The 57,671-nt window shown below is 58.2% G+C and carries 44 protein-coding genes and 2 pseudogenes (2 of these 46 cut by a window edge); 28 read left to right on the forward strand and 18 right to left on the reverse strand.

All coding sequences use genetic code 11. The annotated features are described in order from the left end of the window. A protein-coding gene (locus JQ848_RS12780) for a GMC family oxidoreductase (protein WP_003445936.1) crosses the window boundary here: on the forward strand, positions 1-403 show its final stretch. Its footprint begins 1,220 nt before the window's first position; only the last 403 of its 1,623 coding nucleotides appear in the window; its start codon lies beyond the left edge, outside the window; its stop codon occupies positions 401-403. A gap of 3 nt (positions 404-406) precedes the next feature. Then, on the forward strand, positions 407-1,768 hold the full coding sequence (locus JQ848_RS12785; protein ID WP_202210799.1) for a c-type cytochrome: 1,362 nt from the start codon (positions 407-409) through the stop codon (positions 1,766-1,768). 636 nt (positions 1,769-2,404) lie between these two features. Here the strand turns inward: JQ848_RS12785 and JQ848_RS12790 are convergent. The 5 genes from JQ848_RS12790 to JQ848_RS12810 form a co-directional block, all read right to left on the reverse strand. Beyond that, positions 2,405-3,730: an OprD family porin gene (locus tag JQ848_RS12790; RefSeq protein ID WP_003445946.1), complete on the reverse strand. Its 1,326-nt coding sequence runs from the start codon at positions 3,728-3,730 to the stop codon at positions 2,405-2,407. A 68-nt stretch (positions 3,731-3,798) separates the two neighbouring features. Then, on the reverse strand, positions 3,799-5,001 hold the full coding sequence (locus JQ848_RS12795; RefSeq protein WP_003445947.1) for a 3-oxoadipyl-CoA thiolase: 1,203 nt from the start codon (positions 4,999-5,001) through the stop codon (positions 3,799-3,801). Next, positions 4,994-6,553 carry a 3-hydroxyacyl-CoA dehydrogenase gene (locus JQ848_RS12800; RefSeq protein WP_003445956.1) on the reverse strand — a complete coding sequence of 520 codons (1,560 nt, stop codon included), beginning with the start codon at positions 6,551-6,553 and terminating at the stop codon, positions 4,994-4,996. Before JQ848_RS12800 ends, JQ848_RS12795 begins: the two co-directional genes overlap by 8 nt. 27 nt (positions 6,554-6,580) lie before the next feature. Then, complete coding sequence (locus JQ848_RS12805; RefSeq protein ID WP_003445966.1) at positions 6,581-7,768, reverse strand: CaiB/BaiF CoA transferase family protein; 1,188 nt, start codon at positions 7,766-7,768, stop codon at positions 6,581-6,583. Positions 7,769-7,861: 93 nt separating this feature from the next. After that, positions 7,862-9,589, reverse strand: coding sequence for an acyl-CoA dehydrogenase family protein (locus tag JQ848_RS12810; RefSeq protein ID WP_010657190.1), 1,728 nt, complete (start codon positions 9,587-9,589; stop codon positions 7,862-7,864). A gap of 113 nt (positions 9,590-9,702) precedes the next feature. Here JQ848_RS12810 and JQ848_RS12815 point away from each other — a divergent pair, with 113 nt between their 5' ends. The 3 genes from JQ848_RS12815 to JQ848_RS12825 all read left to right on the forward strand — a co-directional run bounded on the left by JQ848_RS12815 (position 9,703) and on the right by JQ848_RS12825 (position 13,893). Continuing rightward, the gene (locus tag JQ848_RS12815) at positions 9,703-10,593 is read left to right on the forward strand and encodes a LysR family transcriptional regulator (protein ID WP_003445970.1); all 891 of its coding nucleotides are present in this window, start codon (positions 9,703-9,705) and stop codon (positions 10,591-10,593) included. 183 nt (positions 10,594-10,776) lie between these two features. Continuing rightward, entirely contained in the window at positions 10,777-12,210 is a 1,434-nt protein-coding gene (locus tag JQ848_RS12820; protein ID WP_202210800.1) for an MFS transporter, read from the forward strand. Continuing rightward, the gene (locus JQ848_RS12825) at positions 12,211-13,893 is read left to right on the forward strand and encodes an amidohydrolase (RefSeq protein WP_003445976.1); all 1,683 of its coding nucleotides are present in this window, start codon (positions 12,211-12,213) and stop codon (positions 13,891-13,893) included. 514 nt (positions 13,894-14,407) lie between these two features. On the opposite strand, the gene JQ848_RS12830 is transcribed toward JQ848_RS12825, so the two are convergent. Together JQ848_RS12830 and JQ848_RS12835 are read right to left on the reverse strand one after the other, a co-directional pair. Beyond that, on the reverse strand, positions 14,408-15,682 hold the full coding sequence (locus JQ848_RS12830; RefSeq protein WP_202210801.1) for a glucarate dehydratase family protein: 1,275 nt from the start codon (positions 15,680-15,682) through the stop codon (positions 14,408-14,410). After that, on the reverse strand, positions 15,679-17,064 hold the full coding sequence (locus JQ848_RS12835) for an MFS transporter (protein ID WP_003445984.1): 1,386 nt from the start codon (positions 17,062-17,064) through the stop codon (positions 15,679-15,681). The genes JQ848_RS12830 and JQ848_RS12835 overlap by 4 nt, the downstream gene beginning before the upstream one ends. A gap of 106 nt (positions 17,065-17,170) precedes the next feature. On the opposite strand from JQ848_RS12835, the gene JQ848_RS12840 reads away from it, so the two are divergent. Continuing rightward, complete coding sequence (locus JQ848_RS12840) at positions 17,171-18,073, forward strand: LysR family transcriptional regulator (protein WP_202210802.1); 903 nt, start codon at positions 17,171-17,173, stop codon at positions 18,071-18,073. A 140-nt stretch (positions 18,074-18,213) separates the two neighbouring features. Then, positions 18,214-19,353 carry a lactonase family protein gene (locus tag JQ848_RS12845; protein WP_202210803.1) on the forward strand — a complete coding sequence of 380 codons (1,140 nt, stop codon included), beginning with the start codon at positions 18,214-18,216 and terminating at the stop codon, positions 19,351-19,353. Between the two features lie 21 nt (positions 19,354-19,374). Here JQ848_RS12845 and JQ848_RS12850 read toward each other — a convergent pair whose 3' ends face one another. Both JQ848_RS12850 and JQ848_RS12855 read right to left on the reverse strand, forming a co-directional pair. Next, a complete protein-coding gene (locus JQ848_RS12850; protein ID WP_202210804.1) occupies positions 19,375-20,670 on the reverse strand; it encodes a GGDEF/EAL domain-containing response regulator in 1,296 nt (431 codons plus the stop codon). Positions 20,671-20,788: 118 nt separating this feature from the next. Continuing rightward, positions 20,789-21,193: a helix-turn-helix domain-containing protein gene (locus JQ848_RS12855; RefSeq protein WP_003445988.1), complete on the reverse strand. Its 405-nt coding sequence runs from the start codon at positions 21,191-21,193 to the stop codon at positions 20,789-20,791. A gap of 80 nt (positions 21,194-21,273) precedes the next feature. Between JQ848_RS12855 and JQ848_RS12860 the strand changes: the two genes are divergently transcribed. Further along, the gene (locus JQ848_RS12860; protein ID WP_160627800.1) at positions 21,274-21,768 is read left to right on the forward strand and encodes a DUF2938 domain-containing protein; all 495 of its coding nucleotides are present in this window, start codon (positions 21,274-21,276) and stop codon (positions 21,766-21,768) included. A gap of 586 nt (positions 21,769-22,354) precedes the next feature. Here JQ848_RS12860 and umuC read toward each other — a convergent pair. The 3 genes from umuC to JQ848_RS12875 form a co-directional block, all read right to left on the reverse strand. Beyond that, a complete protein-coding gene (umuC, locus tag JQ848_RS12865) occupies positions 22,355-23,629 on the reverse strand; it encodes a translesion error-prone DNA polymerase V subunit UmuC (RefSeq protein WP_003446002.1) in 1,275 nt (424 codons plus the stop codon). Continuing rightward, complete coding sequence (locus JQ848_RS12870; RefSeq protein WP_003446004.1) at positions 23,619-24,047, reverse strand: LexA family protein; 429 nt, start codon at positions 24,045-24,047, stop codon at positions 23,619-23,621. Before JQ848_RS12870 ends, umuC begins: the two co-directional genes overlap by 11 nt. Before the next feature lie 301 nt (positions 24,048-24,348). Beyond that, on the reverse strand, positions 24,349-24,612 hold the full coding sequence (locus tag JQ848_RS12875) for a hypothetical protein (RefSeq protein WP_160627804.1): 264 nt from the start codon (positions 24,610-24,612) through the stop codon (positions 24,349-24,351). Between the two features lie 302 nt (positions 24,613-24,914). On the opposite strand from JQ848_RS12875, the gene JQ848_RS12880 reads away from it, so the two are divergent. From JQ848_RS12880 to JQ848_RS12895, 4 genes are all read left to right on the forward strand, one after another. Then, entirely contained in the window at positions 24,915-25,706 is a 792-nt protein-coding gene (locus JQ848_RS12880) for an ABC transporter permease (RefSeq protein ID WP_100917183.1), read from the forward strand. A gap of 69 nt (positions 25,707-25,775) precedes the next feature. Then, positions 25,776-26,372, forward strand: a complete 597-nt coding sequence (locus tag JQ848_RS12885; protein ID WP_235972469.1) for an ABC transporter ATP-binding protein — start codon at positions 25,776-25,778, stop codon at positions 26,370-26,372. 54 nt (positions 26,373-26,426) lie between these two features. After that, positions 26,427-27,533, forward strand: a complete 1,107-nt coding sequence (locus JQ848_RS12890; protein ID WP_003446009.1) for a KpsE/RkpR family capsule polysaccharide export protein — start codon at positions 26,427-26,429, stop codon at positions 27,531-27,533. Then, complete coding sequence (locus JQ848_RS12895; RefSeq protein ID WP_037001841.1) at positions 27,526-28,614, forward strand: polysaccharide biosynthesis/export family protein; 1,089 nt, start codon at positions 27,526-27,528, stop codon at positions 28,612-28,614. The genes JQ848_RS12890 and JQ848_RS12895 overlap by 8 nt, the downstream gene beginning before the upstream one ends. A 107-nt stretch (positions 28,615-28,721) precedes the next feature. Here the strand turns inward: JQ848_RS12895 and JQ848_RS12900 are convergent, their stop codons facing one another. After that, positions 28,722-29,855 (reverse strand): alpha/beta fold hydrolase, encoded by a 1,134-nt coding sequence (locus JQ848_RS12900; protein ID WP_161719411.1) that lies wholly within the window; start codon positions 29,853-29,855, stop codon positions 28,722-28,724. A gap of 163 nt (positions 29,856-30,018) precedes the next feature. Next, complete coding sequence (locus JQ848_RS12905; protein WP_161719413.1) at positions 30,019-31,131, reverse strand: right-handed parallel beta-helix repeat-containing protein; 1,113 nt, start codon at positions 31,129-31,131, stop codon at positions 30,019-30,021. A 613-nt stretch (positions 31,132-31,744) separates the two neighbouring features. Between JQ848_RS12905 and JQ848_RS12910 the strand changes: the two genes are divergently transcribed. After that, on the forward strand, positions 31,745-32,677 hold the full coding sequence (locus tag JQ848_RS12910) for a CatB-related O-acetyltransferase (RefSeq protein WP_202210805.1): 933 nt from the start codon (positions 31,745-31,747) through the stop codon (positions 32,675-32,677). Between the two features lie 245 nt (positions 32,678-32,922). Here the strand turns inward: JQ848_RS12910 and JQ848_RS12915 are convergent, their stop codons facing one another. Then, positions 32,923-34,539 carry a glycosyltransferase gene (locus tag JQ848_RS12915; RefSeq protein WP_202210806.1) on the reverse strand — a complete coding sequence of 539 codons (1,617 nt, stop codon included), beginning with the start codon at positions 34,537-34,539 and terminating at the stop codon, positions 32,923-32,925. 497 nt (positions 34,540-35,036) lie between these two features. Here JQ848_RS12915 and JQ848_RS22895 point away from each other — a divergent pair, with 497 nt between their 5' ends. The 7 genes and pseudogenes from JQ848_RS22895 to JQ848_RS23085 all read left to right on the forward strand — a co-directional run bounded on the left by JQ848_RS22895 (position 35,037) and on the right by JQ848_RS23085 (position 42,289). Further along, positions 35,037-35,993 carry a CatB-related O-acetyltransferase gene (locus tag JQ848_RS22895; protein WP_100917169.1) on the forward strand — a complete coding sequence of 319 codons (957 nt, stop codon included), beginning with the start codon at positions 35,037-35,039 and terminating at the stop codon, positions 35,991-35,993. A gap of 240 nt (positions 35,994-36,233) precedes the next feature. Beyond that, positions 36,234-36,629, forward strand: a complete 396-nt coding sequence (locus JQ848_RS12925) for an FAD synthase family protein (RefSeq protein WP_003446016.1) — start codon at positions 36,234-36,236, stop codon at positions 36,627-36,629. Continuing rightward, complete coding sequence (locus tag JQ848_RS12930) at positions 36,622-37,755, forward strand: CDP-glycerol glycerophosphotransferase family protein (RefSeq protein ID WP_003446017.1); 1,134 nt, start codon at positions 36,622-36,624, stop codon at positions 37,753-37,755. Before JQ848_RS12925 ends, JQ848_RS12930 begins: the two co-directional genes overlap by 8 nt. Beyond that, positions 37,755-40,004, forward strand: coding sequence for a capsular polysaccharide export protein, LipB/KpsS family (locus JQ848_RS12935; RefSeq protein ID WP_003446018.1), 2,250 nt, complete (start codon positions 37,755-37,757; stop codon positions 40,002-40,004). Before JQ848_RS12930 ends, JQ848_RS12935 begins: the two co-directional genes overlap by 1 nt. A 126-nt stretch (positions 40,005-40,130) precedes the next feature. Next, on the forward strand, positions 40,131-40,973 hold the full coding sequence (gene kdsA, locus JQ848_RS12940; protein ID WP_003446021.1) for a 3-deoxy-8-phosphooctulonate synthase: 843 nt from the start codon (positions 40,131-40,133) through the stop codon (positions 40,971-40,973). Between the two features lie 29 nt (positions 40,974-41,002). Then, positions 41,003-41,728: pseudogene (gene kdsB, locus JQ848_RS23080) on the forward strand (3-deoxy-manno-octulosonate cytidylyltransferase); the annotation flags it as partial. Further along, positions 41,726-42,289, forward strand: coding sequence for a KdsC family phosphatase (locus JQ848_RS23085; RefSeq protein WP_306768564.1), 564 nt, complete (start codon positions 41,726-41,728; stop codon positions 42,287-42,289). The pseudogene kdsB and the gene JQ848_RS23085, both read left to right, overlap by 3 nt. A gap of 101 nt (positions 42,290-42,390) precedes the next feature. Here the strand turns inward: JQ848_RS23085 and JQ848_RS12950 are convergent, their stop codons facing one another. Further along, positions 42,391-43,323, reverse strand: a complete 933-nt coding sequence (locus JQ848_RS12950) for a KpsF/GutQ family sugar-phosphate isomerase (protein WP_003446027.1) — start codon at positions 43,321-43,323, stop codon at positions 42,391-42,393. Positions 43,324-43,565: 242 nt separating this feature from the next. On the opposite strand from JQ848_RS12950, the gene JQ848_RS12955 reads away from it, so the two are divergent. The 8 genes from JQ848_RS12955 to JQ848_RS12990 all read left to right on the forward strand — a co-directional run bounded on the left by JQ848_RS12955 (position 43,566) and on the right by JQ848_RS12990 (position 54,096). Beyond that, the gene (locus JQ848_RS12955) at positions 43,566-44,642 is read left to right on the forward strand and encodes a phosphotransferase (protein WP_235972470.1); all 1,077 of its coding nucleotides are present in this window, start codon (positions 43,566-43,568) and stop codon (positions 44,640-44,642) included. Positions 44,643-44,789: 147 nt separating this feature from the next. After that, positions 44,790-46,811, forward strand: a complete 2,022-nt coding sequence (locus JQ848_RS12960; protein WP_037001845.1) for a capsular polysaccharide biosynthesis protein — start codon at positions 44,790-44,792, stop codon at positions 46,809-46,811. Further along, positions 46,751-48,064, forward strand: coding sequence for a capsule biosynthesis protein (locus JQ848_RS12965; RefSeq protein ID WP_202210807.1), 1,314 nt, complete (start codon positions 46,751-46,753; stop codon positions 48,062-48,064). Before JQ848_RS12960 ends, JQ848_RS12965 begins: the two co-directional genes overlap by 61 nt. Continuing rightward, positions 48,061-48,837 carry an SDR family NAD(P)-dependent oxidoreductase gene (locus JQ848_RS12970; RefSeq protein WP_010657305.1) on the forward strand — a complete coding sequence of 259 codons (777 nt, stop codon included), beginning with the start codon at positions 48,061-48,063 and terminating at the stop codon, positions 48,835-48,837. Before JQ848_RS12965 ends, JQ848_RS12970 begins: the two co-directional genes overlap by 4 nt. Next, complete coding sequence (locus tag JQ848_RS12975) at positions 48,830-50,344, forward strand: LTA synthase family protein (RefSeq protein WP_235972472.1); 1,515 nt, start codon at positions 48,830-48,832, stop codon at positions 50,342-50,344. Before JQ848_RS12970 ends, JQ848_RS12975 begins: the two co-directional genes overlap by 8 nt. A gap of 3 nt (positions 50,345-50,347) precedes the next feature. Beyond that, positions 50,348-50,926, forward strand: coding sequence for a GNAT family N-acetyltransferase (locus tag JQ848_RS12980; RefSeq protein ID WP_202210808.1), 579 nt, complete (start codon positions 50,348-50,350; stop codon positions 50,924-50,926). Further along, positions 50,923-53,049 carry a capsular polysaccharide biosynthesis protein gene (locus tag JQ848_RS12985; RefSeq protein ID WP_235972473.1) on the forward strand — a complete coding sequence of 709 codons (2,127 nt, stop codon included), beginning with the start codon at positions 50,923-50,925 and terminating at the stop codon, positions 53,047-53,049. Before JQ848_RS12980 ends, JQ848_RS12985 begins: the two co-directional genes overlap by 4 nt. Positions 53,050-53,052: 3 nt before the next feature. Then, positions 53,053-54,096 carry a phytanoyl-CoA dioxygenase family protein gene (locus JQ848_RS12990; RefSeq protein ID WP_003446039.1) on the forward strand — a complete coding sequence of 348 codons (1,044 nt, stop codon included), beginning with the start codon at positions 53,053-53,055 and terminating at the stop codon, positions 54,094-54,096. Between the two features lie 74 nt (positions 54,097-54,170). Here the strand turns inward: JQ848_RS12990 and JQ848_RS12995 are convergent, their stop codons facing one another. Together JQ848_RS12995 and JQ848_RS13000 are read right to left on the reverse strand one after the other, a co-directional pair. Then, the gene (locus JQ848_RS12995; protein WP_029612964.1) at positions 54,171-55,520 is read right to left on the reverse strand and encodes an aminotransferase class I/II-fold pyridoxal phosphate-dependent enzyme; all 1,350 of its coding nucleotides are present in this window, start codon (positions 55,518-55,520) and stop codon (positions 54,171-54,173) included. A 20-nt stretch (positions 55,521-55,540) separates the two neighbouring features. Beyond that, a pseudogene (locus tag JQ848_RS13000) lies at positions 55,541-57,671 on the reverse strand (SDR family NAD(P)-dependent oxidoreductase) (it continues 5,205 nt past the right edge of the window).

Genomic DNA, 57,671 nt, shown 5'->3' on the forward strand with positions numbered 1-57,671 from the left:
CATCAGCCTGAGCGACCAGAAAGACAAGCTGGGGCTGCCAAAACCCAAGGTCAACTACGCCATCGACGAATACACCCGCAAGGGTGCAGCGCGGTCCCACAAAGACTTCGCCCGGATTGCCGAAATGATGGGCGGGACCAATCTGCGCTACAGCGCCGAAGGCAGCTTTGCCAACAACCAGCACATCACCGGCACCATGAGCATGGGCATCGACCCGAAGACTTCGGTCTGTGACAGCTATGGCCGTACCCACGACCACGACAACCTGTTCATTTGCAGCACCGGGGTGATGCCGACCTCCGCCACCATGAACTCGACCCTGACCGCTGCGGCACTGACCTTGCGCACTGCGCAACACATCCTGCCGAACCGGATCATTGCCACTGAACAGGGACGGGGTTGAGCCATGAACTGGAATCTTGTTTCCCTTAGCGCGCTGATGCTGCTGGCACTCAACGTCAATGCTGCCGATGACGCACAGATCAAACGTGGCCAGTACCTGTCCACCGCCGGTGACTGCGTCGCCTGCCACAGCGTGCCCGGTGGCAAACCCTTTGCCGGCGGTCTGGCGCTGCCTACGCCGATCGGCGAAATCATCGCCACCAACATCACCCCGTCGAAAACGGCGGGTATCGGCAACTACAGCCTGGAGCAGTTCAGCGATGCCCTGCGCAAGGGTGTGCGTGCCGACGGCCAGCATCTTTATCCCGCCATGCCTTACACCGCTTACGCCAAAGTCAGCGATGAAGACATCAAGGATATGTACGCCTACTTCATGAACGCCGTGGAGCCGGTGGACAGCCCGACCAAAGCCACCGAGCTGCCGTTTCCGTTCAACATTCGCCTGTCCATGGCGGCGTGGAACCTGTTGTTTCTCGACAACAGCACCTTCGTTGCCGATACCGGCCGCGACCCCGAGTGGAACCGTGGCGCCTACCTGGTTCAGGGCCTGACCCACTGCAGCACCTGCCACACCCCGCGCAACCTGCTGATGGCCGAAGTCTCGTCCAAAGAGCTGGCCGGTGGTGATGTAGGGACCTGGCACGCGCCGAACATCACCTCCGACCTCAACAGCGGTATCGGTGGCTGGGACAACGCGCAGCTGGTGGCGTACCTGAAAACCGGCGATGTCCGGGGCAAGGCACAAGCTGCCGGGCCGATGGCCGAAGCGGTGGATCACAGCCTGCAGTACATGAACGACAGCGACCTCAAGGCCATTGCCGTTTACCTCAAGGCCCTGCCTGCTCAGCACAACCCGGCTGACAGCAAACCGGTGTATGCCCTTGGGCAAGCCACCGACGAGCTGAACAGCATCCGTGGCGTAGAGTTGCCGGCTGATGGCGACAAAATGACCGGTGCGCAGATCTACGATGCCTACTGCAGTTCCTGTCACCAGGCCCAGGCCCAGGGCAGCTTTGAAGGCGCCCTGCCCTCGTTGCTGCACAACACGGCGGTCGGACGCAGTAATCCGGCCAACCTGGTCATGGTGATTCTGGAAGGCGTGAAACGTGGCGCTGACGGTCAGGACATCCGCATGCAAGGTTTCGCCAAGACCCTGAGTGACCAGCAGGTAGCGACACTGGCCACCTGGCTGACCGAGCATTACGGCAACCCGCAGGTCAAAGTCAGCGCCGCCCAGGTCAAGCAAACCCGCGCAGGCGGCCCCGTCTCGCACCTGGCCGCACTGGCCCAGGGCGCGATTGCCGCCGGCGTCATTGTTTTGATCCTGCTGCTGGTATGGCGAGCACGTCGCAAACGCCGGGGTTAAGCCCAAACTTGTTCGCGATGGCCTAACCGCCATCGCTGGCAAGCCAGCTCCCACAGATCACCCTTTGTGGGAGCCGGGCTTGCCCGCGATGGCAGCACCGCGGGCCGGCAGTCATGTCGATTTGTCTGCATCGCTGGCAAGCCAGCTCCCACAGGTACCGGGGAGCCGCACCACTCCACCCTTTGTGGGAGCCGGGCTTGCCCGCGATGGCAGCACCGCGATCCGGCAGTCATGTCGATTTGTCTGCATCGCTGGCAGCCAGCTCCCACAGGTACCGGGGAGCCGCACCACTCTACCCTTTGTGGGAGCCGGGCTTGCCCGCGATGGCAGCACCGCGGGCCGGCAGTCATGTCGAATTGTCTGCATCGCTGGCAAGCCAGCTCCCACAGGTACCGGGAAGCAGCACCACTCTACCCTTTGTGGGAGCCGGGCTTGCCCGCGATGGCAGCACCGCGGGCCGGCAGTCATGTCGAATTGTCTGCATCGCTGGCAAGCCAGCTCCCACAAAGCCCGGGCGTTGTATACAACCTGTAGGAGCGAGCTTGCTCGCGAGCTTTTCAACACCGCAACAAAGAGCTCGCGAGCAAGCTCGCTCCTACAGGTTACTGGCCGCTCCCTCAAAGCTCGCGCCTACGTTCAGAACAACGCTAGGCTATAGCTGAGAATCAATCGGGTCTGGTCCTGATCGGGGGCCGCCTGCGAACGCAATGTTGCATACCGCGCCCCGAGCCCCAGCCCTTTGAACGTCCCCTCCTGGATCACGTAATCGAGCAACAGATCGCGTTCCCATTCCTTGTGCTCATCCCCTGAAACGGTGCGGATCCCGTCGCCCTTGAGGTAGACCATCGACGCCCGTAAACCCGGGACACCAACAGTGGAAAAATCATAGGCGTACTGCCCGAACCAGGTGTTCTCACCGGCCCGGTTGAAACTGGTCAGCAAGCGATCGGTAAACAGGTACAGGCTCGCACCTCCCGCGCCCTTGTCGGGCAATGAGCCCTGATTGAGCTGCACGAAGTTGCTGGCATCCGAAACGCTTTGATAACCACCGGTCAACCCATGGCCACCCAGGTTCCAGGTGAACATCGCACTCCAGGTGCGGTTGTCGATTTCACCTCTGCCATCGCGGGTATAGCCCCCCACCCGATAGCCGTCAGAACGACCACCGCCGCTGCCGTTCGCCCCGCTCGACCCGGTGTCGAAGTAACGCAGGTCGGTCTTGATCGACTGCCCTTCACCCAGTGCCCAGGTATGCTGCAAGCCGAAAAACTGCTGGGTGTAGTAGTTCTCCAGGTTGGCCGCGTAGTACTGCAGGAGCAGATCGCGGCCGGCCTTGTAATCGGCGCCGGCAAACACAAAGTCATTGCTCTGGCGCGTTCCGCCCGCCACGGCCAGCCCGGTGCGGTCACTTGAACCGCGCCCGGTGGCCTGTTCAATACGCCCGGCCGTAAGGGTCAGGTTGTCGAGGTCATGGCTGGTGAGCTGTACACCTTCAAAGGTTTGCGGCAACAGACGGCCGTCGTTGGCCACCAGTACCGGCAATTTGGGCTGCAGAGTACCCACCCGGGCTTCGGTTTGCCCCAGCCGCACCTTGCCGGTCAGGCCCAGACGGCTCCAGTCACTGGCAACCCCCTGGCCATCGTCCGGGATCATGCTGCTGCCGCGATGCCTGCCTGCACCGCTGTCCAGGGTCAGGCCTTGCAGCACCAGGGCATCCACGCCAAACCCCAGGGTCCCCCGGGTAAACCCCGAGGTGAAATTGAGCATGAAACCCTGGGCCCACTCCTCGGTTTTAGCCTGCCCGGACGGTCCGCGCTGGTCGCGAAAGTCATGGCTGAAGTACAGATTGCGCAAGCCCAGGCTGGCATGACTGTCGCTGACAAAGTCGGCGTGTGCGGCCTGGCCGACCGCACAGCTCAAGGTCCCCAGAACCAGGCAGGACAGGGGTGAAGGTGTATTCATGGCAAAGTTTTCCCTTGGGCGGTTACACGCCCTGTTTTTATTTTAGGTTCGAGGGTATTGCGAAAAAATCACACGCGCTCGATCACCATCGCCACGCCTTGGCCGACACCTACGCACAGGCTGACCACCGCATAACGCTGTTGCTGACGCTGCAAGGTACGGCAGGCACTCAGTACCAGCCGCGCACCCGATGCGCCCAGCGGATGGCCCATGGCAATTGCCCCGCCGTTGGGGTTGACCCGAGGGTCGTCGAAACTCAGTTCCAGGGCCTTGAGGCACCCCAGCACCTGTGGCGCGAAGGCTTCATTGATTTCGATCAGATCGACTTGCTCCAGGCCGATACCGGCCCGCTGCAACGCCACCACTATCGCCTGGTGCGGACCAATCCCCATGATCCGTGGCTCTACCCCGACCACCGCCGAGGACAGAATCCGCGCCATCGGCGCCACGCCATGGGCAAGGCCAATCTCTCGGTTGCCCAGCACCAGAGCGGCCGCGCCGTCGTTGATTCCCGAAGCGTTGCCTGCAGTGACCACCCCGCCCTCAAACAGGGGCTTGAGCCGCGATAACGCAGAGAAGTCGGACTGGGCCCGTGGATGCTCGTCGACACTTACCTGACGGGACTCACCCTTGCGCGCAGAAGGCACGTCTACAGCCATGATTTCGTCGTCCAGCACCCCTGCCAGCAAAGCCGCCTGATAACGGGACTGGGAGCCGGCGGCGAAGCGGTCGGCCTCCTCGCGGCTGATGTCGTACAGCCGGGCAAGGTTGTCGCCGGTCTGCGGCATGCTGTCATTGCCATAACGCTGTACCAGCCGGGGGTTGGCGAAACGGGCACCGATGGTGCTGTCCGCGATCTCCTGGCTGCGACTGAACGCAGTCTCGGCTTTGGAAATAACCAGTGGCGCCCGAGACATGCTCTCTACCCCGCCCGCCAGATACCAGCGACCCTCACCACAGGTAATGGCCCGGGCGGCATCGATCACTGCCGACAGACCACTGGCGCACAGGCGGTTGACCGTCTGCCCCGGCACCGTCATGGGCAAGCCGGCACTGAGCAAAGCATTGCGCGCCAGGTTGCGGCTGTCCTCGCCGGCCTGGTTAGTGCAGCCCAGAATCACGTCTTCCAGTGCTTGCACGGGCAGGCCCGAGGTCTGCACCAGACGGGCCAGCAGCTCACCCACCAGATCATCCGGGCGCACCGCCGACAGGCTGCCGCCATGGCGGCCAAAAGGCGTTCGCAAACCGCTGTAAACATAAGCCTCAAGCATGATTTATCTCCTGCTGAACAAGGTGGGCTGCGGGCAGCGGGTTTTCCGTCTGGCACAGCGCGATTCCCAGTCGCGCCCGGCGCCGCAACCAGCCGCTGGGGCGATAACGCGGGTCGCCGGTCAAGGCATGCATGCGCTGCAAAATCTGCAGCACCCGCCCGACGCCCAGCAGGTCGCCCCAGGCCAGTGGCCCCTGCGGATAACCAAGACCCAGGCGCACCGCGCCATCAATGTCAGCCACCGAGGCAATGCCCTGCTGGGCGATGTCGCAACCCAGATTGACGATGCAAGCCAGGGTGCGCTGCAGGATAAAACCGCAGCTGTCACCGATTACCACCACCGTGGCGCCATCGGCACTGAACAGGGCGTGGGCGACGTGTTGCATATCGACCCGGGTCACCGGAGTGGGCATCAGGCATCGCAGGTTATCCAGTTCCAGCAAGGTGTCGACCGCCACCGTGCGCGCCGGATCGGTGCCATGGCGCAGGGCCGACTCGGTGCAGTCATCACCCAGGGGCGCCAGCAGGCACAGGGCCTCGGCAGATGGCTGCGGACCATGCTCGATCCTGGCCCCCAGTTGCTCGAGCAACCTCAGCAGCCGGATTTTGCCGGTTTCATCATCACCTGCCACCCACACGGGCGGGATCTGCTTGCAGTCCGGTACCGGCTGGGCAAAGCGTGGCGCACCCGCCTTGCCCTGGTAACGATAAAAGCCCTGCCCGCTCTTGCGCCCCAGGTGCCCGCCCGCCAGCATCTGGTGCAACAGCGGATGGGGCCGGTAGCGCGGTTCCTGATAAAACTGGCGATATACCGATTCCATCACCGGCAGGCTGACATCCAGGCCAATCAGGTCGAGCAATTCGAACGGCCCCATCGCGAACCCGGCGCCGACCCTCAGCACCGCATCAATCAGGCCCGGCGGCGCCACCCCTTCACTGAGAATACGCAGCGCTTCGGTACCGAATGCCCGTCCGGCGTGGTTAACGATAAAGCCCGGCGAGTCCTTGCAGATCGCCGGACAGTGGCCGACATGGCGCACCAGTGCCTGTAACTGATCAATCACCTGCGGCGCGGTGGCGATACCGCCAATCACTTCGACGATGCGCATCAGGGGCACCGGATTAAAGAAGTGCAGCCCAGCCACCCGCTGCGGATGCGCGCAGACCGAAGCAATTGCCGTGATCGACAGAGACGAGGTGTTGCTTGCCAGCAGTGTCGCCGGATCGAGCAGCGCATCCAGTTGCCGGAACAGCTGCTGCTTGGCTTCCAGGTCCTCGACTATGGCCTCGATTACCACCTGGCAATCGTCCAGTTCCTGCAGGCTGTTGACCACCTGTACCCGATCCAGCGCCGCGCTGGCCGCCTGGGGGGTGATCCGGCCTTTTTGCCGGAGCATGGCGAAGGTCGACGCCAGTTGTTCCCGGGCGTTGGTGGCAGCACCCGGGCGCGTATCGAACAGCGATACCTTCAACCCGGCTTGAGCCATGACCTGAGCAATGCCCTGGCCCATGGCGCCCGTGCCGACCAGACCGATGGGTTGTTGTAATTGCATGCGCAGGACTCCGGTATTGGTAAGGAATCAGCCGCGCACAATGCCCGCGGCATAAAGTTTTTCGATCATCTGCGCGTCCAGCCCCATGCCCTGCAACACCTGGCGGGTGTCCTGCCCCAGGGCCGGAGGCGCGCTGCGATAGGTGGCCGGGGTACGCGAGAGCTTCACTGGCGAACCAATGCCGCGATAGTCACCGATCTCCACCAGCAGACCGCGATGCAAGGTGTGCGGGTGCGCAACCACGGTGTCGATGGTGGCAATGGAGCCGCAGGGCACACCGAGCTGGATCAGCTGCGGCGCCAGCGTCGCCCCGTCGTGCCGGGCCAGGAGCTTTTCCAGCGCCTGTTTCAAGGCCTCGCGGTGCACCGAACGGGCGCCGTTGTCGATAAAACGCGGGTCTTGTGGCAAGTCCCCGGCGCCCAGTTGTTCGCACAGTCTGGCAAACTGCCGATCGTTGCCCACGGCCAGAAAAATCGGCTCGCTGGCGGTGCGGTAACTGTCATAGGGCGCGATATTGGGGTGGGCATTGCCGGTACGCTGCGGAACCTTGCCGGCCGCCAGATAGTTCGGCACATGGGGGTGCAGCAATGACACACCGCAGTCGTAAAGGGTGATGTCCAGCGACTGGCCCAAACCGCTGCGATGACGTTCATTGAGCGCCAGCAGCACCCCCGCCAGCGCATTGAGCCCGGTGACCATGTCGACGATAGGCAGGCCAATGCGCAACGGGCCGCCATCGGCTTCGCCGTTGACACTCATCAGCCCGGCCATGGCCTGGATCACTGCGTCGTAACCTGGCAGGCCGCCCAGCGGGCCGTCGCCGCCAAAACCGGAGATCGCGCAGTGGATCAGCCCGGGAAAGCGCTGGCTCAGGACATCGGCGTAATCAATTCCCCAGCGCTTGAGGGTACCGGGTTTGAAGTTCTCGATCAGGACATCGGCGTCCTCCAGCAATTGCATCAGCAACCCGATGCCTTCGGGGCGGGACAAGTCCACTGCAATCCCCTGCTTGTTGCGATTGACCCCGCGGAAATAGGACGCGTCGTCACCCTCGAACGGCGGGCCCCAGCCGCGGGTTTCATCGCCGCTCAAGGGTTCCAGCTTGATTACCTCGGCGCCATGGTCGGCCAGCGCCTGAGAACAATAAGGGCCGCCCAGTACGCGGCTGAGGTCGATCACTTTGAGGCCGTCGAGGGCCCCTTTGGGAGTGCTCATAGATACGCTCTGATGAATATCGAATTCAATCTGATTTCCTGTAGAAACGAGCTTTTGCGCGGTATTTCCAAATGCTCGCGAGCAAGCTCGCTCCTACAGGGTTTTGGGTAACAGCTGCAGGGCGTCGGCTTGCGTCAGCGGGCTTTCATTGGCCAGACGCGCCAGCAGGCCGGCCTCGATTTCCGGCTCCGGGCTCAGCGGGTCCCGTGGCAACAGCTTGTGTTGCAGCAACAGGTGCGCCAGAGCCAGACGCCGGTAATCACCCGCCTGCCGGCTGCTTTCCCAGGCCATGAATATCGCCGTGGCAATGTGATAGAGCGCGCTGCCCGCCAACCGCACCTGCTCGTCCCGTTGCTCATGGGCCACCTCGGCCACTCTGGCAACGGTGCGTTGCAGCACGCCCTCGAACAGACGCTGGCTGGCCGCAGGCAACTGCGCTTCGGCCAGCAGGTTGGCGAGAAACAGCTGCAAGGGTTCCAGCGCCTGCTCGCGGGTCACGGCACGGGCGATATCCAGCGCCACGATATTGCTGGTGCCTTCCCAGATCGAACCCAGGTGGGCGTCGCGTACCAGTCGGGCATCGCTCCATTCTTCGATGTAACCCACACCGCCACGCACTTCCATGGCATCGCCGGTGACCCGGCGGGCGTCGCGGCAAGCGCGGAATTTGATCAGCGGCGTGAGGATGCGCACGCATTTGCGGGCGGCCTCGTCGCCGGCATCGGCCTTGGGCAGCAGCGTGGCAATTTGCATGAACATCGAACGAGCCTGTTCGGTGGGCAGCATCATTTTCAGCAACTGGCGCTGCATCAAGGGCATTTCGATCAGGTGCCGGCCAAAAGCCCGGCGGTTACGGGCAATGTACAGCGACTCGTTGATACCCCGGCGCATCAGCCCGGCCGCACGTACGCCGTTGGACAGACGCGACATGTTGATCATGTCGGCCATCTGCTGGAACCCGCGCCCGACCTCCCCGATCAGATACGCCGTGGCGCCCTCAAGGGTGATTTCGCCACTGGCCATGGAGCGGCTGCCAAGTTTGTCCTTGAGCCGTTGAATCCGGTAGGCATTGCGCGAGCCGTCCGGGCGCAGCTTGGGCAGCAGAAACAGGCTGACCCCTTTCATGCCCGATGGCGCATCGTCGGGACGGGCCAGCACCATGGCCAGGTCAGCATCGGGGTTGGAGCAAAACCACTTTTCCCCGAACAACTGCCACTCGCCATCGATCTGCCGGGCCCGGGTTTCAGTGCGCGACACATCGGAGCCTGCAGCCTGCTCGGTCATGAACATGGCGCCCTGGAACAGACTGTCGAAATCCTGGGACACCAGCGACGGCAAGTAACGCGCCTGCAGTTGCGGGGAGCCGAACTTGCGCAGGGTGCGGGTCAGGGAATCGGTCATGCTCACCGGGCAGCACAGGCCGAACTCGGCCTGTACAAACAGGTAGGTCAGCGCGTATTTCGACAGCGCCAGTGTGCCGTCCTCACGGTGGCTCATGGCAGCCAGGCCCAGTTCGGCGTAGGCCACCCGCTCCAGCGCGACGAAGTCCGGGTGTTTTTGGATGCTTTGCAGGTCTTCACCACGGCGGGTGCGGGGCAACAGTTTCGGCGGATTTTTGTCGGCCGACAGCGCCAGCAGATCCAGTTCGCCACCGGCTCTGGCGCCCAGTTTGCGCCAGGTCGGCAGCCAGTGGTCATAGACCGCGGCTGGCAGATACACCTTGAGCAGCGCGGCCAGCCCGGCATCGCAATCGAACAGGTTAAGCCCCCGGCTGTCGGGGATATTCAAGGGGTCGTAGGCGCGGTCTGGCTGGGTATCCATGGCAGTTCTCCTGATTCTTGTGGTCCAAGAGTAGGGTCGCCATCGATAAGTATCTAATACAAAGTTAATCAACTACGATAACCAAAAATTATCGTAAGCCGAGGCCAATCCCCATGGATCTCAAGCAACTGCGTTACTTTGTAGCTGTGGCCGAAGAGCTGCATTTTGGCCGAGCCGCCGCCCGCCTGTTTATCTCCCAGCCAGCCCTGAGCTTCGACATCAAAAAGCTCGAAAGCCAGCTCGACATTCAGTTGCTCAACCGCAACAACAAGTCAGTGAGTCTGACCAATGCCGGTCAGGTGCTGCTCGACGAAGCCCGCTACCTGCTGCTGCGGGCCGAACAGGCCAGGCACCTGACCCGGCGCTCGGCCCAGGGTTTTGTCGGGCGCCTGAGTGTCGGCTTCGTCAACTCGATCCTGCATCGCGGCCTGCCACAGGCGGTCAGGATTTTCGAGCAGCAGCACCCCGACACCGAAATCGTATTGATGGAAATGAACAGTGCCGAGCAGGTCCAGGCCTTGCAGCGCGGGCAGATCGATATCGGCTTCGTGCACCGCAGCAAATTCCCCGAAAGCATCTGCTGCGAGCCGGTGCTGCGCGAGCCGTTCCTGTGCTGCCTCCCCGACTCGCACCGGCTGGCGGGTCAGGAGCGAATCGATCTGCAGGACCTTGCGGACGAAGATTTCATTCTGTTCCCGCGCAACGTGTCTCCCCACTATCACGACCTGATCATTGCCCACTGCGTGGCCGCCGGTTTCAGTCCGCGAATCCGCCATGAAACCCGGCTCTGGCAAACCGTGGTGTCTATGGTGGCCTACAACCTGGGCGTGGCGCTGGTACCCCAGACCCTGGCTGCAACCTGGAAACAGGGGGTGCACTATTGCCAAATCAACGGCAGCGGCGCGCACTCCGAAATTCATGCCATTCGCCAGGCCACGTTGCCCTCGGCGGCGGCACAAAGCCTGCTGGAGCTGTTCAAGGCCCAGCAACAGAACTGCCGCTAAAGCCTTTCGACGATACGAAATCACGTATCAAACAATAAAATTTAATCATTATTTTTTTCAATTCTGCCTGTATAGGCTCCAGCCATCAGACCTCCTCGCCCGCCTGGAGGCTGATGTGCCGTGCAAGCCTCTCCAGGTGTTCGGGAGAGGACATAGACCAATAATAATGAGCAGGAAAAAACTATGAATGCCACCCAGGAAGTTGCCGCCCACAAAAGAGCCCGCAAGGCCGGAGTGGCCTCGTTCATCGGTACGACCATCGAGTGGTATGACTTTTATGCCTACGGCATTGCCGCTGCTCTGGTGTTCGGCAAAGTGTTCTTTCCCGCCGACCTGAACCCCGGCACCGCCACCATGCTGTCGTTTCTTACTTTGTGGGCCGGGTTTATCGCGCGCCCCATAGGCGGCATTATCTTCGGTCACCTGGGTGACAAGATCGGGCGCAAGACCACCCTGGTCATCACCCTGGTGATGATGGGCGTGGCCACCACCTGCATCGGCCTGTTGCCCACCTATCTGCAAATTGGTATCTGGGCCCCGATCGCACTGGTGGTGCTGCGGGTCATTCAGGGAATCGCGGTGGGTGGCGAATGGGGCGGTGCCATTCTGATAGCCAGCGAGAATGCGCCCAAGGGCAAGGGCATCCTGTATGCCGCTTTCGCCCAGCAGGGGTCCCCCGCCGGCAACCTGCTGGCGACCATCGTGTTCTTCGCCCTCAGCGCCCTGCCGGTCTCGGACTTCATGCTCTGGGGCTGGCGCATTCCGTTCCTGCTCTCCGCAGCACTGGTGATCGTCGGCATGGTGATTCGTCTCAAGCTCGAAGAGTCGGATGACATGAAGCGCCTGATGGAACAAAAGAAGACCGTCAAACTGCCCGTTGTGGCCGTGCTGCGCGACCACTGGCGGATTGTGCTGCTGTGTGCCGGCGTCCTGCCGATCATCCATGTCACTTACTTCAAGAGTACCTTTGCCCTGTCCTGGGCCACCAAGGAACTGGGCTACGCCCAAAGCACCTTTCTCAGCGTGATCATCATTTCTCTGGTGGTGCAGTTCCTGGTCCAGCCGTTCGGCGCGGTGCTGGTGTCAAAGATCGACATGCGCAAGGCCGTGGCCTTTATGGTGATCCCGGAGCTGTTGCTGATGCCGGCGATGTTCCTCGCGGTGGAAACCAAAATCTACTGGATCGCCGTGCTCGGCATGTGCCTGGCGACCATTCCCCATTCGATGTTTTACGGTGCAGTGGGCGGCATCCTGGCCCGGGCCTTCCCGACCAAGGTGCGCTACAGCGGACTGTCGGTCTCCTATCAACTGTGCTCATTGCTGGTGGGCGGTGCGACCCCGGTGCTGGCCCAGGGCATTCTCAACTCCACCGGCAGCATCATAGGCGTGGCGATTGCCTCGGCCTGCTACGTCCTGGTTTCGCTGGTGTGCATGCTGATGCTGCTCAAGCGTATTGGCCATACGGCCTCAGAACTGTCGACGGCCGAGCAGGCCGATGCCGATGAACTGGCACTTGATAGCGGCCCGGCACCCCGGTCGCAGCCGCGTACGGCGACAGACACCGGGGCAAAAAATGTCCTGACACCCATCGCAGCCACCCATACACCGGGGATTTGAATGAACGCCAACTATCTGCTTGCAGTGCTCGCCACGCTGACCGTCAACGCCAGCGCCGATCCGGCCAAAGTCGACGCCCAGGTGGTCTATACCAATGCCAATGTACTGACCGTGGACAAGGACAACAGTACGGCCCGGGCCGTTGCGGTGCGCGACGGGAAAATCCTCGCGGTGGGCGAGTCCGACGCCCTCGCCCGCTACATCGGGCCCGACACCCGGGTGGTGGATCTGCACGGCAAGACCATGATCCCCGGGATCTATGATGCCCACAGTCATTTTGCCAGTTCGAAAATCACCGGGACCTTTGTCGCCGACCTCAACAGCCCGCCCATCGGCGATGTGCGCAACATCGAAGATATCGTCGCGCGCCTCAAGGCCCAGCAGGCCAAGGTCGGCCCCGGGGACTGGATCAGCGGCGCCGGCTATGACGACACCCTGCTGGCCGAAAAGCGCCACCCGACCCGTGCCGATCTCGACCGGGTGTCCAGCACCCGGCCGATTTACATCACCCATGTCTCGGGGCATCTCACGGTCGCCAACAGTGCCGCTCTGGCCCTGGCCGGCATCACCGCCAGTACCCCCAACCCGCCGGGCGGGGTGATCCGCAAGGATGCCGACGGCCAGCCCAATGGCGTGCTGGAAGAGTCGGCCCTGGCCCTGGTGGGCAAACTGCGCCCGGCCCTGACCGAGCCCCTGCAACGGGAAGGCATCCGTCTTGCCGGCCAGTGGTATGCCGCCCACGGCGTGACCACCGCCAATCACGGCGCCGGCACCACCCCGGCACTGCTGAAAATGCTTGAAGATGCGGTGCAGGCCAAAGAATTGCCTATCCGGGTGATGACCTGGAGCAGCCTGGAAACCATGGACGCGGTGGACCAAGTTGCGCTGCCCAGCGGCATGATCAAGGTCGGCGGAGTCAAGGAGTTTTCGGACGGTTCAATTCAAGGCTATACAGGCTACCTGAGCGAGCATTACCACACCCCGTTCAATAACGACCTGACCTACCGCGGCTTCCCCCGTTTCAGCCGTGAGGAGCTGGCAGCCCGGGTGCTGGCCGTGCACAAATCCGGGCGCCAGATGATGATCCATGCCAATGGCGATGCGGCGATCGACGATGTGCTTTATGCCTATCGCAAGGCCCAGGAAACCTACCCGAGGGAGGATGCTCGGCAAGTGATCATCCACTCGCAGATGATGCGCGAAGATCAGCTCGACGAGGTCAAGCGACTCAATATAATTCCTTCGTTCTTCGTGCTGCACACCTACTACTGGGGCGACCGCCATCGCGATATATTCATCGGCAAGGACCGCGCGGAGCGCATCAGCCCCGCCCGTTCCGCCCAGGACAGAGGCCTGCGCTACACCATCCATACCGATACCCCCATCGTGCCGATGGAGCCGATGCGCCTGATCTGGTCGGCGGTGAACCGGGTGACCACCGGCGGCAAGGTGCTGGGTGCCGCGCAGCGTGTACCGGTGGCCGATGCCCTGCGCGCCACCACAATCAACGCGGCCCGGCAGAACTTCGAAGAGCAGGAGCGCGGCTCGATTGAGGTCGGCAAATACGCAGACCTGGTGGTCCTGTCGGACGACATTGCGACAGTCGACCCGATGAACATCAAGGACATCAAAGTGCTGGAAACCATCGTCGAGGGTAAATCCGTGTACCAGGCTCACGACTGATATTACTGGCCGCTCCCACCAAGCCCGGGCGTTGCACACAACCTGGACTACCTCGCGGTGGCATCACTGCATCGCTGGCAAGCCAGCTCCCACAAAGCCTGGGCGTTGCACACAACCTGGATTACCCCGCGGTGGCCTCACCGCCATCGCTGGCAAGCCAGCTCCCACAGGTACCGGGGAGCTGCATCACTCCACCCTTTGTGGGAGCCGGGCTTGCCCACGATGGCAGCACCGCGGTCCGGCAGTCATGTCGAATTGTCTGCATCGCTGGCAAGCCAGCTCCCACAATGCCCGGGCGTTGCGCCCAACCTGGATTACCTCGCGATGGCCTAACCGCCATCGCTGGCAAGCCAGCTCCCACAGGTACCGGGGAGCCGCATCACTCCACCCTTTGTGGGAGCCGGGCTTGCCCACGATGGCAGCACCGCGGTCCGGCAGTCATGTCGAATTGTCTGCATCGCTGGCAAGCCAGCTCCCACAAAGCCCGGGCGTTGCACACAACCTGTAGGAGCGATCAAAAGCGCGGTTTGACTGCCTTCCACTCAGGCTTGTAACGCTGCATCTGCTTCACGTCATCGCGCTGGCGAATGCCGCAGCTGAGGAACTGGTCATGCAATCTGGCCAATTGCCCGTAGTCCAGTTCCAGCCCCAGACCCGGAGCCCGCGTGACTTTCACGCAACCGTCGACAATCGGCACTTTGCCACCCTTGATCACCTCTTCGTCCGGCTCCTGCCAGGGGTAATGGGTGTCGCAGGCATAGTCCAGGTTAGGCACCGAGGCCGCGACATGGGCCATGGCCATCAGGCTGATGCCCAAATGCGAGTTGGAGTGCATGGACACGCCCAGACCAAAGGTCTGGCACATTTTGGCCAGCACCTGGGTGTCACGCAGCCCGCCCCAGTAATGGTGGTCGGCCAGCACAATCTGTGTGCTGTTGAGGGCCACGCTGCGGCGGAACTCATCGAAGTCGGTGACCACCATGTTGGTTGCCAGTGGCAAGCCGGTGCGCCGGTGCAATTCGGCCATGCCCTCCAGACCCGGGGTCGGGTCTTCGTAATACTGCAGATCGTCACCCAGCAATTGCGCCATGCGAATGGCCGTTGGTAACGACCAGTTGCCATTCGGGTCGATGCGCAGCGGATAGCCGGGAAAAGCTTTTTTCAGCGCCTTGATGCACGCCACTTCCTGCTCCGGGGGCAGTGTCCCGGCCTTGAGCTTGATGCTTTTGAAGCCGTAGTCCTCAATCATGCGCCGGGCCTGGGCGACGATTTGTGCTTCGTTCAGTGCCTCGCCCCAAGCGTCGGCCTTGTAGGGTGAATCAATATGCTTGGCGTATTTGAAGAACAGGTAGGCACTGAAGGGAATCTCATCGCGCACCGCGCCGCCGAGCAGGTCCACCAGCGGCACCTTCAGGTAATGCGCCTGCAGGTCAAGAAACGCCACTTCAAAGGCCGAATAGGCGTTGCTCACCGCTTTGCTGGCATGGGAGCCGGGGGCCAGTTCCGCACCCGCCATGCTCCGCGGTTTATTGGCCGCCACTGTGGCCTGCACAATGGCCCGCAACTGATTGAGATTGAACGGATCGAGACCTATGAGTTGCTCCTGCAACTGCTGCTGGATGGCCAGTGCCGGAGCATCGCCGTAGCTCTCGCCCAGGCCAATGTAGCCATTGTCGCTCTCGATCTCGATGATCGAGCGCAGGGCAAAGGGTTCATGAATGCCGCTGGCATTGAGCAGCGGCGGATCCCGGAAAGCGATGGGGGTGACAGTGACGCGTTGGATTTTCAAGAAGCGGCTCCTGCTGGATCAGTTTTCAAAGGGTTATGCCGGGATGGGGTAATGGCTGCGCAGGCCTCGGGCTGGCTGGCAAGGGACTGATTGCGCGGGGTCATACGGACAAAAAAGATCACCGCTGCCGCCACCAGTGAGGTGGCCGCCAACCCGTACAGGCCGCCTTCGATAGAGCCGGTGCTCTGCTCCAGAAAACCGAACGCGGTGGGCGCCACAAACCCGCCCAGATTGCCGATGGAGTTGATCAGGGCAATTACCGCGGCAGCGATGCGCGCATCGAGGTAGCCCTGTGGAATCGGCCAGAACAAAGCCGAGGCGGCCTTGAAGCCAATGGCCGCAAAACAGATGGCAACGAAGGCGAATACCGGCCCGCCGATGGTGGACATGAACATGCCCAGCGCCGCGATTACCAGAGTCAGCGCCACCCAGGCCTGCTGGTGTTTCCATTTGCTGGCCAAAGCCGCGAAGCCGTACATCGCGACGATGGAAATCAGCCACGGAATCGAGTTGAACAGCCCGACTTGAAAGTCGCCGAAGCTGCCCATCTTTTTGATCATGCTCGGCAGCCAGAACGTCGCGCCATAGATGGTCAGGGCAATCGAGAAATAGATAAAACAGAACAGCGCGATCTGTTTGTCGGCCAGCAATTTGAACATCGACGGCCTGACCGTCTGCACGCTTTCCCGGGCCTGCTGCTCCAGTGCGATGGCCCCCAGCAATGCAGCCTTCTCTTCTTCGCTCAGCCATTTCGCCTGGCGCGGATGCGACTGCAGCCAGAACCAGACGAAGGCACAGAGCACGATCGAGGCAAAGCCTTCAATCAGGAACATCCATTGCCAGCCATGCAGGCTCATGCCGCTGACATTGAGCAGCGCCCCGGACACCGGCCCCGAGATCACCGAAGCAATGGCCGAGCCGCTGAGAAAGATCGCCATGGCCTTGCCGCGTTCGGTCGACGGCAGCCATTGGGTGAAGTAGTAAATGATCCCGGGAAAGAACCCCGCTTCAGCGGCGCCGAGAATAAAGCGCAATACATAGAAACTGGTTTCGCCGCGCACAAAGGCCATCGCCATTGCCGCTGCGCCCCAGGTAAACATGATGCGTGTCAGCCAGGCGCGGGCGCCATAGCGTTGCAGCAGCAGGTTGGAGGGCACTTCGAATATCGCGTAACCAATAAAGAACAGCCCGGCCCCCAGGCCATAGGCGGCAGCGCCAATGCCCAGGTCGGTTTCCAGGTGGCTGCGGACAAAACCGATATTGACCCGGTCGATGTAGTTGACGATGAACATCACCACAAACAGGGGCAGGACATGACGCTTGACCTTGGCCGCGGCGCGGGCAAGCACCGTGGGGTCTGGCAGACTCTGGAGGGTATTCAAGGGGGACTCCCGATCATTGTTTTTTTAGGGACAGGGCGATCATGGACGCGGACATTGTTCCCGGTCTAATCTAACTTGGCACTGGATTGATACCGGAATTAGATCAATGTTCGAACTGACCCAACTGCGTTGCTTCACCACGGTGGCCACCGAGCTCAACTTCCGGCGTGCCGCCGAGCGGCTGAATATGACCCAGCCGCCCCTCAGCCGACAGATTCAACTGCTGGAGCATCACCTGGGAGTCGAACTGTTCACCCGTACCACCCGCAGCGTCGCCCTGACCGCTGCCGGGCGGGCATTTTTCATCGAAGCCCAGAACTTGCTGGAACGCGCCCAACAAGTCGCGATCACCGCGCGGCGCTTCGCTGAAGGCGACATTGGCACGGTCAACATCAGTTTCGTCGGTAGCGCAGTGTATGAATTTTTGCCCAAGGTCATCGCCGAGGCCCGGCTCAAGCAGCCCCAGGTCAAAATTGATCTGTCAGAGATGAACACCTATCAGCAACATGAAGCGTTACGCGCGTGGCGCATCGACCTTGGCATCGCCCGCGCGCCCCTGCTGGAGCCCGGCTACGCCACTGAATGCCTGGTACGCGAGCCGTTCGTGCTGGCGGTGCCCGGCAGCCACCCACTGGCCAGCGCTGCAAGCGTGAATGTCAAAGACCTCGATTCACAGCCCTTCCTGATGTACTCCCATGCCGCCTACCCGCCCTTCAACGAACTGCTGACCGGCACCCTGCGCTCTGCCCGCGTGACCCCGCAGTACGTGCAGTGGCTGGGCTCGTCACTGACCATTCTGGCGCTGGTCAATGCGGCGATGGGCCTGGCCCTGGTGCCGCGTTGCGCCTCCAGCGTGGCGTTCAAGAATGTGGTGTTTCGCGATATCGATCTGGGCGAAGGGGTGCAGAGCGAACTGCATCTGATCTGGCGCGAAAACAATGACAACCCGGCATTCGCGATGTTGCTGGAAGGGATACGGCGGGCAGCACGGGACGGCTGGGGCCTGTAGGCATTGAGGGACAAGACGCTACCGGCGATGCACCCTGACGGGCACCGCAAGCACCCATAAACTGATTGACAGGACAATGATAGCCACCTAACAATCCAGCAAAGAGGTACGACAACATACAACAATAAGGAAGCCTTCTGATGCTGCGAGCTACACCCCTGAAAACCTTGACTGGCGCCGTGCTTATGAGCCTGACTCAGCTGAGCTGGGCCAGTACCTATGTCTACGTGGCCAACGCCACCGATGGCACCCTGAGCAGTTATACGTTGACTGCACAGGGTCAACTGCAGCCCCTGGCCACCACCGAAGCCGGCCCGGGGGTGATGCCCCTGGCCCTGAGCCCCGATCACAGCAAGCTCTATGCGTCCATTCGCGGCAAACCCTATGCCATGGCCACCTTCGCCATCGATCCTGAAAACGGGGCGCTCAAGCACCTGAAGAACTCGACCGTGGCCGACAGCCTGGCCTATATCTCAACCGACAAGAACGGCCACTACCTGTTTGGCGCCTCGTACGGCGAGGATCTGGTCAGCGTCAATTTGATCAATGCCGACGGCATCGTGACCGATGACGTGCAGCAGGTGATCAAGACCGGGCCTAACGCCCATTCGATCATTGTCGATGGCACCAACCGTTTCGTGTACGCCGCCAATCTGGGCGCCGATCGCCTGCTGGAGTTCAAATTCGATGCCGCCAGCGGCAAACTCACGCCCCTGGGTCAGGTTCAGTTGCCTGAAGGCAGCGGTCCGCGTCATCCAGTGATTTCGGCAGACAACCGTTTCCTCTATTTGCTTAACGAAATGGCCGGCAGCGTCACCACCTTTGCCATCGACCCGAAAACCGGACGCCTCACCGAGCTCGGCGATGTCAGTGCAATACCGGCGGACTCCGGCCTGGTACGCGGTGTCGCCCGCCCGATGATCAAACCCGGCCAGCCGACCCCGCCGCCACTGGCGTCCAATCTGATCTGGGCCGCCGATATCAAGCTGACCCCGGACGCACGCCACCTCTACACCTCCGAGCGCACTGGCAGCACGGTCAGCGTGTTTGCCATCGACAGCAAGACGGGGCTGCCCGGCTTTGTGCAGAACATTAAAGTCGAGCAACAACCACGGGGCATTGCGCTAGATCCCTCGGGACAATGGTTGCTGGTGAGCGGGGAGAAAAGCCCGCAGATCGGGGTGTACGCCATTAACCCTGAAGACGGCACCCTCTCGCGCCACGCCACTGCACCTTCGGGCAAGGGCGCGAACTGGGTGCAGGTGGTGAGCTACCCCTGATATTGCCCGGGCAGCGAGCCTTCAGATAAAGCTGCGGGGTTCACGCAACAAGGGTTCCAGTTCTCTTGCGGGTAACGGCCGGCAAAACAGGAACCCTTGCAGCTGGTCGCAACCGTTGTCGCTCAAAAACGCCAGCTGATCGCGGGTTTCCACGCCTTCGGCGATGACTTTCATATCAAGACTGCGGGCCAGTTCAATGATGGTGCGGGCAATCGCTGCATCCTGCGGGTTGCGGGTGATTTCGCGGATATAGGAGATGTCAATTTTCAGCTTGTCGATGGGAAAACGCACCAGCGAAGCCAGGCTCGAATAGCCCGTGCCAAAGTCATCGATGGAGATGTTGATCCCGATTTCCTTGAGTTTTAACAAGCTGGCGATGGTGCGCGGCGTATTCACCATCAGCGAGCTCTCGGTGAGCTCGACTTCCAGCCATTTGGCGTCAACCCGGTGCGCGCCGAGGGACTGCTGAATGTCATGGATCAGGTCGCCCTCGAGCAACTGCTGAGCCGATACGTTCACCGCCACCGGCACCACATCCAGACCGGCGCGCTGCCAGTTGGCAATTTGCCGGCAGACCGTGTCGATGACCCACTGCCCGACCTCTGAGATCAGCCCCAGGCTCTCAAGCACGGGAACAAAAACCCCCGGCGAGATAGTCACCAGCCCCGGTCGGTACCAGCGCAATAGCGCCTCCACCCCGCAAATCTGACCGTCAGCCAGACCGATTTTGGGTTGGTAAACCAAATCCAGAGCCTGCTTGCGCACCGCGTCGCGCAATGCCGCTTGCATCTGCTGCTGCTCGATATCCAGCGCTGTGAAATGCTCGATCGCACTGGTGCGGTTGATCTCGGTACTGGCCTTGTGGCTCAGACCGGACCCGGAGGAGTCTCGTTCAACATGCCGTTCCAGCACAGGGTCAACCCGAAAGTCGCCAAATGCCTTGAGCCTTAACTGGTTACGCACCCGCACCCACAGTTCGGTATTGGACACCGGCTTGCTGAGGAAGTCCTCGGCCCCGGCCTCCAGGCCAGAGATGCGGGCACTTTGATCCCCGGGCTCGGAGAGCATGATGATCGGGATATTGGCGGTCAAACTGTTGCTCTTGAGCTGGCGGGCAACTTCATAACCATCCATGCCCGGCATTTTGATATCCAGCAGGATCAGATCCGGTATGTGTTGTTGTGCGACAGTCAGCGCTTCTGCGCCGCAGCTGGAGGTAAGCGTGTAATAACCCTGATTGAGCAACAGGGTGTCGAGCAAGGTGCGCATCTGGACTTCATCGTCAACGATCAACAGTGTGGCGGGCACAGTGGACATGTAAAGCCCTCAAGGGAAGAGGCTGTTTCTACCTCGCGGACTGCCTTGTCCATCGTTGAGAATCGCCGGTTAGAGAATGAGTAAAGCACCCTTGAGGGCATTACTCCACGGGCTCATCTCAATGTTTTGATCCTCCCCTGGCGGCAGTCTCCAGCAGCTGCTGAAAGCTCGGGCACTCCACATGACTGGCCGCAGGGCAGACCGCTGCACGCCTCAGTTCATCCCGTGCGGCACTGAGCCGGACAATCACCTGCTCCAGCTCATCAGCCTTTGCCAACAGCTGCGCGCGATCAAGCGCCGGCCTGCCATCGGCGCTGACCATATGTGCGATGTCATCCAGTGAAAAAGTCAGTGACTGGGCAAGCGCGATCAATGACAGTTTTTCCAGCACATCCGCGCAAAACACCCGGCTCAAGCCCCGTCGTCCTATGGAGCGGATCAGCCCTTTCTCTTCGTAGTAGCGCAAAGTCGATGCCGCGACACCCGAACGCCTTACCACCTCTCCAATGACCAGCTCTTTCATGCTTGACCTCAAGTCGGCTTGAACTTGCACACTTGTCAATTCAAGCAATCAGAAGACACGACAGGCAAGGGATAATTGAAATGACCATGGTTGAAATCATTATTAACGCAGCCGCCCTGGGTATAGGCGCGACCCTGTTCATGGACCTTGTGGCCGCGATCAAAACCCGCGCCTTCAAGATCCCGTCCCTCGACTACCGGCTCGTCGGCCGCTGGCTGGGGCATATGCTGCAGGGGCAATTCCGTCACACCTCGATTGCAGCCGCCGCCCCAATGCGCAATGAACGCCTTGCTGGCTGGGTTTTTCACTACCTGACCGGCATCATTTTCGCCGCAGCACTGGTGGCCGTTGCCGGCAGCGCCTGGCTCCAACACCCGAGCCTGCTGCCCGCCCTGATTACCGGCGTCATCAGCGTCGCTGCGCCCTGGCTGATCATGCAACCCGCCTGGGGCATGGGCATTGCTGCTGCAAACACCCCCAAACCCTGGGTGGCGCGACAAAGAAGCCTGGTCACCCACCTGACCTTCGGCCTTGGGCTGTATATAACCGGCCTGGCCTTGGTCAAATACCTTTAAGACAGCAACCAACACCGATCACCTTTTGTGGGAGTCGGGCTTGCCCGCGATGGCTTCACCGCGGTCCGACAGGTATGCCGAGTTGCCTGCATCGCTGGCGAGCCAGCTCCCACAGATCACCCTTATGTGAGAGCCGGGCTTGCCCGCGATGGCTGCACCGCGGTCCGGCAGGCATGTTGAGTTGTCTGCATCGCTGGCGAGCCAGCTCCCACAGGTACCGGGGAGCCACACCATTCCACCCTTTGTGAGAGCCGGGCTTGCCCGCGATGGCTGCACCGCGGTCCGGCAGGGTATGCCGAGTTGTCTGCATCGCTGGCAAGCCAGCTCCCACAGGTACCGGGGAACCACACCATTCCACCCTTTGTGGGAGTCGGGCTTGCCCGCGATGGCTGCACTGCGGTCCGGCAGGTGTGTCGAGTTGTCTGCATCGCTGGCAAACCAGCTCCCACAGATACCGGGGAGCCGCACCACTCTACCCTTTGTGGGAGCCGGGCTTGCCCGCGATGGCTGCGCCGCGGTCCGGCAGGTATTTCGAGTTGTCTGCATCGCTGGCGAGCCAGCTCCAACAGATAGCGGGGAGCCGCACCTAGGACACCCGCCACAGCTGATCCAGTCGGGTGGTGTAGCCCTGACTCATCAACTCCCGGCGCATGCCCCAGGCTGGATTCACCGGCACGCTGGCAGCCCGTAGCGTGCCCCTGCCCCAACGCTGATTAATCGCATCCAGCACCGACATCACCCGGGTCGCCTCCGCCGGCTGATTAAGCGCAAACAAATCATCGGAGAACTCTCCCGGCTGGCGCAGGTCCAGCAACATCACTTCAGCCTTGCTGTACCTGAAACCCGGCTGAAACACGCTATCCACAGCATCAACCGCGGCCTTGGTCAGCAGCCGTACATCATCGGTCGGGTATGGCAATGTCACTACCACCCCCTTGGCATACTTGGCTTCGTCAGGGTTGAACATGCCCGTGCGAATACTTACCCGCACCTTGGTGCAATAGGAGTTCTGCGCACGGAGCTTTTCTGAAGCCCGCATCATATAAGTGGCCACCGCCTCTTTAATTGGCGCCACGCTGGTCAGACGCTTGCCAAACATGCGACTGCAGCAGATTTCCTGCCTGGGAGGATCAGGTTCGTCCAGCTCCAGGCACGGCGTGCCCGACAGCTCCCGGGCGGTTTTCTCGATTACCACACTGAACCTCTTGCGCAGCATCCACGGCTCAGCGCTGGCCAGGTCCATGGCCGTGCGAATCCCCATCCCCTGCAGATGAGCCGTCATCCGCCGCCCTACTCCCCACACCTCGCTCACCGCCGTATTACGCAATACCCAGTGCCGCTGATGCTCACCACACAGATTGACCACCCCGCCGGTTTGCTCCTGTAAGCGTTTGGCCGTGTGATTGGCCAGCTTGGCCAGGGTTTTGGTGTGCGCAATCCCGACCCCGACCGGGATCCCCGTGCACTGCAGGACACGGCTGCGCAACTGGCAACCCATGGCGCTGGCATCGGCAATACCGGTCAAATCGGCAAAACACTCATCGATGCTATAGACCTCCACCGCCGGCACCTGCGCCTCGATCAGGCTCATCACCCGCTCGCTCATGTCGCCATACAGCGCATAGTTCGACGAAAATGCCACGATACCCAGCTGCTCCAGCCGGTGCTTGATCTGAAAGTACGGCTCACCCATCTTGATGTGGGGTTTGGCGTCATAACTGCGGGCGATGACGCAGCCATCGTTATTGCTCAGCACCACAATCGGCACTTTCGCCAGATCCGGGCGAAACACCCGCTCGCAACTGGCATAAAAGCTGTTGCAATCGATCAGGGCGAACACCGGATCGCACTTAATGGCCATGGTTGCGCACGCTATAGGTGATCACGCCCCAGATCGAAAGGTCATCGCCTTCCATCACATAGCGATCCGGGTATCTGGGGTTCTCTGAACCCAGAATGACCCTCTTGCCCCGCAGGCACAGACGCTTGCAGACCGGATCATTATTGAGCAGCGCGACCACCACATGCCCGTGGGCAGGCTCGATGGAGCGGTCAACCACTGCCACATCCCCGGCAAAAATCCCGACGCCCTGCATGCTGTCGCCATCGATCGTCACCAGATAAACATGCGGAGCCCGCACGTTAAGCACTTCATCCAGCGAGATTTGCTTATCCATATGATCCGTCGCCGGTGACGGAAACCCGGCAGGAATCTTGAACGAGCACATCGGCAGGCGAATGCCACCTTCAGCAAGAGGACCCAAAACAGTGAAGCCCATGACACGCGCCCTTTAGTTAGCTGTATGTATATACAGTTAACTGTGTAGAGCGAATCCGGTCAATTGTTCAGGCCGAGATTTCGACGGATGGATCATGGCCACACCCCGGGCATCAGCCTTCAAGCAACGTAGTGGCCCGACTGAGATCGATTGCTGGGGGACCAACACAACACGGTTCCATGTACCGCAGACAGCAGTTGCGGGCTGTCATTTCCCCAAACGCAAAAATACCCGCGCAGACGGTCTATCCTCAGTAAGGAGCAAGGCGCAGGGGCCGTCGCAAGTTTGTAACTTTCGAGGGTTATACGGGTAGTACAGCAAAAGGAATCCAAAAATGATCTGGATCACCGTTATTTGCACTGTCGTCACCGTCACCCTCCTTGGCGCCCTGATAAATGCCTGGCGGATCCACCTCAATAAGAACGTGGAACTTCACTGACAGACGGGCACCCGTGAAAACTGCGACCGCAGTCATGCCGGCAGCCGAACTGTCTTTCGCTACACAGCAAAGCCTCAGCGCAAACCTGTTTTTCTCAAAACGGGCAATGACACCCAATAAATTCAAGAAAAAACAACTCGAATCCAGCCCCGGCTGTGGTTTTTGGATATTGCGCTGAACTCTTTATAATTTCTTGTGTCTCGAGAAATCACCCGCCGCTTTAATATGCGATTCACAATAATTTTAGGAGCTGTCCTGTATACAAAGGCGCTTCTTTATTGACGCTCATACTACGAAACGATTAATCTCCCTGCCCCCAGAACATGGAAGACTCTCGAATCCCGGCTTTACCGCGCGGGGTTCTGCATTTCCTGAAAATGAATTCCCCGGCGCATTCATTTGCGCGGCTCTGCATTGCGGTAAACATATTGAAGCCTCGATCCTCGCTCCAGATTCAAAAATCGGTGATCTTCGCCCTGGTGCTGCGCGAAGCCCGGGCACGTTTTGGCGTGCGACGCATGGGCGCCGTATGGACTCTCATCGAGCCCATATGCCACCTGCTTATCTTCAGTATTTTATTCGCGGTCATTCGTGGACGTACCGTCGCTGACGTTGAGTACCCGGTATTTGTCCTGGTCGCGATGGCTCCCTTCCTGCTCTACCGCAACACCGCCTTGCGCCTGATGGACAGCCTGCGGGAAAACCGCTCGCTGTTTGGCTACAAGCAAATCAAGCCTCTGGACACCTATGTCGCCCGGGTACTGGTGGAAACCTGCATCAGTGCCACGGTGTACGCGATTCTGGTATTTGCTTTCGCGTGGTACGGCTTCGACATGTCGGTGGCCAACCCGCTGATGTGGGTGACGACACTGGCCGTGGGCCTGTTGTTTGCGTTTAGCCTGGGCATGGTACTGGCATTGATCACCCATGCCCTGCCCAGCCTGAAGGTGGTCATTCGCATGGCCTTTTTCCCGCTGTATTTCATTTCCGGCGTATTGGTACCTGCTGCTTACCTGCCACAAGCGATGATGCCGGTGTTGCTGCTAAACCCTTTCCTGCACATTGTCGAGCTGATCCGCGCTGAGGTCTTGCCGCACTACACCCCTGTGGATGGCGTGTCGGAAGGTTACGTGATCTGCATCACGATAGTGCTGCTGTTTATTGCCATGGGTAGCTATCGCGCACGCCGCTTGCACCTGGTTTCCACGAAGAACGGATGAGTACAGGCCAACGTGTTCGAACTTAGAAACGTTACCAAATCCTACTTGACTCCGAAGGGACGTCGGTATGTGTTCCGCAACCTCTCGTTGTCGATTCCGCCAGGCAAGAATATCGGCCTTATCGGACGCAACGGTGCAGGCAAATCGACCCTGATGCGCCTGCTTGGCGGTGCCGATATCCCTGACTCCGGGTCCGTTGCTACAGACAGGAGTATTTCCTGGCCGGTAGGCTTGACGGGCGGTTTTCAAGGCAGCATGACCGGCCGGGAAAACATCAAGTTTGTCTGCCGCGTCTACGGCGCAATGGGCGACGACATGCGCGACAAGATCCGCTACGTTCAGGAATTTGCCGAAATCGGCGACTGGATCGACGAGCCCATCAAGACCTATTCCTCCGGAATGCGCTCTCGAGTGGCCTTTGGCCTGAGCATGGCCTTCGATTTTGATTACTACCTGATCGACGAAGTGATGTCCGTCGGCGATGCACAGTTCAAACGTAAATGTGCCGACGTATTCCAGGAAAAATTACAGCAGTCAAAAGTCGTGCTGGTGACCCACAACATGAATGAAGTTCAAAAAATCTGCGACATCGTACTGCTGGTTCGCAATGGCGAGATCCAGGTTTACGAAGACGTAGCCGAAGGCATCAAAGCCTACAACGCCTGACTTCATACTCTCTTTTATAAAGCAGAACCGTTCGACTTCAAGGATGCATCACATATGAGCAGCAAGGGTAAACTCAGACGCTGGCGCCTGGCTATCGGCCTGGTGATTTTGCCAATGGTACTGGCGGCCATTTACTACGGCATATTCGCCGCCGATCGCTATGTCAGCAGTGCACAGGTCGTCGTTCGTCAGGACGGTGGCAACCAGGCCGCCGCCATGCCTGGCCTGGCTACCCTGCTGACCGGAACCAACCCCGCGTCCAGGGAAGAGACGCTCTACCTGCGTGAATACATCGGGTCAATGGACATGATGTTGTTGCTCGAAGAGCGCCTGCACTGGATCGAGCAATATGCCGCCCAGCGCAGCGACATGTTCTTCTGGCTCAACAAGGACGCCTCGCGCGAAGACCTGCTCAGCTACTACCAGCGCATGGTAACCGCCCACTACGACGAAACCACCGGCCTGTTGCGGGTTGAAGTGCAAGCCTTTACCCCCGAGCTTTCGGAGCAAATGCTGCGCACCATACTTTCCGCCAGCGAGAACTTCGTAAACGAAGTCAGCCACAGCATTGCCCGCGAACAAATGACCTTCGCCAAAAGTGAGCTGGAAACCGCAAGGCTTCAATACGCCGATCGCAAAGCCGAACTGATCGACTTCCAGAACACCAACAAAGTGCTCGATGGCGCAAACACTGCACAAAGCCGTGCCACCATCATTTCCGACCTCGAAGCCCAGCACACCAAAGAACAGGCCGTGTTGACCGAGATGCAGTTCAAGTTGCGCGCCGATTCGCCGCAAGTGAAACAGCAGAAGCAAAGGGTTAGCGCCATCGCCCAGCAACTGGCCAAGGAAAAACGCCTGCTGGTGTCGTCAACGGACGGCTCCCAGCTGAACGTAGTCGCCTCAGCCTTCCAGCAACTGACACTGGATGCAGGCATCGCCGAAGCCAGCTACAAAACCGCAGTAGCTGCGCTCGACAATGCACGGATTGAAGCCAGCAAAAAGATCCGCACCCTGGTGACGGTCGTAAGCCCGAACACCCCGCAACAGGCACTGTACCCAGAGCGTCTGTATAACCTGGCAACTATCTTGCTCGGCCTACTGATGCTGTACGGCATTACTCGCTTCATCCTGGCTTCGATCGAGGATCACCGTGATTAAATCCCTTACTCTCTCCCACTCGTTCCACCTGAAACTGGCAACAGTGGCCCTGGCGATCCTCGGCCTCTCGGGCTGCAGTGGCGTGATATCCGGCGCTGGCCCTTACAAGGGTGCCATCGAGTCCGAGAACACGACCTACAATCTGGTGGAGATCAACGCCAACACCATCGCACCTTATATGCGTGGTGCCGTGCGCCCGATGCAAGCCAACATCGCAAAACCGCTCGCCCCCTCGGCGCGACTGATGCCCGGTGATGTCCTGAGCATCCTGATCACCGACAACGCACCGGAGGGCTCGGCGCTATTTGCCCCGCTGTCCACTGGCGGCACTCAGCTTAAAACACGCATCAACGACCAGGGCACGATTTCACTGCCCTATGTAGGCCAGCCTTTTGTGGCAGGCCTGACCCTCACCCAAGTTGAGGCATTGATCGTCAAGCAGCTCAAAGGCATGACCACCGACGTGCAAACCCACGTCGAACTGGTTGGCGACCTGTCAGGCTCGGTACTGGTTGCGGGCGCAGTCAAGTCCCCGGGGCGCTTCAGCACCCTGCAAGGGCCTTTGACCTTGCTCGATGCCGTCAACCAGGCGGGCGGACCGGTAATGGAACCGCATCTGGTCAACGTTACCGTGCGTACCGGTAGCCAGGTTCAACAGTTCAATTACGAAGACATTCTGGCCGGCAACAACATGGTGCTGCGCCCGAACTCGGAAGTCATACTCGAACGCGCCCGTCAGCGCTTCGTGGCCATGGGCGCCGTGGCTGAGCCAGGACTGAAAGATCTGCCAGCGCAAAATACCAGCTTGCTGGATGCCCTGAGCAGTGTCGGCGGATTGAAAGAAGGCAGTGCCAACCCTGAAGGCGTATTTATATTCCGCATGGGCGAAGGCAAACAGGCCAAACCTACCGTTCTGCGCCTCGACATGCGCGACCCGGCAGCGATCTTCTATGCTCGTCAGGTCGTGATCAAGCCGGATGACACCATCTATGTCACCAACTCGGCAGTGCATGAATGGCAAAAAATCATCAGCCCTGTTGTGCAGACGATGATGCTGGGCCGAGTAACAGGTATTCAGTAAACGGAAAAATACTGCCGTTAAACAAAAACGCCAAGACCCTAGGTCTTGGCGTTTTTGTTTGGAGAAATCCATTACAGCCCTGAAAAGGTATGGCGATGCCGTAACAATCAGGCCGCCAGCCTGGCCAGACGAGGTTCTATTTTCTCTGCATCCCCACCATGCTCAAGAGCTCCGAGCAAGTACTGCCTTGCCATCTGAAGATTCCCCTCTCTCGCATATATATCCGACAGCATCATCAACACAGTGTGAGCCGCTGGATTGCGTTTCAGATAGGCCATAAAGTGCACTTTCGCATACCCATGGCGCTTATTAAGCATCAATGCCCGGCCGAGACGATAACGCGCCCCCATGTAATGCGGTGCCGAGCCGACAGACATAAGCAATGGCGCCAGAGCCTCTTCTATCCGCTTGACCTCCAACAAACTTGTGCCCAGCAGATAGTTTGAGTATTCATGCCTTGGATCAAGCTTGAGCGCAACGGCTGCTTCGAGCTCAACTTTTGGCCAGTCCTTTTCCTGGAAGGCCAGAAACGTTTTATAGAGCGCCCTGACCAGAGGCCCGTTACTCACCGAGGCACCGGCCTCGATAATTTCCGGCAGCGGCTGATCGTCGGCCCACAGGGCAATAAACTCAGACAAACCATAATGTTCTTTAATAAAAGGCGCACCACCATGACCAACACCCGTCAAGGTAATGGTCTTAACTTGCTTCATGTCCTGAATATGCGCAGCTGAAAGCAAATCAAGAGAGTCACACTCGCCTGCAATTTGCAAAATTTCAACTTTCGAGGCCTCAATCAGCGGACGCAGATCGGGAAATGCAAGGGGAACATTTTTAGGCATTCGCTTCAGACTGCGACTGCCCTTAATCTTCAGCTTGGTATCGTAACCAAAGGCCAGCACTTTTGCATCCAGGGCAGCGCCATATAAAACCGCACCATAACCACCCATGCTGACGCCCACAAAAAACACCTCGTCAACTTGTAAGTATTGAACAAGGGACTTTAGCTTTTCTACGGTGCCTTCATGGCTGTCACCAAAACCGGGGATCCCTTGTTGGTACCATTCGTTTCGACCGTTATTAAAGAACAACAAGTGAGACGACTGGGCATTCGCAACGTGCCAAAAATCAAATTTCCCGTCGGTTTTATCTGTACCCGCCAAAAAAACCATGAGACGCCTGGAGCCTGCACGCTCAACGATCTTGAAATGCTTACCTTCCATCTCCGAAAACGTGTCCATACCAACAAACCTATTATTTAATAAAAGTCGAGACCTGGAATGCATCTCACATACGCACAAGCAGTTCACAGGCGTGTGAGCACCTGCCCTCACTCAACAAAGGAGACCTCCCCCCGAGAAGGTCTACCTTTTTACATCAAAACGGCAGGTTTCTCTACCGTCGTCACTTACCTTCAGGGGAACACTCAACCGTGTCATTACCTTCGACTGTGTTGCCTTGCGTGTTCTGGCCATCCGGTTTTTTTGTATATTTATAAGGTTCGAGCACAGGCTCTCGACTGGCGCCGCCAATACGATTCCTCAAGATTTTATTGTTGTCACCCTCAACGCGAACAGCCGTCTTGGTATGACAAAACACATTATCCTCAACAACATTATTATTGGCGTAATCCTTGTAGTATTTTCCACTCGGATCCACAGCTGGATCACCGCATCCCCACTTGCTCAAGTCCTTACCTTGACGCGAGGCAATCCAGACACCGACACGTTCATTGGTAAAGGTATTATTCCGGACGGTATTAAAATCACTTGACTGCCAACGAAGTGCAGACTTTCCGGACAGAAAGTTTTCCCCGCAGTTTTTGTACATAAGTACCCCGCCGCGCGTATTCCCTATGAACCGGTTCCCCTCAATCGTATTATGCGCCGAGGAGTCAACGGACAAGCCTTCACGCTTCCCCGCCTTACCATTGCCCTGAATGGTGTTGTTGACAATATTCAGGCGCTGCGTCCCCTGCTCCAGATAGACACCGACGTTACCTGAGTCTTGAATAGTGGAATTTTTTAGCGTGGAGTCCGTCGTATAGCTGTCAAAATACACACCACCACGACCGCTGTTTAACACAGTGACATTGTCGATCACAATATGACTGGGCGCCATGTCATAGTTCGCATTCCGGTCGGCAGAAAGGTCTTTGATACGAAAGCCGGAAGTAATACTGATGCCACGATTTTTGAAATTCTGAATACGGCAGTTTTCAACCGTTACATTCTCGATCTTCTTTTTACCCCCACCAATAACAATACCAATAGGGATATTATTCCCACCGTCCAGCGTGGCGCCCTTGCAGTTCAGATGCGTATTACTCGCAGGTAGACGCAGAGACTGGGTATAGGTACAAGAACCGTCCAGCTCGACCTGACCGCTCAACGCATTCTGCGCCGGCAGCCGGCAGGCCCCGCCTTCCCCGGCAAAGACTACAACCGGGCAAGTGACCAATAACGAAAAAAAACAGTTCAGACTTCGTTTCAATCCAGAACTTTTTTTCATTTTCATTGTCTCCGCTCAATGCCGCATAAGGAATTATTAGAATACACTCTGAAAAGCAGAGGCGTACCCCTTAAACATGGAAATTTGACTGCAACCCCTCCATTTTGCAATGAAGTCTCTGGTGACGACCACGAATCAAATAACACCGACCCTCTACGCGACCGATGCAAATCGAACGTATCCGGGACGTCGCGGAGATTGCAGTCAATTAGAATATTTGCATGAGAACCGATGAAGATTCCGGGAACTTTTCAGTTCGACACATGTCTCTCGAAGTAATACCGCGACATGCTTTAATAGAACCGAAATCGCCCCGCAATCAGCACCCTTATTGCCCAGAATGCTTTTGCCGACCAAGAAGCAACCCGCCAGACCTGATCAGAACGAACAAGCCCCCCCGCGCGCCCTCCAACCCGCCACCCGACGAGGCAACAGTACTGCCGCCCAGTCACAGAACAGGCAACAGGCAACGCACCTCCTGCGCTTTCTCCGCCTTAACTCTGGAATTTTTTCCGAAAATAAAATAACATCCACCGCTTTTGAATGCATTGAACAACAGTCATACAAGACTTAGTTGAAAACCAAAGCATCTCCAACCATAAGTCATCCGGAGTCAGACTTGAACAGTTCCAGATATAAAAGCAAAAACATAATTGGCCCCGGCTGCAGGATATCGGAAGAAGCTACCCTCGTTGCCCCCGTACGGCTATACGGCGTAGTTGTGGTAGACAAGACTTCGACAATTGGCAAGTACACCTACATCGGAACAGGCTCATACGTACAACACACCCATATCGGCAACTATTGCTCGATAGCTCGAGACATTGAGATTGGTGCTAAAGCCCACCCACTGACCATGTTGTCATCGCACTCATTCCAGTACAACAACAACCATTTCGCCAATCAACCCGAATATCAAATAACCAAAGTAAAACAACCTCGCAAGAGGGACCATGTGACAGAAATCGGTAGTGATGTCTGGATCGGAACAAAATCCGTAATACGCGGAGGCGTCAAGATCGGTCATGGCGCAGTGATTGGCTCAAGCTCCGTCGTTACAAAAGACGTTCGACCTTACGCCATTGTCGCTGGAGCCCCCGCAAAAGAAATACGAATGCGCTTTGATGAGGACACGGTTTCGCGCCTGCTGGAGTCGCGCTGGTGGGAACTTGACCCTACCGACATGAACGGAGTCGACTTTAATGACATTGATGCCGCGCTCAACGAGATAGAGTCCCGCCGAGCCTTTTACAAGAAATTAATAAGCCAGTCACTGCTCACCACCCTCAAAAATTCGTCCACCAGCAAAAATGGCGTCATTTGGTTTGATATCGAAAAGTCATATGCAGAGCCAGAAATCCTGCGGGACTTTGACAGCGTGAACATCATCGAGTCAGGCTTCGGATCAGGAAATTTCAAGATTGAAAAGGCCTGGCATAACCCGGAAAAAAATCATTTCGCACTGAAAATCAATGGAGTCCCAAAAACCATTCCAGCAGGGACCGTGACCTTCACCTTCAAAAAAACCCCCGATCCCCAAGCTAAAAACTAACCCCAACACCCACGAAATGCAGTCACGCTACGGACTGCAATGACAAGCACCTGCCAAGCGCCATAAGCCAGCCCCTTAAATCACCAACCATGTACCACACAACCAAAGGGGCGAGGCATCTACTGCAACAGGGTCATCACCTCATCGAGAGCGAGTTACCAGAGTCAGAGGCAAGCATGGAATCAAACTCGCTCAACACCTGAAGCAAAAAAAGATCCCCATCAACCAAGAGAGAGATCCCGCGCTCAAGAAAAGATGAATTTTATCGCGCGACTTGCAATCACACCCCGAAAAGAAACACCGTCCTTCATCAAGCGAAAGCGGTACCGCCCTTTAACCTCATCGAGAGCCATTTCGTCGATTTCGTACACCCCCGGAAGCACTTTGGCCACTCCCCCCATAAACTCACGCTCAGCAGAAACCTCCAGCACCCAGGCCTTCCTGGCCAATCGATAGGATTCGGCACACTCATCACTGACCCCTTCTGGCAGATAAATCCAGCCGACCTTACTTGACACCCTGTTCAGGAGAATTTCTCCTTCGGGTCCGGCATAACCTTGACGCCCGGTTTGCCCGCCCGCCAAGCCATCAAACAAATCAAGCCAAAGCTTAACGATCGCTTGAGACGCGAACCTTTGCGCACTGAGCTTGCCTTTACTACCCATGGACGAAACCAGAGCACTATTGCTGAGCAACAGATTGATTTTTTCAACAAACTCATCTTCGGTATCTACGATAAACCCGTCCTCTCCATCAGCCACAATCTCCTGTGGCCCATAGTTGGTTCGCGTAGAGACCAGCGGAGTGCCATACCCCAATGACTCAGCAAAGCTGATACCAAAGCCTTCAGTAACCGACATGCCCAAACTGACACTGGCTCGCCTGAAGATGCGGGATACACTGGTTGCAAACCCCATCACCTGAATGGAGTCCTGCATACCGAGCTTGAGAATCAATGCCTTTATCTCTTCCTCCTGATCTCCCGACCCCCAGATCTCCAGGCGCGCATCAGGGTTTATCGCTACAACTTTGGCGAACGCGCTGACCATCGACTTGATACGCTTGACACCGTGAAGCCGCGACACGATGACAGCTAGATTAGCCTCACGCAGAACCGGCTCTTCCTGCGATTCAAGCGTGATCAGGTTGCCGATCACTGAATATCGCCCTGACGGAAACTGCTGCTGCATGTCGTGAAGCTGTCCCTGGGTCAAAAGAACGAGCCGGTCACAGTTAGGAATCCCCCTGATAACACCGTGGTATTTCGGTGCAATAGCACCACCGACGCGGTACGGCTTAAGCAAATGATTACTGTGCATCATCAGCACCCTGTAAATATCATCACCCTCTATGCTGCACACCGCATCCGCAGCACCAATTGAATCGGCAACGATAAAACTGGGCAAACACTCGACCGACAGGCACTTCAACCAGTATGCGTGGGCCGAGTCGAGCGAATTGAACTTGAGCGGCCTTTTACCGGGCATGGAAATCAAAACCATCACGCCACCCGTCAAATGATTCTGGAATTCCTCTAAATATACATAGCCCTTGACCGTCATATATCGAACAACACTGATATTCGCGCCATCAATATGATCAATGCGCCTGACAACCTTAACTTGCAGATGTTCAATATTCGAATCATTACGCGCTGCAGCGCCTGCACTTATAACTTCTAGAGCCTTGCAGGCAAACCACTTATAAAAATTAACAACTTTAAGTGTTTCAGGAATACGGCCCTGCTCAACAAGGTTGCCGATGGTTGCGTCCAGCCGCTCATCAAAGTCAAGTACGGCTATCCGCGCACTCACTCCCGCCTCTGCCAGCGCAGCGGTTCTGCCCAGCGAAACACGCGTCACCCCCCCTCCCTGCTCCGCCAACTCATACAAGACAGATATTACTTGCCGCACAGCAACCCCCTTTTAACCAAAACCACCCAGACCATCCATATCTCTCTATGGCTAGAACTTTTCGCACCAAAAACACCCAGCACTTTATCAGGACGCACCAGAGGCGACCACTCTATCCACTTGGCACGATAGTACTCAAATGAAGTTAATGGACTGCCCCGCTCAACCCTATGTCGGGATGGAACAACTCTGATTAACACCTTCATATAACGCTACCTTGTATGCACCAACACAGCGCTCAACGACTGCAATTACAGTTGCACCAGGCACCACCCCATCTACCTCATACATATCTTGACACACGCAGGACACACCGATAAAATCCGCGGTTTGCCAACCCCACACCAAAACATCTTAGAAGCACCCAATGAATATCCCTGGATAATCATGTAGCGGCACTTAAACATCTAAATGATGGCATTGCAATATTACGGAGCGCGTGGATTTTGGAAAACACTTTGATATCGAAACTTGCCAATATTTCTCCGGAAGCCATTTTAATGGAGCCAGTGAAACTTTATGGCGCTGTCACTGTCAACGCGAAAGCTCTGATAGGCAAGTACACCTACATTGGCAACGGCGGCTATGTTGGCCGGGGCGTAACTATTGGTAATTTCTGCTCCATCGCACGCAATGCCGAAATCAGCCCCATCAACCACCCAACCGATTACCTGAGCTGCCACCCCTTCCAATACAACACCAATCACTTCACCGACTTTAAAGACTACTCGACTCATCAGCGAGTAAAGGGCCCCACTGCCAACCCGGCAGTGATTGGCCACGATGTCTGGATTGGTGCCGGAGTGATGATCTGCCAGGGCGTAACTGTCGGTACTGGCGCCGTCATTGCCGGCGGCGCAGTGGTCACAAAAGACGTACCACCTTATGCCATCGTGGGTGGCATTCCCGCTCAAGTCATCCGCTATCGCTTCGACGAAGCAACCATTGAACGGCTTCTGGCCAGCCAGTGGTGGGATCTTGAACCTAAAGACATGATTGACGTCGATTTCACTAACGTGTCAGAAGCACTCGACAAGATCAGCGCAATCAAGCTGCATATGGGTCTGAAAAACCGCAGCGTCCTCGCTGGCACAGTCTCCAACTCTGCAAGCGGTACAAGCTCTGGCATTGTCTGGCTCACCACGCCTACCGCCTATGCAGACATGAATGCCCTGGACCGCTTTACCTCGATTGAGGTGGTTTCGCACGAAGCCGGATCAGGCAGCGCCTCACCATTGGTTGCGCCAGGCGTTTATCAGATCCAGAACACATCATTCGATGCAAAGCGTGGCTGGTATCGTCTGACTTTCCTCGTGGATGGCAAGCCTTTCAAAGGAAAGCTGGCCCGCAAAAAATTCAGCTTTAAACTCGGCACGACTTATGCTCGTGGCAGCGCAGAATAAAACCCATATCCGAACCACAAGAGCCCCCGGTAGAATGGCGGGCTTTTGTAGATGCTGCATGCCGGACCTTTTAAAAAGTGAGTCGAGCGCAGGCGCCACAGAATCAACACCCGACACTGAAGATGCCTGCATCCTCGCTGAGAAACGACGATTCCAAAAAGCTGAGCTTTCAAGACCAAGGCCTACCCCCCCTTTCTACCCGCCCCATGCGACGCAACCGCTTACGCGATAAGGATATATATGAGAACTATCATCACCTTCGGTACCTTCGACGTGCTGCACATCGGTCACGTAAAAATCCTGCAGCGCGCTCGCGCCCAAGGTGACCGGCTTGTTGTGGGTATCTCTTCGGATGCGTTGAACTTCTCGAAAAAACAACGCAACCCGGTTTACCCTGAAGGCGAACGTCGCGACATCATCGCCTCGCTCGGATGTGTGGACGAGGTTTTCATTGAGGAGTCTCTTGAGCTCAAAGGCGAGTACATCAAAGAGTTTGGCGCTCACGCTCTGGTCATGGGCAATGACTGGGAAGGACGCTTCGATGAATTCAAATCCCTGTGCGAAGTTATCTACCTGCCGCGCACAGAAGGTATCTCCACTACCCAACTGATCGCAGAGATCAAAAAGTATGGGTAAGTCACCCAGAATTGGTTTCGTTGGGTGGAACCCGTTTCAATTTCTTCACATTCAGAAGCTGGCCAGCACCTTCCCTGGCGCATGCTTTGTGATTGAAAAGCGAATGGATTTCATCGCTGAATTCAGTGATGACATCCTGAAAAACCCCCACACCCCGATAATGGTGTGGGATCGCGCGCAAATGGCCACACTCGATGGAGTCTTCGACATCATCGTTTGCCAGACGCCTTTTTCACGCATCGAAGTGTTTGAAAAATCAAAAATAGCCATGATCCAGTATGGCTATGCCAAAGAGCCGCATAACTACGGCCCATGGCGTGCGTTCGCAGATCTGTGCCTGACTTACGGCCCTTATGCTTCAGAGCGTATCGATTATTTCAGCCCGACGGCTTCCGTTGGCAATCCTCGTTACGATGACTGGCATCTGGAGAGTTTTCATCAGGCCGCCAAATCAAAACACGCGGCGAAACTGAATCCGAACAAAAAAACAGTGCTGTATCTGCCAACCTGGGGCGATCTGTCCAGCGTTGACCAGTTCGTGACCTCTATTTACGACCTGGCGGATAACTACAATGTTTTGATGAAGATGCACCACAACACCGAACTGCTCGAAAGCGCGCGCAAAGACAAGATGGACATGGGTGCCATTTGCCATTTCGGGGCCAATGACGACCTGCTGGAGCTGCTTTCCATCTGCGATGTCGTCATATCCGATTACAGCGGCGCAATCTTTGACGCGATGTATTGCAAGAAACCCATCGCACTGCTGGATACCGACCTGTCCGACCAGATGGGCGGTAAAAAAATAGACGGCTACAGCCTGGAGTATTCGCGCCGGAGCGAGCTGGGCCTGACGATCAAAACACCCGAGGCGCTGGCAGCCGGCATCACAGAGCTGGCCGAAAACAGCGAACAATACGTCCAGCTGTATGAACCGCTGCGTAGCTCTCTCTTTACCGACACCAAGGACTCATTGAGCCTGGCCCGGGATGCGCTGATAAAACTGTGGAACGGCGAGTTCACACCTACTCAACCTCAATCCTACGTGCGCAAGGAATTGAAAGAGTTCTACAAAACCAAGCGAGAGCTGGCGATCGCCAAGAAAAAGAAGAGCGTGAAAAAATAATGATATCCATCCAGCGACACATCATTGTTAAGGCAATCTTCCTGCTTTCAAAAATGGGGGCTCATCGTGCCAGCCTGGCTTGCACAGACAGATTGCTCCGGCTGAATGTTTCCTTGAGTCAATTGCGCCAGGCGGTAGTCACGGCCAATCTGCATAACAACCAGGCATCGGCACTGCGCTACGCGAACAGCGCGATTGAAAAGTACCCGTCCAACTCGTTCGGCTACATTGAAAAAGCCAAGATTCTGGCCGGTCGCGGCGACGAAGAAGAAGCGGTCGAAACGCTGAAGCTAGCCCCCTCGTGCAGCCAGGTTTCCGAAATACTCGCGCTTTATCGCTCGCCCCTGTTTGCACAACAACCTAAAGAAACCTTTTCCAAACCCAAGCCACTGGTTTCCACCAGCGACCTGGAAAAGTCATTTCTGCTGGCCGGTAACGACGAATCGTGGCTCAACATCATTGCTACCCAGGCTCATCAGGCTATCAAGTCCGACCCACTGAACCTGACCAACTTCAGCATCCTGACGCGCGTATACAGCCAGCTGAATCAGCATGAAGCACTGATTGAAACGATCAACTCGTTTCCCGAACACGTGTCATCAACACTTAACTACCGCCTGATGCTTTCCAAAGCCTATCAAATGGCGCGCAATCAAGAAGCGGCGCTTGATGTGCTGCTGGCGGCGCAAGTCAATTACCCCTCCGAACGCAAACTGCTGATGCGGATCAGCGACATGTTGCGTGACGATGCTCAGGTCGCCCGCGCCTATTCCTATCTTTGTGCGGCCCAAGCCTGTTATCCGGCCTATGGATCAGTCAAGCGCCTGTCCTTCGAGATTGATCACGCGCTGTACGATGATGCGCGCAACACATTACTGGGCATTCTGAGCTTTCCTCGCGAAACGCTGATGAAGTTCATGCCCATGATTAACCGCGCGACACCTTTCTTTCCTGATTTGTACGAAAGAACCCAGGCTGCGCGAAATCTGGCCCAGTCACTGCTCTCAGCGGAAAAAGGCAAGAAAGGCATCAACCCGAATGAGCAGGTCAAGGTTGCAGTGAAGTGTCGCTGGCTCCACGAAGCACAGCAGATCATTGACCGGAACAAGAACGGCACCCAACCCGTTTCCGAGGAAAATCAGGCCTGGCTGGATGCCGTGATCCGGAATCTGGGTAAATCCCGAGTGCTTGCTGACATCGCCAATACCAACGAGGTGTCTCAGCATTTGTACGGTTGGAGCAATGGTTCGATCGTCGACATCGAACCCGACACCATGGATCTTTCGAAAGTCGTCGAAGTCTTTATTCCAACGGTCTTTTTCGCTGCCCCAAACGAAGAAAAACCAAGCTACGCGACTGTTCGCGAGTTCCTGTCAAACGTGTACGGATACCTTCTGGCTCGTAAAGACCTGATTCTGGTACCACGCCACCAATGGAACTGGAGGAACTGTGATCCTCGGATTCCAGGCGCACGTATTGTCAGCTACCACACCAATGCCCCGCTGAACGCCGATCACCTGCACATCCAGGAAGTTCCGCTGGCAGGTCGATGCAGCATGGACCACCAGGGATTTGCGGGCTACTCCTCACTCGCCACGATCCATGCTCCGATTGAGCAATCGACTGCCGGTGTCGCAACAGAGGTGCTGGCGGCGAATGAAGAAGGGTTACGCGAAGCTTATATCCATCACAACGTCTCCAAATATGCGCAGAGCGCGGAGCGCATCACGTACACAGATGATTATGTTTTCGTAGCCCTGCAGATACCCACCGATACCGTTGCCGCCCTTGCCGCAATCACAGGCGCAGAATTGGTGCGTACTGTCGCCGAGTACTATGCCGGCACGACAACAAAAGTGCGGGTCAAGCGCCACCCGTATTGCAACAGCATGACGGTTCAAAAAACACTCGAAGCCCTTTCAAGCAGTGGAGCCATCGAGATGTCAAACGCCTCGGTCCATGACCTCATATCGGGCGCGAAAGCCGTATTTACCGTCAACTCCGGCGTTGGTCTGGAAGCGCTGCTGCATCGTCGGCCCGTTGTTGTCACAGGCGAATGTGATTACTCCTACGCCGTTGCTGCATACCCGCGCAGCATTGACGAATTGAAGACTCGCCTCAACAGCGAGCTCGTTTATGACGCGCAGCGTACCCAAAATCTTCTTCATCACTACGTTAATGCGTATTCGATGGCAGCCAATGACGAAGCCGGCATTCACAACAATCTCGCCCGCTGGTTAAACGGCTAAGCGCGATTTATGCCAGACCCGGTAGAGTTTTTTCATACCCGCGACGGGTGTCAGACACACGTGTTGTGATCTGACATCCGTACATTGCTTGACCTTTTTCATAATTTTCAAAATGGACTTGTAACCATGATCAAAATCACCCCTGCAATCGAATGCTCCAACAATGCCCCTTTCGTACTGTTTGGCGGCATCAACGTTCTGGAATCCCGCGACCTGGCCATGCGCGCCTGTGAAGAATACGTGCGCGTGACCGACAAGCTGGGTATCCCGTATGTATTCAAGGCCAGCTTCGACAAGGCTAATCGCTCGTCCATTCACTCGTACCGTGGCCCGGGCATGGAAGAAGGCCTGCGTATTTTCCAGGACGTCAAAGCGGCATTCGGCGTACCGGTCATTACCGACGTCCACGAAATTTATCAGTGTGCACCTGTCGCCGAAGTGGCAGATGTACTGCAATTGCCTGCGTTTTTGGCCCGCCAGACCGATCTGGTTGTCGCGCTGGCCAAGACTGGCAAGCCGGTCAACATCAAAAAGCCTCAGTTCCTGAGCCCGTCGCAGATGCAGAACATCGTGCACAAGTTCAAGGAAGCCGGGAACGACCAACTGATCCTGTGCGACCGTGGCACCTGCCTGGGTTACGACAACCTGGTCGTCGACATGCTCGGTTTTGGCGTGATGAAGCGCACATGCGACAACCTGCCGATCATTTTCGACGTGACCCACGCCCTGCAACAGCGCGATCCATCGGGTGCAGCGTCCGGCGGTCGTCGTGAGCAAGTGGTTGAACTGGCACGTGCAGGCATGGGCGTCGGCCTGGCCGGCCTGTTCCTGGAAGCTCACCCGAACCCGGATCAAGCCAAGTGCGATGGCCCAAGCGCCCTGCCGCTGGACCAACTGGAGCCGTTCCTGGCTCAGATCAAAGCACTGGATGATCTGGTCAAGTCGTTCCCAGCACTGAACATTGGTTAAACCGGCTTTCTGAAGCAAGGATTCTGAGCATGGCACGTACAGAACAACGGGTCGCGATTGTTATTCCGGCCCGCTACGGCTCGACTCGTTTGCCGGGTAAACCGCTCGCGGATATCTGCGGTAAACCAATGGTGCAGCATGTGTACGAACGCGCGCTGCAAGTGGCACACGCTGACGTAGTTGTCGTGGCAACCGACGACGAGCGTGTGGCCCAAGCCGTAGAAGCGTTTGGCGGTCAATACATCATGACCTCTGCGGATCACCCGTCAGGCACCGACCGTCTGGCAGAAGTCATGGCGAAAGTTGACGCAGATATTTACATCAACCTGCAAGGCGACGAGCCGCTGGTTCGCCCGGCGGATATCGACGCCCTCGCTACAGGCATGCTGGCCGATGCACAGGTCAAGGTCGGTACGCTGTGCCATGTGATCGATGCTCACGAAGCCGCCAACCCCAACACCGTGAAAGTGGTGTTGGCCCACAACGGCAATGCACTCTACTTCAGCCGCTCGCCCATCCCGTACCCACGGGATGGCGAGGAAGCCAGTTACCTCAAGCATGTCGGCGTTTACGGTTATCGTCGCGACGTGTTGGCGGACTACACCGGCCTGCCGCAAGCGATGCTGGAAAACGCCGAAAAACTTGAGCAACTGCGGCTTTTGGCTGCCGGCGTGTGCATTCGGGCATATGTTGTCGAGCCAACCGGGCCGGGTGTTGATACGCCCGAGTGCCTGGAGCAGGTACGCGCACTGATGAGCGGAAAAACACCGGCACCTCGCACTACGCTGAACGACATTCGCCTGGTGATTACCGACGTGGACGGCGTGCTGACCGATGGCGGCATTTACTACGACGCCACTGGCGAATGCCTGAAGCGTTTCCATGTGCGGGATGGCATGGGCATGCGTCTGCTGGAAGAGAATGGCGTGCGCGTAGCGGTGTTGTCCGGCCGTGACTCGCCCACGCTGCGCAAGCGCGTTGCGGATCTGGGCATTACCCTGTGTCAGTTCGGGGTGAAGGATAAACTGACTGCATGCAATCAGTTGATGGCCGAAGCCGGTGTCAGCGCTGCGAACACAGCGTGCATTGGTGACGACTGCATCGACCTGCCGGCTTTCGCAGCGTGCGCGCTGTCGTTTGCGGTCGCCGATGCTCCGGTGTACGTAAAGGCAGCTGCTACTCACGTACTCACGGCAGCTGGTGGCACGGGCGCTTTCCGCGAAGTGGCAGACAGTATTTTGTTTGCCCAGGGCAAGGACGCGGTATTGGGTACTGCGGCAGGTTATGCGCAGGTCATGGCCAAGATGGCGCAATAAGCTACAGCTAGTGTCTGAACAAAAACGGGGCCCTGGCAGGCCCCGTTTTTTTATTCAACAGCGCCAGGCAGTTATCCATGCCTGACGCAGCTACACATCAATCAGTCGAAAATTTCAACCACACCCACGATCTCATTGGCGTGATTGGTCACGGCCAGGGCGCGGATTTTTTTGTCGATCATGTAGGCTTCCGCTTCGGACAGCTGCGACTCTTCCCTGATGGTGTGCGGGTTACGTGTCATGAACTGGTCAACCGTGCTGCCAGTGACACCCTGGTTCTGCAGCAGTGCACGACGCAGGTCGCCGTCAGTAACGATGCCCACCAGCACACCCTGGTCCAGAACCACGGTCAGCCCCATGCGGCTTTCGGTCATGACCAGCAGGCAGTCGTGAAAACTGGTGGCCGGGGACACGATAGGTGCCGGGGAGTGCATCACATCGCTGACGCGAGTCAGCAATTTACGGCCCAGGCTGCCGCCCGGATGGTAGCGGGCGAAGTCCATCGGCTTGAATTGAATGGCTTCGATGATGGCGACGGCCAGTGCATCGCCCATGGCCATGGTGGCCAGGGTTGAAGTGGTCGGAGCCAGGTTGTTAGGACACACTTCGCGTTCGACGGAAATGTCGAGCCAGATGTCTGCATGCTTGGCCAGGGTCGACTTGCCATTCCCGGTCATGGCAATGATTTTGTTGCCAAAGGATTTCAGGCTCGGAATCAGCTTGATCAGCTCTTCGGTCTCACCGCTGTAGCTGATCAAGATCAGCACATCAATCGGCTTGAGCATGCCCAAGTCGCCGTGGAAAGCTTCAGCCGGATGCAGGAAGAAACTCGGGGTGCCAGTGGAGGCGAAGGTCGCGACCATTTTTTGACCGATCAGGCCAGACTTGCCCATGCCGCAGACCACTGTACGTCCTTTACAGCCGAGAAGCAGTTCGACAGCGCTCTGAAATTCACCATTGAGACGGTCAGCCATTTGGGTAACAGCTTGCGCCTGGGCGATGAGGGCTTCTTTTGCGATAGCGAGGTGATTCATCTTTTTGACTTTCGTCCTTGAAATGATGGAATTGGAGGGGCGGAGAATTTTAAGGGTTTTGTAACAATTAGCAAACTCACGATACATACGCCCGTTTAGTTTTATTGATTGGAATTCTGTTCAGCCAAGAAAAATCGGCCTGACAAGTAAACTTTTCGTTGTACCTGAGTTCTCTATCACTCAGCATATTGCTACCAATACCGCAGTAAGTCGGACGTACGGCATTCGCCTAAGTTGAAACCATGAATTCGGATCTACACCCTCTGCAGGGTCGCAGAACACTTTACCGTTGGCAGCACGGTCAGTTGCAGGACCATTTACGTGCGCTATTGCCACAATGGCGAATACAGCCACTGACAATCGTTAGCCAGGATCTGGACTCCAATGCCTCTTTCGTCAACTACGTGCGCCACCATCAGATAACTGATCCCGGCACGGGTATGACCGTGGAACTGGTCGAAAAGTCCATTCGCAAGATGTTTTTTATTGGCAGCCAGGAAGCACGCTTTTATCGGCAGCGGGACATGCTCAATGCCAGCACGCAATTTCAATACCCGGCCTGCCTGGGAGTGATTGAAACGCCGTGGGAAAGCCTGATCTTTACTGAATTTGTGCGCGGCAAGCCGCCGCGCATGCCAAACATTGCACCGCAACTGGCCCTTGGCATTGCCGAACAGGAAGCACTGAGCCACGACTACCTGAGCCGCCAATCCGCACACAAGGCCCCCCTGCTCTGGAGCATGGACTTTTACCGCCCGTGGTTTCTGCTGCGTCCGCGGTTCAACTTTGCACGCTGCCTGCCCGAACTTGAGCGGCTCGGACAGAGCGATGAGCGCTTCAGCGGCCTGGCGGACAAATTCAAGCCCTTCACTCCGCTGCTGGCACGGCTGAGCAAGGCAGCGCGTCGTAGCCCCAAATGCATTAGCCACATGGATTACCTGCGAAAGAACCTGTTTGTCGACAAAGGCCAACTGCTGTTGATCGACTGGAGCGAGGTCAAGGTAGGACGCGTCGGTTTTGACGGCGGGGCCTACTTGAGTGCGCTGTTCCGACGAAAGGATATGCCGCTGTTCCTCAAAGCCCAGCAGCAGTTTATAGACACTTACCGCCAGGCACTGCCCGCGCATTTCAACCCCGATGATGCGCTACGCAACCTTCACTATATATTCCTGCTCAATGCTTTATTTCACTGCTTGCGCTCAGAAACCATCAGCGAGTACCAAGAGAAGAAACGCATGCCTTTGCTGCGACAAAAGTATGACTACCTGCTCGGACTACTGGATAAACAAGAGCAAATCGCCACCATACACCCTCTCTGATTCTAGGATTTTTCCTACATACAACTGATAAAAATCAGGCTACCCGACCTTGATTTGTATTAATATCCGCGCTTCATATTTTGTCGTCCAGCCCTGCTCGACGGCTTATCCCGCAAGATACTTCCAACGGATTTCTGTTTCACGCTTATGGATGAAGCTATTCCTCTACCGCGCTTGCTAGTCCTGTCCAAAGGTGCTCAGGGCATACCCACCCTACCCGCGCTGCTGCCCGATTACGTGCTGCGAAACGGCACTGTGGCCGACATTCGCAAAGCCGATTGCGTGATGGCCTGGGGACGCAAGCCGAGCGCAATCAAAGCCCTGGCAATAGCCTCGCGCGCCAATTTGCCGGTCGTTACCCTGGAAGACGGTTTTTTGCGCTCCATGGGGCTGGGCGCTGATGAGCCGCCGCTGTCGCTGATTGTTGATGACCTGGGTGTTTATTACGACGCCAGCGCGCCCTCGCGCCTGGAACAGTTGATCGCTACCCCGCTCAGCCCGGCCGAAGCCATACGCGCCAGAGCGCTGCAGCAGCTATGGCAACAACAGCGGGTGTCCAAATACAACGACGCACGCATCGAACACCCTGAACTGCCTGATGATTGCGTGCTGCTGGCGGATCAAACCTTTGGCGATGCATCACTGCAAGGTGCCGACCCGCAAGCGTTCAACGCAATGCTCGAGGCGGCGCTGGAGCGCTACCCCACCAGCACAGTGCTGCTCAAGGTTCACCCCGACGTGGTCGCGGGCCGCAAGCAAGGGCATTTTGATCTGGCGGCACTGGCAACCCACCCACGGGTGCAAGTACTGGCGAACCATGTTCATCCGGCCGAATTACTGCCGCGCATGCGGGCCGTATATGTGATGACTTCGCAACTGGGCTTCGATGCCCTGCTGTGGAATGTGCCCGTACATACCTGGGGCATGCCGTTTTATGCCGGCTGGGGACTGACACAGGATCGCTTGCCACCACCTTCACGCCGCCACCCGGTCAGCCTTGAGCAACTGGTGCATGCCAGCCTGGTGCGCTATGCACGCTACGTCAGCCCCGAAACCGGGCAGTCATGCACGCCTGAGGTGCTGATGCACTGGCTGGGTCTGCAGCGCCGCCATCGCAGTGTGTTGCCGGCCTCGGTGCAGATGCTGGGCTTCAGCCGCTGGAAAGAACCGCTGGTCATGTTGTTTTTCAAGGGCTCGGCCATTCAGTTCGTCAAACCCGAGCTGCCCTTTGACCCGCTTCTGTCTACGGTGTCCTGGGGCTGTAAGCACGACACTGAACTCACGGAACACCCACACCCGGTGAGCCGGGTTGAGGACGGTTTTCTACGCTCGGTCGGACTCGGCGCGGGCAAGACCAGGCCTCTGTCCTGGGTCGTGGACGACCTGGGTATCTATTACGACGCTACTCGCCCGTCGCGCCTGGAACGCATCTTGCTTGACGATCCCTTTGAAGATTCGTTGCAGATGCGGGCACAGGCCCTGCGCGAGGCTATTTGCCGTACAGGGGTGACCAAATACAACTTGCCCGGCGAGCCCTGGGTGCGACCTGCCGAAGCCAAACGGGTGATTCTGGTCACAGGGCAAGTGGAAGACGATGCATCGATCCGCTTTGGCGCCAACCGCATCCGCAGCAACCTGCAATTGCTGCAGACGGTTCGCGAACGCAATCCCGATGCCTGGATTTTGTACAAGCCACACCCTGAAGTACTGGCCGGTACCCGTGCCCGTGGCAGTGACGAAGCGCAAACGGTGGACTGGTGTGACGAAGTAATCGGCAACACGCCGCTGCAGCACCTGTTTGAAATAGTGGATGAGGTGCATGTCCTGACCTCCCAGTCCGGCTTTGAAGCCTTGCTCCGCGGAGTGCCTGTAACCACCTATGGCCAGCCGTTCTATGCCGGCTGGGGCTTGACCCGAGACGAAGACCTGCATCCGGGTGTACAAGCACGACGCACACGGACCCTGAATCTGGATCAACTGGTGGCGGGTACATTGTTGCTGTACCCCACCTACGTCAGCCGCATTACCGATTGCTTTACCACCGCCGAGCAGACTCTTCACGAACTACAACACTGGCGCGCGTCACCGCAGCCTGGAGCAACTACCAAATGGCAGGATTTGATACAGCGCTTGAACAGTTTGTTGGGCAAAATGCGCCTGAGAAACTGAAGGCGCGCGTACCAAATCCTTTGGTTGGTCCTGATTCTCGCAGTTTTCTGTTTCTACAAGGCGTCAGCTCTCCGTTCTTTGCGCGTCTGAACAAAACGTTGCGCGATAATGGCCAACAGGTGCAATGCGTCAATTTCAATGTGGGCGACGTGCTGTACAGCCCTGGCGCCCGTACATTTTGTCTGGCCCATGCAGCGGAGCTGGAGTCGTTTTACAGGCAAACATTTCACAGTCTTGGCGTCACCGACCTGGTGCTGTTCGGTGACTGTCGCCCCGTGCATCTCCCCGCCATCGCACTGGCGCGCAGCGCGGGCATCAGGGTTCATGTGTTCGAGGAGGGTTATTTCCGCCCCTACTGGGTCACCCTGGAACGCGGCGGGGTCAACAACCACTCGCAACTGCCCAGCGACCCGGACTGGTACCGGGAAGTCGGCAAGTTCGTTCCGCGCTACGACAACGGTACTGCGTTCAAGCAGTCGTTTGCGGTCCGCGCCACCCACGACGTGCTGTATCACTGCGGCGGCGCGCTGAATAAATTGTTCTTTCCGAACTACCGTACCCACGCCCCCTTCACGGCTGCCACCGAGTACGCAGGGTATATACGCCGTGGCGCGCGCCTGCTGCTCGCCGGGTCCCGCGATGACGCCGTGGTGGAAGAAGTGGCCCGCGAGCGCAACCCGACGTTCCTGCTCCCCCTGCAACTGGACAGTGATACACAGATCAAGGATCACTCCCCTTTCAACAACATGTCCGAAGTGATCGACCATGTGCTGGCTTCGTTTGCCGCCCATGCGCCAGGGGATGCACGGTTGGTGGTCAAGGACCATCCGCTGACACCGGGGCTGGTGAACTATCAGCGCATCACCAAAACCCTAGCCAAACACTATGACGTGGCCGACCGGGTGGACTTTCTCGACAGCGGGCATATGCCCACGCTGTTGTCGCATATTGCCGGGCTGATCACGATCAACAGCACGGCCGGCGCTTCGGCACTGTTGCACCAGCGACCGACTTTCGTCCTGGCCAACCCGATTTACGCCCTGCCCGGCCTGACGCAACCCGGAAAACTTGAAGATTTCTGGACCCATCCGGTCAAGCCGGACATGACCCTGTTTCATCATTTCCGCAATACGGTGATCCACACCACGCAGATCAATGGCGGTTTTTACTCGCGCAGTGGTATCGACATGGCCGTAAACAAATGCCTGGACGTGCTGATGGCAAAAACATCGAGAATCGAAAACTTCCTATGACCCAACGTTCTACCCCCCGCTGTATTTTCATCACTGGCGCTACTGGCGGCATCGGCGGCGCACTGGCTCCGGCCTATGCCGCACCAGGGGTGACCCTGATCCTGCAAGGCCGTCGCCTGGACCGTCTCGAAGAAATGGCCGCTGAATGCCGCGCTCTCGGCGCCCGTGTATTGCTTGAGCCGATTGACGTGCGTGAACTCGATGAATTGCGCGCCATGGTTCGCCGCATCAGTGACGCAGAGCAACCCGATCTGGTGGTGGTCGGTGCCGGAATCAATATCGATATCGGTGCTCAGGGCCAAGGCGAGCAATGGGATGAAACCCGCGCCTTGCTGGAAATCAACGTGATGGCTGCTTTCGCCACGGTGGAAGCCGCCTTGCCCGCAATGCGCGCCCGTGGCCATGGGCAGATTGCGCTGTTCAGCTCCCTGGCCGGGTGGCGCGGCTTGCCGGTGACGCCCAGCTACAGCGCGAGCAAAGCTGCGATCCGCGTGTATGGCGAAGCCATTCGCGACTGGCTGGCTCCGGAGGGCGTGAAAATCAATGTGATAGTGCCCGGTTATGTCGAGTCGAAAATGTGTTTTGAAATGCCCGGGCCCAAGCCGTTTCTATGGAGCGCTGAAAAAGCGGCCAATCGTATCAAGCGCGGTCTGGCGGCAAATCAGGCGCGTATCAGCTTCCCCTTTCCGCTGAACCTTGGCACCTGGCTGCTGGGGGTGATTCCACAGCGCCTTTCTTCGTTTATCTTGCGCGGTCTGAATTACAGTGAGTGAGTTTTCCATCCTGCACATCAGTATTGTCGGCCTGCTGCTGACCATTGTTCTCGAACGCCTGCTGATTCCGCGACCCGCCCTGCGCCGCCCCTTGAGTTGCTGGTTACTGCACACCGGTGTCTGGTGCGTAAGCCTGGCGGTGCTATACGCTTTGACCGCGCGCCCGTTGTTCAGCGCAATCAATGTGGTACTGGGGTGGTTGTTGATCGTGATGGTCAGCAACGCCAAGTACCACTCGCTGCGCGAGCCATTCGTGTGTGCCGATTTCGAATACTTCAGCGACGCCGTACGCTTCCCGCGCCTGTACCTGCCATTTTTCGGCATAGGTAAAGCCGCGCTGCTGGCAACCGGTTTTATCGCCTACCTCTGGGCAGGGCTGACCTTCGAGCCGCAAGTGGCCGGGGGCCGGCTGGATGCGCTATGGCTGGGGCTGGGCGGATTGATCCTGCTGAAACTGGGCCATCGCTCCAGCGTACCGAGCTTTGATGCCAACGCCGATATTCAGCGCTGGGGGCTGGTAGCCTGCCTGTGGCGCTATTTTTGGGCCGCCCGTAAACCGGTTGATCCGGCAGCGCTGGCTTCACCGTTCAATCAGGGCGATATCGCAGCGCCTGCCGCGCCATTACCCGACCTGGTATCGGTGCAGAGCGAGTCTTTTTTTGATGTGCGTGAACTGTGGTCCGGCGTCAAGCCTCAGGTATTGACCGAGTACGATCGCCTCACGCAAGAAGCTCTGGCGCGGGGCAAGCTGCAGGTTGCCGCGTGGGGGGCCAATACCGTACGCACCGAGTTCGCTTACCTCACGGGTATACCCGGCGAACGCCTGGGGGTTCACCGCTTTAATCCATACCGTGTGCTGGCGCGCAAGGGCTTGCCGAGTCTGGCCAGCCACCTCAAGACACAGGGCTATCGCACGGTGTGCATTCACCCGTTCCATGGCAGCTTTTATGGACGCAACAAGGTGTTGCCCGCGCTGGGTTTCGACGAATTCATCGACATACAAAGCTTTGATGAGTCACAGAAAGCCGGGCCGTTCATTGGCGATTGCGCCGTGGCGGACAAGATCCGCGAACTGCTGCAAGACCCGACCCGCACACAACCCCTGTTCATCCACGCCGTGACCATGGAAAACCATGGGCCGCTGCACCTTGAACAGGTTGAAGCGGCGCAGTTGCCGACCTGGTTTGACCAGCCACTGCTGCAAGGCATGGACGATCTCGCCCCCTACTTGCGCCATATCGCCAATGCCGACCTGATGCTCGGCAAGCTGCGCACGACCCTCCTGGAACAACCCAACGAAGCACTGCTGTGTTTCTTTGGCGATCATGTGCCGATCCTCCCCGATGTCTATCAAGCCATTGGCGAACCCGTGGGCGACACCGACTACCTGATATGGTCCAACCGCCGCCCGCTCAACGTCACCCCAAGCCCGCTGCAGGTCGACAGGCTGGCCTGTCATTTACTGGCCTGCGCTGCTCAAACACCCTCCACCCGCGGAGCCGCGTGAGGCATGGTCCCCATCGTGCAGGGTTCGAGCCTGACGCCGGACCTGCTCACCGATCCCGGGCTGTCACGCCTGGTGACAGAAGGTCGGGGCTCCCTGGCCTTCATCATCGGTAATGCCGACTGCCGCCAACGCCTGCTTGGCGCCAGCATTCATTGGGACCGCATACTGCTGGCCTTTGAAGATGGACAAGCGGTGGGCTATGCCGCACTCAAGTATCAGATGCGCGGGCCGTTTGCGTTGCGCGTCAAACCTTTTGTTCGCGAATTTGGCTGGCTCAGCGGCACACTGCGGTTCGCCGCGTTCTGCCTGAGCGAGTGCCGCGAATGGCGCTACCCGTTCCTGCTGTATGGCTTGCGGGTCAGCAGGTCGGCACGCAATCACGGCATCGCCAGCGCGCTGCTGCAGGCGTGCAGCAAACATGCCGCGACCCAAGGGTTCAGGGCTGTTTATCTGGAAGTACCGCTGGCCAATGACCGCGCTCGCCACCTGTACCTGCAAAACGGCTTTAGCCTGCTGCCCAAGCGCTGGGTACCATGGCCGCCCGTGCGCACCATGCGCCGTTATGTGGAGACTCAGCCGTGAACGGTCTGGACACCCCCTTCATGCCTTTGCAACCGTTGGTTGAAGGGCCCGGCTGGATCGGCATCATGTCGCAATGGGTGGCGTGGAAGGTCCTGCATTTACCGCAATTTCTCGGCCCGGAAGGGGAGCCTTTCTGGCTCTGGCAGCGCGGGCAACGTGCGCCCAAAGGCCTGAAAGCTATCGCCGGCATCGGCTATAAACAATCATCGGCTCATGCGCGGGTGCTGTGCCAGCGCTGGGGCCTGACCTACATCGCACTGGAAGACGGCTTTCTGCGCTCTTCGTCACTGGGTATCGAAGGCGACACACCGATGTCGATGGTGGTCGACCCGGTGGGCATCCACTACCTGGCAGATCGCCCTTCCCTGCTGGAAAACATTCTTCAGTCCCCCGACAGCCTTCGCCCTGACGAACTGCAAAGCGCCCGCCAGTTGATCGAATTGATGCGTCGTACCGGCATCGGCAAATACAACAACGCACCCGACCTCGACCCCGCCGATCCGCTGGGTCGCGAGCGGCCATTGATATTGGTCGTGGATCAAACCGCCGGGGATTACTCGATCCCGGGCGGCGGTCTGTGCGAAGCCGATTATGTACGCATGCTTGACGTGGCCATTAGCGAAAACCCGGACGCCGAAGTCCGCGTACGCATTCACCCGGACTGTATTGGCGGGCAAAAGCCCAGTTGCCTGCTCGCCGCAGCAACCGCAAGGGGCGTAGCGCTGGAGAGTCGACCCGTGTCCTGGGCTTCGTTGGCACGGCGTGCGCGCCGGGTGTACATCGGCACCAGTCAGGCCGGGCTGGAAGCCTTGATTCAAGGCGTACCCGTGACCTGCTTCGGCCTGCCTTTTTATGCAGGCTGGGGCCTGACGGACGACCGCATGCCAATCCCGCGGCGTCGGGCACGACCAGATCTGGTGCAACTGGTGGCAGCCGCTTACATACGCTACAGCCGCTATGTCGATCCACTCACCAGCCTGCCGACCGATGCCCTGACCATTGCCCGTCAGCTGGCGCGGCAAAAAGCACAGGATGCCGAATTTGCCGGGAACATCACGGTGCTCGGGATCAAACGGCATAAACAGCACAACCTGCGGCGTTTTTTCAGTAGCCGCTGGGGTCAGTTGAAGTTCAGCGCAGACAGCCCGATGCTGCTGGCAGAAGTGGCCGCCCAGAGCGGCACCTTGCTGGTATGGGCGGCCCGCGAACCGGCCAGCCTCAAGGCCCGGGCGCAGGCCTCGAACGTACCGGTGTTGCGCATCGAAGATGGTTTTCTGCGTTCCAACGGGCTGGGTTCGCTCAACGCCCCGGCGCTGTCACTGGTACTCGACCGCAGCGGCATTCACTACGATGCCAGCGCGCCTTCCGACCTCGAAACCCTGCTCGAACAGGGTGCTTTTGACCCCGCTACGCTGGCTGAAGCCGCCCGTTTGCGCGAACGGATCGTGGCGCTGGGCGTCAGCAAGTTCAACCTTAAAAGCAACGCCGATCACCTGGTACGGGCACGTCCGGGCCAGCGCCGGATTCTGGTACCCGGCCAAGTGCAGGACGATGCCTCATTGCGCTGCAGTGTCACCCACCTGCACGACAACCTGGCGCTGCTCAGGCATGTGCGCAGCAACGCTCCGGATGCCTGGATCGTGTACAAGCCGCACCCGGATGTCGAAGCGGGCAAGCGTCAGGGCAGCCTGAGCGAAATGCTCTTGCACGAACTGGCGGATCAGGTGTTGCCCGGTGCCGACATCACTCAGCTTTATGCCCAGGTCGATGAAGTGCATACCATCAGTTCCACGGCCGGCTTCGAAGCCTTGCTGCGGCATTTGACCGTAGTGACCTACGGCACCCCGTTTTATGCCGGTTGGGGGCTGACCCAGGACTCGCAGCCCTTGACCCGCCGAACCCGGCGCCTGAGCCTGGATGAGTTGGTCGCCGGCGTCCTGTTGCGCTATGCGCGCTACGCCGACCCGCACACAGCTTTGCCCTGCGATGCGTGGCATGCCCTGGCATGCCTGTCGAACCCTTCCCCGCCACGCCTGAGACTTCAGCCGCGTGTTCGGGCACTGCTCAATTACACCCGGACCATGCTCGGATTCCCCCGTGCAGTGGTTCCGCTAAAGGATTAGTCCATGCCTGCTTCATTAAAGGATCTGGGCCGTTATGCAGCGCTGCCATGGCATTGCCTGCAACTGCTGACCCACGCTAAATCGTTCGAAAACAACCCGGTGTTGGGCAGCCCCCGACTCAATGCCATGGGCTTGCACGTGCAACGTCGCCAGATTGCCATGGCCATGGCGGCCATGCGCCGCCGGGCACTGGCATCGCGAATGAACCCGGCCGAACAGGCAAGCTTCGAGGAGCAGGGATTCTTCGTGCGCGAGAACGCCCTGCCCGCCGAGCAATTTTCGGCCTTGCGGGCCGAACTGGGTGACTTGCGCAGCACCGGCTGGGAAATGCGTCAGGGCAAGGCGGTGACCCGCCGAGTAAGCCTGGACCAGGACGTGCTGGCACAAAACCCGGCCACCGCAGCCTTTATCGCTGACCGCAGCGTGCGTGATCTGATTTCCTATGCTTCATCCAACACCGGTGGCATCACCTATCAACTGCAGTCGATCGTGATCGATGCGGTGAATCCCGAGGAAGACCCGCAAACCCGCCTGCACACCGACACTTTCCATCCGACTGCCAAGGCGTGGTTGTTTCTGGATGACGTGGCCGACGATCAGGGGCCGTTCAGCTATGTGCCGGGGTCCCATCGCCTGACGCCCGAGCGATTGGCCTGGGAGTATCGTCAGAGCCTGGGCGCAGCCTGTTCACCCGAGCAAATGCACCGCGAGGGCTCGTTCCGGATTTATGAGAATGAATTGGCCGGGCTGGGTTTGCCGCCACCGCGGCGTTTCGCGGTACCCGCCAATACTCTGGTAGTGGCTGACACATCGGGTTTCCACGCCCGCTGCCCGAGTCTGCGCCCGAGCCACCGGGTGGAAATCTACGCAAGCCTGCGCCGCAACCCCTTTATCCCGTGGCGCGGCGCCCACCTGTTCGCCCTGCCATGGATTGCCAACCACCATATGCGCTGGGACATTCGTCTCAAACGCATGATGGGGTTTGATAAACGCAGCCATTGGCGGTTCATCGAACAGCTCAATGCCTATGAGAAGCCCTTTATCTAGCCTTTTTTGCGCCGCCTGAACCACCAGCCAGGCGGCTTGCTGCACAGCGTTTCAAGGTGCTGCAAGCCGGCAGCTCAATCCAGCCGTGCCAGCTCTTCTGCCACGATGGCCACGGTACGGCTGATCTGCTCTTGCGTGTGCTCACAAGACACAAAGAAGCGCACCCGCGCGGTTTTCTCCGGCACCGCCGGATAGAGGATCGGCTGAGCGTTGATCCCCCGTTCAAACAGGGCGCTGGACAGTTGCCCCGCCTTGAGCGAGCTGCCGGTAATCACCGGTATCACGGCCAGCCCGGTGCTGGTTGCCGTATCCAGCCCGGCCTCCCTGGCCAGTCGCAAAAACTGCTCGCCACGGGCCTGAACGGCCTGTACTCGCTCATGGTCGTTGATCAGGCAGCGCAGCGCCGCCAGGGCCGACGCAGTGACGGACGGAGGCAGGCCCACACTGTAGAGAAAACCGGGCGCCAGAAACTTCAAATGCTCCACCAGCGCCGTATTACCCGCAATGTAGCCACCGCAGCTGGCGAGGGTCTTGCTCAGGGTTCCCATCCAGATGTCTACGTCATCTCCGGCCAGGCCGAAGTGTTCACGTATGCCCCTGCCTGTCGCGCCCATGACACCCAACGAATGAGCCTCATCGACCATCAGGAAGATTTTGTGCTTGCGTTTGAGCTCGACAAATCGCGGCAAGTCCGGATAGTCGCCGTCCATGCTGTAAATGCCTTCGACCACCACCAGCACCCGTTCAAAATGCTGACGTTGTTCACCCAGAATGCGGTCCAGCGCTTGCCAGTCGTTGTGAGCAAAGCTGAGGCGGCGGGCACCCGAAAGCTGAATGCCCTGCAACACGCTGTTATGCACCAACTCATCATGCAGCACTAAATCCCGCGGACCGAACAGATAGCCGATGGTGGTGACGTTAGTGGCATGACCGCTGACAAACACAACCGCGTCATCAACTTCATAAAAGCTGGCCAGCTCACGCTCCAGCTCGCGGTGCAACGGTCGATCACCGGACACCACGCGGCTGGCCGACACCGAAGTGCCGTAACGATCTATAGCGTCCTTCGCCGCCTGAACCACCACCGGATGCCCGGAGTAGCCCAGGTAGTTGTAACTGGCGAAGTTCACATAATCCTGGCCACCAATGCAGGTTTGGGCACCTGCCAGCCCGTCATGCAGACGGAAAAACGGGTTCCCCAAGCCCATGCGTGCTGCACTTTGTTGCAGGAACTGCATCTGCTGATAGCCGGGATACAGATCGAAACGGTAAAACGCCTCGGGAACTTTCAGTGCCGCCTGCTGCGCTTGCTCAAGGGTCGCGCCATTACTGTCTCCTGCGCCGTTGCGACGGCGCTCCAGTGCTTGCTGGATCAAACGCTGCTTGATACCCCCACTCAGACCCCCGGGTGTTTTTGCACTTATCTCACTCAAGCAGGTATCACTCACTGAATCAATCGGTTAGGTGTTGCAACACTTTCGGCCACTGCGGCCACTTGTTCGTGGGTCATGTGCGTGCCGTGACTGGCCAGCACACTTTCGGCCATGGCAGCAGGTGCCGACGACTCGTTGGCCGGGGCCTCACCGCGCAGCAGGCTCAAAATACGCACGCTGAGCTTGTCTATGCTGGAGCTTTCGCTGAGCTCCATGACCGGCAGGCGAACGCCAAAGCGCTCTTCCAGGGCCACGATCAGTTCGACACTCATCAATGAGTCCAGCCCCAGTTCCTGCAACGGCCGCTGTGTGTCCAGGCGCGCTGCGGGCAGGCGCAGAATTTCACAGACTTCGTGCTTGAGCAGTTCAGCAAAGCGCTCCAGCAGTTGGGCATCGTCCAGCTCCACAAGCATGCGCTGTATGTCTTCGGCGTCGTTATCGTCTTCCTGATCACCGCCGTGGGCGCGCACCAGTTCCAGGAAACGCGGGGACGCAGCGCTCGGCAGGAAACGCGACAAGGCTTTCCATTCCAGCTCCAGCACGCCAGTGCCGTCATCGCCGTTGAGCAACATCTGCTCCAGGTGCGACAACGCGACTTCGGCCCGCAGTGCAGCGCCGCCCATACGGCTTTGCAGCGCATCCTTGATCTGCTCGTTGCGGGCCAGAAAGCCGACATCGTCAATCGCGCCCCACAGCACGGCGGTGGCCGCCAGCCCTTGAGCACGGCGATAGCGGGCCAGCGCTTCAAGCCAATGGTTGGCAGCCACATAGTTGGCCTGTCCAGGGTTACCGAACAGAGTGGTGGCCGAGGAGAACATCACAAAGAAGTCCAGCTCCAGCTCACGGGTGAGTTGGTGCAGGTATTGCGCGCCCTTGGCCTTGGGTTCCAGCACGCGTTGCAATTGCTCGGCGTCGAGATTACGGATCAGGCTGTCATCGATGACGGTGGCCGCGTGCACCAGGCCCCGTAACGGATACGCACTGGTTGCGATGCGTTCAAAGACACTGCGCAGCTGAGCTTCATCGGTGATGTCGCACGCCACCGCCTGCACATCGATGCCTTGCGCATGCCACAGGGCCAGACTTGGCTGGACCTCGAGACTGGCCGCACCACGGCGGCCCAGCAGCACCAGATGCCGCGCCCCCTTGTCCACCAGCCACTGTGCGGTACGCAGACCAAAGCCACCGACCCCGCCCGTGATCAGGTAAGTCGCTTCGCCACTGAGTTGCAGTCCCTTTGCAGGCTGGGCACGGGTTTCCACCAAGTGCTCGATGGGGTTGCCATAGGTCACGACGATCTTGCCGATCTGACGGGCCTGCTGCATGTAGCGGAATGCTTCGACCACTTGATTGGCGTCGAACTCGCGGTACGGCAGCGGGTGCAGGATGCCTTGCTCGAACAACTGCATCATGTTCCCGAACAGGCGTCGGGTCAGGTCCGGACGCTCGCTCATCAGTTGGTCAGCGTCGATGCCGAAGTAGCTGATGTTGTTGCGGAACGGGCGCAAGCCGATACGGGTGTTCTGGTAGAAGTCGCGCTTGCCCAATTCCAGGAAGCGGCCGAACGGTTTAAGGATTCGCAGGTTACGGTTGATCGCCTCACCTGCCAACGAATTGAGCACGACGTCGACACCACGTCCGCCCGTCACTGCCAGCACCTCATCGGCATATGCCAGCGAGCGGGAATCGAAAATGTGCTCGACGCCCAGCAAGCGCAGGAAGTCGCGCTTTTCGTCACTGCCGGCGGTAGCATAAATCTCGGCACCGCACCATTTGGCGATTTGAATCGCGGCAATACCGACACCACCCGCAGCACCGTGGATGAGGATTTTTTCACCCGGTTCCAGACGTGCCAAGTAATGCAAGGCGTAGTACACGGTGAAGAACGTACTCGGAATAGTCGCAGCCGCTTCGAACGACATGCCAGCCGGGATTTTCGCCACCGCGTTGGCGTTGGTCACCAGACGGTTTGCAAAACTGCATGGACCAAAGCCTACGACCCGGTCGCCCGGAGCAAAATCGCCCAGGACTTCAGCGCCCTTGCCTTGCACCACACCGGAAAACTCAAAGCCCAGGGTCGGGCCGGAGAAACCATTTTCAATGGCTTCATCGGACAACAGCCCCAATGCAAACATTACGTCA

It is taken from the genome of Pseudomonas paraversuta (genome assembly GCF_904067025.1).
GTDB lineage: Bacteria > Pseudomonadota > Gammaproteobacteria > Pseudomonadales > Pseudomonadaceae > Aquipseudomonas > Aquipseudomonas paraversuta.

Excerpts from the sequence above, each read along its gene's own strand:
- JQ848_RS12845 (WP_202210803.1), top strand. The coding sequence starts at position 18,214 with ATGCTGCGAGCTACACCCCTGAAAACCTTGACTGGCGCCGTGCTTATG.
- JQ848_RS12870 (WP_003446004.1), bottom strand. The coding sequence starts at position 24,047 with ATGGGCTTCACTGTTTTGGGTCCTCTTGCTGAAGGTGGCATTCGCCTG.
- JQ848_RS23085 (WP_306768564.1), top strand. The coding sequence starts at position 41,726 with ATGAGCGGAAAAACACCGGCACCTCGCACTACGCTGAACGACATTCGC.
- JQ848_RS12990 (WP_003446039.1), top strand. The coding sequence starts at position 53,053 with ATGCCTGCTTCATTAAAGGATCTGGGCCGTTATGCAGCGCTGCCATGG.
- JQ848_RS12965 (WP_202210807.1), top strand. The coding sequence starts at position 46,751 with ATGGCAGGATTTGATACAGCGCTTGAACAGTTTGTTGGGCAAAATGCG.
- JQ848_RS12825 (WP_003445976.1), top strand. The coding sequence starts at position 12,211 with ATGAACGCCAACTATCTGCTTGCAGTGCTCGCCACGCTGACCGTCAAC.
- JQ848_RS12840 (WP_202210802.1), top strand. The coding sequence starts at position 17,171 with ATGTTCGAACTGACCCAACTGCGTTGCTTCACCACGGTGGCCACCGAG.
- umuC (WP_003446002.1), bottom strand. The coding sequence starts at position 23,629 with ATGGCCATTAAGTGCGATCCGGTGTTCGCCCTGATCGATTGCAACAGC.
- JQ848_RS12955 (WP_235972470.1), top strand. The coding sequence starts at position 43,566 with ATGAATTCGGATCTACACCCTCTGCAGGGTCGCAGAACACTTTACCGT.
- JQ848_RS12925 (WP_003446016.1), top strand. The coding sequence starts at position 36,234 with ATGAGAACTATCATCACCTTCGGTACCTTCGACGTGCTGCACATCGGT.
- JQ848_RS12930 (WP_003446017.1), top strand. The coding sequence starts at position 36,622 with ATGGGTAAGTCACCCAGAATTGGTTTCGTTGGGTGGAACCCGTTTCAA.
- JQ848_RS12900 (WP_161719411.1), bottom strand. The coding sequence starts at position 29,855 with ATGGACACGTTTTCGGAGATGGAAGGTAAGCATTTCAAGATCGTTGAG.
- JQ848_RS12850 (WP_202210804.1), bottom strand. The coding sequence starts at position 20,670 with ATGTCCACTGTGCCCGCCACACTGTTGATCGTTGACGATGAAGTCCAG.
- JQ848_RS12785 (WP_202210799.1), top strand. The coding sequence starts at position 407 with ATGAACTGGAATCTTGTTTCCCTTAGCGCGCTGATGCTGCTGGCACTC.
- JQ848_RS12970 (WP_010657305.1), top strand. The coding sequence starts at position 48,061 with ATGACCCAACGTTCTACCCCCCGCTGTATTTTCATCACTGGCGCTACT.
- JQ848_RS12855 (WP_003445988.1), bottom strand. The coding sequence starts at position 21,193 with ATGAAAGAGCTGGTCATTGGAGAGGTGGTAAGGCGTTCGGGTGTCGCG.
- JQ848_RS12790 (WP_003445946.1), bottom strand. The coding sequence starts at position 3,730 with ATGAATACACCTTCACCCCTGTCCTGCCTGGTTCTGGGGACCTTGAGC.
- JQ848_RS12805 (WP_003445966.1), bottom strand. The coding sequence starts at position 7,768 with ATGAGCACTCCCAAAGGGGCCCTCGACGGCCTCAAAGTGATCGACCTC.
- JQ848_RS12950 (WP_003446027.1), bottom strand. The coding sequence starts at position 43,323 with ATGAATCACCTCGCTATCGCAAAAGAAGCCCTCATCGCCCAGGCGCAA.
- JQ848_RS12800 (WP_003445956.1), bottom strand. The coding sequence starts at position 6,553 with ATGCAATTACAACAACCCATCGGTCTGGTCGGCACGGGCGCCATGGGC.
- JQ848_RS12815 (WP_003445970.1), top strand. The coding sequence starts at position 9,703 with ATGGATCTCAAGCAACTGCGTTACTTTGTAGCTGTGGCCGAAGAGCTG.
- kdsA (WP_003446021.1), top strand. The coding sequence starts at position 40,131 with ATGATCAAAATCACCCCTGCAATCGAATGCTCCAACAATGCCCCTTTC.
- JQ848_RS12795 (WP_003445947.1), bottom strand. The coding sequence starts at position 5,001 with ATGCTTGAGGCTTATGTTTACAGCGGTTTGCGAACGCCTTTTGGCCGC.
- JQ848_RS12905 (WP_161719413.1), bottom strand. The coding sequence starts at position 31,131 with ATGAAAATGAAAAAAAGTTCTGGATTGAAACGAAGTCTGAACTGTTTT.
- JQ848_RS12810 (WP_010657190.1), bottom strand. The coding sequence starts at position 9,589 with ATGGATACCCAGCCAGACCGCGCCTACGACCCCTTGAATATCCCCGAC.
- JQ848_RS12890 (WP_003446009.1), top strand. The coding sequence starts at position 26,427 with ATGAGCAGCAAGGGTAAACTCAGACGCTGGCGCCTGGCTATCGGCCTG.
- JQ848_RS12860 (WP_160627800.1), top strand. The coding sequence starts at position 21,274 with ATGACCATGGTTGAAATCATTATTAACGCAGCCGCCCTGGGTATAGGC.
- JQ848_RS12820 (WP_202210800.1), top strand. The coding sequence starts at position 10,777 with ATGAATGCCACCCAGGAAGTTGCCGCCCACAAAAGAGCCCGCAAGGCC.
- JQ848_RS12960 (WP_037001845.1), top strand. The coding sequence starts at position 44,790 with ATGGATGAAGCTATTCCTCTACCGCGCTTGCTAGTCCTGTCCAAAGGT.
- JQ848_RS12980 (WP_202210808.1), top strand. The coding sequence starts at position 50,348 with ATGGTCCCCATCGTGCAGGGTTCGAGCCTGACGCCGGACCTGCTCACC.
- JQ848_RS12935 (WP_003446018.1), top strand. The coding sequence starts at position 37,755 with ATGATATCCATCCAGCGACACATCATTGTTAAGGCAATCTTCCTGCTT.